Origin of the sequence: Kurthia sibirica (assembly GCF_003143975.1) — a bacterium.
Classification (GTDB): domain Bacteria; phylum Bacillota; class Bacilli; order Bacillales_A; family Planococcaceae; genus Kurthia; species Kurthia sibirica.
Genome location: NZ_QFVR01000006.1, coordinates 57,672 through 115,342, shown reverse-complemented (window position 1 = coordinate 115,342; position 57,671 = coordinate 57,672). Strand labels below are relative to the sequence as shown.

Sequence of the window (57,671 nt, the reverse complement as noted above, 5' to 3'; positions counted from 1 at the left end):
ATGATAGCGCCGTACTTGAACAAAAACCAGCAATCGCCAATTCTGTAATCGGTGCTTCTGTACCACCAGCAATCATGACATCCGCATCTCCACGCTCAATTACTTTATAGGCATCACCAATAGAATTTGTGCCTGTAGCACAAGCTGTAACGGTACATGTATTAATCCCTTTTGCACCTAAATGAATAGAGACTTGGCCTGCAGCCATATCAGGAATCATCATTGGTACGAAAAATGGGCTAACACGACGTGGCCCTTTAGTAATTAAATTATTGTATTGCTGTTCAAATGTTTCCATACCGCCAATACCTGAACCAAGCCATACACCGACACGGTGAGCATTTGATTCGTCGATTGTTAAATTAGCATCTTCCACAGCCATTACTGAAGCTGCTAGTCCATAATGAGTGAAACGATCCATTTTGCGTGCTTCTTTTTTAACAACATATTTTTCGATATCAAAATCTTTTACTTCAGCTGCTACGCTAACAGGAAATTTTTCTGCATCGATACGTGTAAGTGGACCAATACCTGAACGTCCTTCTTTAATTGCATCCCATGTTGCATGTGCATCATTTGCTAAAGGTGTTACTGCACCGATACCTGTTACTACTACTCTATTTTTCGTCATTTCAAAAACCCCTTCTTTCTAACAATAGTATTCTCTATTTACCGTATCTAAGTGTAATGGCTCCCCATGTCAATCCGCCACCAAAACCTACCAACACTAATAAGTCATCGTCTTTAATATTTCCCGCTTCTACTTCCTCAACTAACGCATTTCCGATTGAAGCTGCCGATGTATTACCATATTTCCCAATAACCATGGCGACTTTTTCCTCCGGAAGATCTAAACGTTTACGTGCGGATTCTATAATGCGAATATTCGCTTGATGCGGAATTAAATAATCAACATCTTCTTTTGTATAGCCCGCTTTTTCAATAACATTCATCGCAGATTGCCCCATTTGGCGCACAGCAAATTTGAATACTTCTCGACCATTCATCACGATATGTTTATCTTCATTTTCAAATAAGTACTTACCACCTGTGCCATCTGCACCTAATTCAAAAGATAAAATCCCACGGCCTTCAGATACATGACCGACAATTGATGCACAGGCACCATCGCCAAATAATACAGCCGTATTGCGATCTGTCCAGTCAGTAATTTTAGATAATTTTTCTACACCTACTACTAAAACATAATCATATGTAGACGACTCAATAAATTGCTTTGCCGTAACAAGCCCATACATATAACCTGCGCATGCTGCAGATAAATCCATCGCAGCAGCATTTTTTGCTCCTAATTTTTCTTGAATCATACAAGCTACTGATGGAAAAGGTTGATCTGGCGTTACTGTGGCTACTAGAATTAATCCAATTTGATCAGCAGTAATTCCCGCATCCTTAATAGCTGCTTCAGCCGCATGAAAAGCTAAATCTGAAGTATCTTCATCGTCACCTGCAATGCGACGCTCTTCAATACCAGTTCTAGAACGAATCCACTCATCTGAAGTATCCATAATTTTTTCTAAATCTGCATTTGTAACGACGTTTTTAGGCATATATCTCCCTATGCCGACCAATCCTGCTGCCATATTCAGCGCTCCTTTTCGAATACCAATTATTAATACCTGGTACTAATTATAATCGAATAAATTAGTTTTTTCAACATATATTGACAAAACTTTGACAAAATCTAAGAAGTCAAACAAAAGATTCTTTCAATTATCTAGCTCTGTATGCTATTATTAATAAGTACAAATGTAACTTTTAGAGGTGAAATTTAATGAAATATATCGTTTTATTAGTTTGGTCTGCTATTCTATTCTCAGTGTTGAATTATGTTGTTTCGGCAATCAATAACACACCATTTGGTATGGATCAGGTCAAAACAGGTCTATTGTTCTCTCTAGTATTCTCAGCGGTAATTGTCATCATTGGCATGATTATCCCATCTGAGTCTCCTAAAGAAGTAGGCGCTCACAAAGAATAATAAAAAGCTATCCATACGGATAGCTTTTTATTTATGTCTAAAAAACATAAAAGCAAACAACTCTTGGCCTATTTCATACACAGTGAGAATTTTTATACATGGCAATAAAAAACTCCAAATAGGTCACTTTTTCGAAAGTGTCTACTATTTGGAGTTCCGTTCAAATCATTCTGAATGGCTTTTTATGACTTGTTATTTAATTGTAATTTGACCATCTTCCATTGAAACAGTCAACGTACTACCTGGAATAGCATCACCTTTTAACAATTCTCTTGCAACAATTGTTTCTAAATGACGTTGAATAAAGCGACGTAATGGTCTAGCCCCAAATGCTGGGTCAGCACCCTCTTGTGCAATCCATCTAATGACATCGTCTTCTACAACAAGATTTACTTCTTGTTCTGCTACGCGATTAATAAGATGGTTAACATATTTTTTCGTAATTTCATAGAAGTGTTTAGATGATAGTGAGTGGAACATAATAATATCATCTAAGCGATTTAGTAACTCTGGTTTGAAGTGTTGTTTCAACTCTGCCATAACTAAATCTTCTACCGCATGCCCTTCATCCTTATGCATTTCTAGTAAATAGTGAGAGCCAATATTTGAAGTCATGATGACAACTGTATTTGAAAAGTTCACCATGCGACCTTGACTATCTGTAATACGACCATCATCCAATACTTGCAATAGTATATTCGCTACATCTGGATGTGCTTTTTCAATTTCATCTAATAAGATGACACAATACGGATTGCGTCGAACCGCTTCGGTTAATTGACCGCCTTCTTCATAACCAATATAACCTGGTGGTGCGCCAACTAAACGAGATACGCTATGTTTTTCCATGTACTCGGACATGTCTATGCGTACGAAGTGATCTTCCGAATCGAATAATTGAGCAGCAAGTGCCTTCGCTAATTCTGTTTTACCAACACCAGTTGGTCCTAAGAATAGGAATGAACCAATTGGTTTTTGTGGATCTTGTATACCTGCTCTCGCACGCCAAACAGCTTCTGTGACAAGTTGGACTGCATTATCTTGACCTACAACGCGTTCATGTAACGTATCCTTTAAGCGTAATAATTTTTCACGCTCTCCTTCTAGCATTTTGTTAACTGGGATTCCTGTCCAACGGGAGACGATACTCGCAATTTCTTCTGATGTAACATCTTCACGTAATAGACGTTGTTCGCCCGTTTCTTCTTGTTCTTCTAAAGCCGCTAACTCTTTTTCTAATTCTGGAATTTTACCATGGCGAAGAATCGCCGCATTATTTAAATCATAATTTGTTTCAGCTTCTTCTAGTTCATGGCGATATTGATCCAGTTTTTCACGTTTTTCTTGAACAACTTTAATGGATTCTTTTTCGCGCTCCCACTGCGCTTTCATATCAGCAGATGATTCTTTTAATTCTTCTAACTCGGTACGCAATGCATCCAAACGTTTTTTGCTGGCATCATCGTCTTCTTTCATCAATGCTTGTTCTTCAATTTCTAATTGCATTTGTCGACGTGTTACTTCATCAAGTTCGGATGGCATCGAGTCAATTTCTGTACGAATCATCGCACATGCCTCATCGACTAAATCGATTGCTTTATCGGGTAAAAAGCGCTCCGTAATATAGCGATTTGATAATTCAGCCGCCGATACAATCGCTCGGTCATGAATACGTACACCATGATGCAATTCAAAACGTTCTTTTAAGCCACGTAGAATGGATACGGTATCTTCAACTGATGGTTCTCTTACTAAAACTTGTTGGAAACGACGTTCTAGTGCAGGGTCTTTTTCAATATTCATGCGATATTCATCTAAAGTGGTCGCCCCAATACAGTGAAGTTCGCCACGTGCAAGCATTGGTTTTAACATATTACCTGCATCCATTGAACCTTCCGTTTTACCAGCACCAACAATCGTATGAATTTCATCGATGAAAAGAATAATATTCCCTTCTGCTTCTTTCACTTGTTTTAAAACACCTTGTAATCGTTCTTCAAATTGACCTCTATAGCTAGCACCAGCGATTAATGCACTCATATCTAATTCATAGATAATTTTATCTTTTAGACCTTCTGGTACATCACCTTTCACAATACGCTGTGCTAAACCTTCTACAATAGCCGTTTTACCAACACCAGGCTCCCCAATTAATACAGGGTTATTTTTTGTTTTACGTGACAATATGCGAATCACATCACGAATCTCTTGATCTCGTCCAATTACGGGATCCATTTTACCAGTTTTTACATTTTCAACTAAATTTCGTCCATACGTTTCTAAAGGATTTTTGTCTTCTTCTTGATTCATATTCATTTGCATGATCAACATCTCCTTTGACTATCTTTGACTATCATTTGATTCAATTATAATAAGCATTTTTAAATATTTCAAGCAAAAACTCTGACTATCTTTGACTTATTTTATTTTTCCTTTCTACATCATTTTATGTTAAAATTTTCTATAATTGTTAAAAAAGGAGGCGAAGCATTAGATGCAATCCACTCCAATGAATCTCGGTACATTATTCGAAACTAATGGCATCAAGTACAAAGTCACTAAAAATCAACTACTATTTGCTGAAGGAGATCCGGCTGATATGATTTATTTCATTCTGTCAGGAAAAGTTGCCCTAACAAAAGAAACTGCCAATGGACGAGCACTCACTTTACGAATTTGCTCTAAAAATGACTGTATTGCTGAAGGAATACTATTCACCTCTTCTTCTCTTTACCCTGTCTCAGCAAAAGTATTAGAGGAAACTTTTGTCATTGGACTAAAAAAAGGACAATTAGAACGGTTATTAGCTGTACAGCCAGACCTTCTAGTAGACTGTATTGAATGGCTACAAATTCAAAATATGCGTGAACAATCAAAGTTACGTGACCTTTTACTTTATGGCAAAAAAGGCGCGCTCTACTCGACCTTAATTCGACTTGCAAATACGTATGGTGAACTGCAGTCAAATGGTCAAATTGAAATTTCACATTTAATAACACACGGTGAATTAGCTACGCTTTGTGCTACAAGTCGAGAAGTAATCAATCGACTTGTGCAGCAACTAAAAAAAGATCATGTGATACAATATGAACAAAATAAAATTACTATTTTAAATTTGCACTATTTACGTGCGATTTGTGAATGTGATCATTGTCCCATATTTGTGTGTCAAATCAACTAAAAATCTCCTCGCCATCATAGTGATGAACGAGGAGATTTTATCTGTCTAGACACTGCCATTATTTTTCCTTCAATATTTTATCTATTTCTTTCGCCAAAATCGGACCAAAAGAAGTTGAATACGTATTTGTAATATGATCAAAATCTCGATATACGACAATATTGCCAACAGAGAAAACCCCGTATGATTTTTCGAAATCATACGGGATTATTCATTTCAAATCAATTTCCGCTTCGAAAAACGCTTTCCGCGGACATGACTTCAAACGCCTCACCACTGCGTTCCTGTGGGGTTATCTGCGCGTTCAATTGATTTGATTATTCGTATTTGAAACATACTATTTTTGTTCTGTTCCAGGCTCCATTTAATTTTGACCCACTATCTTCTTAGTTTGGCGCTTTATCTACCTGAGTGAATTTTTTCTCTTTTAACTCTAAAATCACATCACACGCATAGGCAATTTCTTTTTCATGTGTAATCACAATGACACATTTCCCTTGCTCATGCGCCAACTGTGTAAAAAGACGAATGATTTCACGTGAGTTTGTTTCATCTAAATTGCCAGTTGGTTCGTCAGCTACGACCAGTTTTGCATCGCAGCACATCGCACGTACAATCGCTACTCGCTGTTGCTGCCCACCCGATAAATGCTGGACATTTTTGCGTGCTAAATTTTCATCAATTCCCACTTTAGCTAACATATCTATAGCGTATGTTTTTCGGTTCTTGTGCTGAGAATTTGTTATTTCGAGTGCCGCTACGATATTATCAAGCGCTGATAGATAGGGTAATAGATTATATGATTGAAAGACAATTGAGACATACTGATTGCGATAATTTGTTAAGCCGATTTTTTTTAACGATTCATTATTATAATAAATATCTCCTGTTTTTGGTCTATCTAGTCCAGCGATTAAAGAAAGGAAAGTTGTTTTACCTGAACCACTTGATCCAAGAATCCCGTATAATTTCCCCGCTTCAAATGCTAAATCAATCGCATGATACAAAGGCTCTGACTTTGATTGATACCAATAATTCATTTTTTCTATTTTTAACATCGTGTTGCCCTCCTTATGAGTTTAATATTTTTTTAGGTTGCATACGCATAATACCTATCGAAGCTAAAATGACAGCTAAAAAACTAATCCCTAAGCCCAATCCACCTAATTGCACTAATTCTTCAATAGATAAATTTATATCTAATTCTTTGATTTTTTCGGCATCCGAGGCATTATTCGCACCAAATCCACCTATACTTGGCCCACCATCTTGACCTCCAGGTCCTCCTTGACCTTGACCACCTGCCCCAGGACCATTTATTGTGCCTGGTCTACCTTGTGATTCAGTTGTAGTTGTCGTCGCAGCACTTGTCGTATTTTGTTGTTCTAATAATTGCTGACCCACATAATTACCAACAAATTGTCCGCTTATACCTGCGATTACGAGAGCCATTACCAGAACAAGTATGAGCTCTGCAAAAAATTGCCCAATTATTTTTAAACGTTTTTCACCAAGGGATAACAGTACACCAATTTCATATTTTCTTTCACGAATTGTAATAATAACAATTAATGCCAAAATAATCGTACCAGCAATCGCCACTAACCAGACGATTTTTTGGGCAAAACTTTCAACATTCTTTAATGGTTCAATCATTTGTTGATAAACTTGATCATTCGTTTGCAGACTATACATATCCGTATCTAAACCTGCTGCTTTTGCTTCCTTAACAAATGACGTCATTTGTTCTGGATCCGTTAAAGTAAACAATACAGAATCGGCTGTATCTTTATATGTTGAACCTTTCACTTTATTAACAAAATCTGTCGCTGTGTAAATTTTATTGTACGGATTTAAAGCTGGAATTTGCATACTCCGCTGATCTGCAGTTTCTGTAGACTCATAAATTCCTACCACTTTTAATGTATAGGCTTGCTCATCTGTATTTTTAATTTTTACTGTGTCACCTACAACTATCTTATTTTCGGTTGCAAGATTTTTTTCAATAACAGCATTTTTTGTACCTGCATCAGCTGACGTAATACCGACACCGTCTGTAATTTTAGCGGTATCATTCAAAAATGCACTTGCTGTTGCACTATCATTTGTACCTGCTAAGCTTATATCACCGCTTGTTTTGCCACCCATCATACCAGTACCACCAAAACCACGACCACCACTCGCCGCATCTTCTTCAGTTGACGTTTCTTCAGTAGCTGTAATTGCTTCAAATGAAGAAGCATTTACCGTTGTTGAGGAAGTAATACTCAATGAGTCAATATTGTCCAAAGCACTCAATTTCCTAACTGTTTCACCATCGATTGAAGGAATCGTAAAATCTCGTTTCTCCTTCTCTCCGTCTTCAGTCATAGATTTTTGAGCATTTTTAAATATATTTTCCATATTCGCTGACAGTGTGACCGTCGCTCCCATACTCTTTTTAGCATTTTCTGTTGCTTTCAGTGATGCACTTTGAATCGTTAATCCGGCAAGAATAAAAATGAGAATAGCTGAAAAAACGACTGTTAATAACAACGTTCTTCCTTTCTTGACCTTCATACTATAAAATGCTCGTTTTAAAAAATTCATCATTTACTCCTCCTGACTTGCTGTCACTACCTTACAAATTGAGTATAGTGTGCCAATGTATCAGGAATAAGTCAGAAAAAAAGAACGGATACTTTTTTCAAAGTATCCGTTCTTTTTTCTTATGATGGATTAGCGTACGCCTAATGCCATTTTAGCGTAGCGTGACATATTGTCTTTAGACCATGCTGGTGACCAGACAATATTAACATCTACATCTTTTACTTCCGGTAATTCAAATAGTGCTGTGCGAATTTGATCGACGATTACTGGACCTAATGGACAACCCATTGAAGTTAATGTCATACGAATCATTGCAACGCCCTCATCATTTAAATCTACTTCATATACTAAACCAAGGTTGACGATATCAATGCCTAACTCGGGATCGATAACATTTTCTAATGCGCCTAGTAAACTGTCTTTCATATCTTGATCTGCCATATTAGTTACCCCTCTCTATACAGTGTTTATCTCATCATAACAAAATATAGGTCTTATAACAAATAGTCTGCAAACCACTGTACATTTGCAAGCATTCCAGTACGATTTACTTGATGCCCTGCGCTTTTAGAAGTCATATGCTGCCAACGTTGTGGATTTGCAGCGTATTGTTCCATACTATTCTTATAAAAGCGATGCGCTGGCTCGTAGGGCACTGTATGATCTTTTTTACCATGCCAGAAAAATACGGGTCTATTCGCAAGCAATTCTGGTTTTTTACTAATATCAAAGAAATCTAATGTTTCATACATCTTTTCAAGTTCCGCTTCGTTCATCGGTAATTTCAATCCCAAGTCAGCTACTTGTTGTAGCTGATTTTTAGCCAATTCAACATAATTTGGTGTACCCATCATCACCGCTGCTGCATCGATCCAAGGATAAACTGTTAAACAGCCTAATGTTGTAATCGCGCCCATAGATGTCCCACTGACACCGATTTTACCGTGTGTATACAACCCTTTATCTACTAATTGTTGTTTAATATAGTTAAGTTCTTCTATATTTGTTAAAACAATTTCCCAAAAACGCATACTTAATTGAATGGCATCTAAATCTTCTGCACGTTCTCCATGTAAAATCGCATCTGGCATAATAACCCGCATACCACTAGTAACATAATTATATGCATAATGCAGATTATGTTCCTTCGCACTTTCAAAGCCATGTAAAAAAATGACAATCGGTGTATTTTCATTTGCTGTTTCTTCATTATATAAATGTAGTAATGGGATATTCCCCCATGTTTCATGGTTGATTTTCAACTATTTCACTCCCTCAAAGAATTCATACTAATCGTATCAGAAAAATACATTCGTTACAAAGTTTTGACGAACAGTTGTCAAAAGGGTACTATTTACTGATAGGGAGGAGTTTTCACATGGTACAACCTCATTTAATTGTTTTGGATTTAGATGGTACATTACTACAAGATAATCAACGTATCTCCCTCAAAACAAAACAAACAATCCAATTGGCGCGGCAACAAGGTCATCAAGTGATGATTGCTACTGGCAGACCTTTCAGAGCTAGTAAAGTCTATTATGATGAACTTGCCTTGGATACACCCATTGTTAATTTTAATGGTGCCTACATCCACCACCCTCTAAAAAGTCAATTTAATGCACTCCATAGCCCGATTGATTTGCATACTGTCACAGAAATCGTGGATGCACTGCAATCTTTTAAACTTTCGAATATTATTGCAGAGGTGATGGATGATATTTATGTAGAAAAGTATGATCAACAACTTCTTTCTATTTTAGGTATGGGTAATCCGAAAATTACTACGGGGAGTATGATTAAGATGCTCAAGGATCATCCAACAAGCATGCTTATTCACTCGGACGAAATGGATGTACCACCCATTCGACAGTTTTTAGCTGATACAAAGGCTGAATTAATCGATCATCGGAGATGGGGAGCTCCTTATCATGTAATTGAACTTGTGCGCAATGGTATCCACAAAGCGATTGGATTAGACTATGTGGCTAAATCACTCCAAATTCCACGTGAACGGATTATCGCCTTTGATGACGAAGACAATGATTTAGAAATGATTGAATACGCAGGCATTGGCGTTGCTATGGGCAATGCCATCGATGACTTAAAAAAGAGTACCCTTCATGTGACGGCGACAAATAATGAAGACGGTATTGCACACTTCCTACTTGATCGACTCTCTTTATAAACTATTACTTACCGAGGAGGTTTTCTAAATGAAAATCTATGCAGACAGTGCTTGTGACTTACCGAAGACATTTTATACAGAGAATTCTGTACATCTTTTTCCGTTGAGAGTTGAACTTAATGGTGAAGAATTTGATGATATTATTGGTGTTGAACCAGAAAAAATCTATGAAGAAATTCGTGCGGGTAAAGCGCCTAAAACATCTCAAGTTTCTCCAGAGCTTTTTTTAGAAGCTTTTGAAGAATTAGCTAAATCAGGCGAAGAAGGACTATATATTGCCTTTTCATCGGCTTTATCTGGCACATATAGCACATCGATGATGATTCGCGAGCAAGTTCTCGAAACATATCCCGACTTGAAGCTGACTATTATTGATACAAAATGTGCATCGATTGGTTACGGCCTTGTTGTTAAAGAAGCCGTGCGCCTACGTGATGCTTCATACTCGTTTGCTGATGTTGTGAAACGTTCTCAATTCAACGCAGAGCATATGGAACATTTGTTTACAGTGGAAGATTTAGATTTTCTAGCACGTGGTGGACGTGTCTCTAAAACGAGCGCATTCATTGGTGGTCTATTAAATATTAAACCTCTTTTACATATGGAGGATGGCAAACTAATTCCTATTGAAAAATTACGTGGACGTAAAAAAGTGTTCAAGCGTATTTTAGATATTATGGAAGAACGTGGGGAACATTTAGCCAAACAAGTGATTGGTATTAGCCACGGTGATGATATGGAAGCTGCCAAAGAAATAAAAGCCATGATTGTTGAAAGATTCCATCCCATTGGCATTGAAGTTCACATTGTTGGTTCGACAATTGCCTGTCATTCTGGTCCTGGAACAATCGCCATATTCTTCTTAAATGAATTGTTTGACGAAGAACAAATTTAATAAAAAAAGTGATTTTAGCATTGAATGAAATCATTCAATTAAGGCATTACCAGCGGGCGTTCCTTTACAGGATACGCATACGGTAATGCCTTTACTTTTGAGGGCGTTATTAGAATATAGCTGATATGTAAGTCTCTCTCGTACTTGCTATGGATTCTATATGCTCTTCAAGTTATTTTCTACCTGCATTCCTTACGCTTATACCCAAAAAAATACACCTCCAAGTTATTTAGGTATGTACTACCTGAATTCTTTGAAGATGTTTTTTTATGTGAGCTAGACCATTGAGACCTTTGTACAAATTGGTAAACTGAAATCCGTTGTTCTTCACGTAATACAAGCCAAATTCACTCTTTATTCTTTCGTTTTTTACCACGTTTTAATACGACGACGATAAAACCGACAAATAATATATAAACGAGCGCCAATGCGATTAGATAGGGTTTATTAAACCCTTTGTTATCCATGACTTGATACACTTCTACGATTTCACGATCCAATCCAATACGATATTCATTGTTGTCATTCATACGCACAATATCATTTTCAAAGCGACCATGTAATTCCTTATTAGTACCGACTTGTTTCTCCGTTAAATTAATCGTCTTTGTTTTTGACGTATTATTGATCACGATGAACCATTTTTCATCTTTTGAAAATCTTTCAAATACGATGAAACCATTTTTATTTTCAATGAGTTTGAAGTCACCGTTGCGCAGCGTCACTGAACCATTGCGCAATGACTGCATTTGACCTATATATTTTATAATATCATCTTTTGTTCTAAAATCCATACTTTGTAAATTTTCAGGTTGCTTCGCACCATTCATTGCAATCTCTGTGCCATAACTCATAATTGGTACACCTGGCAATAATAAATTGGCTCCCATTGCCATCTTCACTCTTGTGGGTGGATACATATTTTCTTCAGCAGAAAAATGAGTGAAACGGGGTGAACTAAAGTGATCAATCATTCTTGTTGTTGGTAAATCAGTTTTCTGTCCTTTTTTTGCTGCCAGAAATTGCGATGAATCAAGATCATTATTTTTGAAAATTTGCTGATTATATTCAATTGAGGTATCATCATAATTTATATCAAAATGAGCGTTAGAGGGTTCATTAGAGATGATCCATAAATTCTTATGTTGTGCCTTTAATTCTGCAATGATTCGATTGAGTACCTCATCATCTACCTTTTGACTATTCGTTAAACGTAACCCATCCACTTTATATTTTGTAACAAAATCGGATGCTGCAGCAATCAACGCATTTTGAACAGCTACATTATCAAGCTTCCAATCGATTGTGCCATCCTTATTTGTAGTAGACCAATCCTTAGAACCTTGTAATTTATTTTTTGCACTAACACCGTTTATCGGAAAATCGGTCATCACTGCTATTTTTGATTTATGTAAACGTTCACGCATTTCTTCATATTCTTTATCCGTACCAAAGCGTTTTTGTAACTTACTATAGTCGATTACTTCTGCACTACGAAAATCATCTGCTTCAAATATTGAACCAATCGATAAAATCGTAAAACCTAAATCGTCAAAATAGCTTGCTTTAGTTGTAATACCTGCAAAATCCCCGCCTGCAAAAGCATTGAGGTCCTTCCCATTGACATCAAAATCATTCGTCGGTTGGCTATTAAAAAAGCGATCCACTAGCACATCATAAATACTTTCATCTTGCATTGTTTTTGCTGTAGCTATAGACGCATGACCAGTCAGTGAAACGGTCGTCGCCAATACGATTGAAGCGACTGTTGTCAAAATCCATTTAGACTTCCGCATGTATATTCCTCCTTCACAGAGCTTTCCATGTTTATATTACCAAAAATATTCAATTAGAACCATAATTTAGATATAAAAACAATGTTAGTCATTTTTCCTATTGTTCACAATTATGTCACGAAGCGGTTTTGTAGTAGAGTGATCTTGTCTAATCAAAAAAGTATGCTAGAAAATCTAATTGATTTTCTAGCATACTTTTTTATTACTTATTTAGTAAATTCATACCGAGCGGTAAATAAAAACCAATGGTCATCATGATTAACATGAGAATCGACATCGCAAACAAATATTTTTCAATCTTCTTTTGCTTATTCGCTCTCATTATTGTCAGCTCCGCCAATAGTAGAAATGATAAACCGAACAGTATTTTCACTAAATAGACGATGGCGTCACTTGAGAACATTTTTTGAATATAAAGCGCACCACCTGTATACATAACGACAAAATACCAAATTCGAATGATTGTATGCATCACTTTTCTGCCAGTTGTTCCTTTATGCATAATGAGCAAAAAGATAAAGAGAAAAATCAAGATAAACCAGGAAAAGATATGCAGTGTCGTTACTGAAAATGCCACAGATGAATCTCTCATGTCATACCACTTCTTTACTTAGAAGAATTTGAAACCCATTTGTAAATGGAAACCTAAGTATAAAACAGCTACTAGGCAGATGATTAAACCAATCCACATACCTTTAGTTGATTTACCTTTTTGACCACGTACTAATACCATTTCCATAAATGCGATTACGCCAAGACCTGAAATTAATTTAAAACCGTATAACATTCCTTGACCAAAATCAAGTGACTTAGCGAATAATAAGCCGCCTGTGATAATGATTAAAACATACATCAAGCGTAAAATCATATGTGTGATTTTACGTCCTTTGGCAGTTGGTGCCATGCTAACAGCTACGAAAAATAATACCAATGCTAAAACCCATGTTGTAATGTGAATATGTGTACTACTTGTTAAAAAATCTGGCATTTTGTTCACCTCAAATGTTATTGTTATTCATCTTCATGTTACCAAAGCAACAAGAACTATACAAATATAAAAAAACCACATTCTGTTGCTAGAATGTGGTTTTTCAGGCTTTTTCATCAATTGCATACGCATCTTCATCTCTTGCCAACTATAGGGAAATAAACGTTTCCGCTTGCTACTTCCTCCTATTTTTCACTATTGAGATGGTAAAAAATATCGCAATTTTCCATATTTGACTAATTTGTGAATCATTTATATGAATAGCTCATTTTTATTTGACCTATTTTCTGCCAAATATATGAACGTGTTTCTAGCGCTCTTATTTGAAATAGTTTACCAATGTGCCAATACCTTCGATTGAAATTTTCACCGTATCTCCTGCTTTTAAGTATTGTGGTGGTGTCATACCTTTACCCACACCTGCTGGAGTTCCTGTTAAAATCACATCGCCCGGTTCTAATGTTACAAGTTTTGATATTTCAACGATAAGATCTTCAACCGTATGAATCATATCACTTGTTGTACCATTTTGGCGTATTTCGTCATTGACTTTTGTTACAACTGTTAAGTTTTGAGGGTTTGGAAGCTCATCCTTCGTTACAAGGAATGGTCCCATTGGACATGCACCATCTAAACTTTTTGCAAGGAAAAATTGTTTATGCTTATCTTGTAAGTTTCGCGCACTAATATCATTGGCAATCGTATAACCAAAAACATAGTCAAATGCTAGAGCTGCTGGAATATTCTTACCTTTTTTGCCAATGACTACTGCCAGTTCACCTTCGTAGTCTAGCGACTGTGTGACATCTGCATGCACAGATAGTGTTTCCTCATCAGCGGCGATTGATGTCGGCGCTTTTGTAAAGACGACTAAATCCTCTGGAGCAGACTCATTGGTCATTTCCTGTGCATGTGCCTCGTAGTTTTTACCGATGCAAATGATGTTTTTTGTCGTACGTGGAATCGGTGCTAACCATTCAATAGCTGTAAATGCTAATTGGAATGAAGCTGGATTTTCTGATTTTTCTGCAGCTTCTACTAATTTACGCATTTGTTCTACAAATTCAAAACCATCTGTCATACCTTCAACAATCGTATTGGAAAATGAAGGTAAAACATTCAGTTCCTGCTGTATTGCTAATACATCCCATACCGCTTCTTGGCGTTTTACTTTTGGCCCGAAGCTAATTACATTGTTGTTGCGAAATGATAAAATTTTCATGAATAGTAGCACTCCTTCTTTTTTTACAATGATACATGATTTGTTAGTGGCTGTCTTGTTTTGGCATTATCAATTTTCCATATGTTATTTTTTTCCATACCATTTCTACTGGACCTTGTTTAAAAAAATTGAGCCAAATTGCGGCAAAAGCAATTTGAGCTACATAAATCATAATGGCAATCATCAACAGTCCGTCTAAACCATATTCAGCATAGAGACCAAAGCCGTAATGATAGAAGATTATACCTTGAATAATGGATTGCATTAAATAGGTTGTCAAGGACATTCTACCGACATTGCTAATTGGTTTAACGATGCGTAATACACCAGGTAACATCGTTAAAATCACAAGTACTGCCACATACCCTACTGCCAATACCAGTCCTCCTAAATAAAAGGCGAAATAATCGCCTAAATACACCCATTGATCGGTATAGGCTTGTGTTTTCAACCATAATCCTAACGGGAGAAATACTAGAAGTAAAATAAACCATAGAATAATGAAGTCACGACATCTTTCAATCAGTTTCCACTTACTTGCAGCGACACCAAAAAGCATATACGGGAAGATTGAAAAGAAACCTTGCATCCACATTACAGGAGAATTTTGTAGCTTTACATCCGTCCAATTTTGTACAAATACATCATACCAACTACCTGCTGTCGCAGCTTCTACTCGTGACTTCATTGCAGCCAAATCACTGAATTCTTCTGTGACATATGCTGTTGGATTTTGCTCCGCGATGACAAAGCTAAGGAAATTCGGTACGGTGAACATTAAAAATAATGTACTGCCGATTAACAATACAATCGATGGCTTATATTTTAAAACAGCCAATACTAGAAAACCAAAAACGGCATACATCATTAATATATCTCCATACCAAATAAACACAGCATGTAGTACGCCAATAATCAATAAAATAAACATGCGTTTGACAGCTTTTTTATAAAAAGGTTTGCCTATCTGTTGTGCATTGTCATATTGCATCGCCAAGCCATACCCAAAGAGCATCGCAAAGATTGGATAAAAACTACCTTGTACAAAAATAGATAAGCCTTTTTCATATTGAAGATCGAGAGGCACTGTCAATATTGTCTTTAAATCCACATATGGAATTGGATAATTAAATACTAAAATATTGACGAGGAGTATACCGAACAGACTACTACCCCGGATAAAATCCAGTGTCTCCACTCTATTTTTTAAAGTCCTGGGCGTCATCTCAGATTCCCCCTATAATTCCAGCCATTTATTGGCATCAAATGCATAAATGACACAATGATCAATCGTAATATGCATAATGTTTTCAAGTGCTTTTTTATATGTGTCCAGCTGAATACCATAGCGTGTCACCATTTCCTTTTTTAATCCTTCATCGGAAAGCATTGTTGCTGTGATTTGATCTGTTTTATAATCTACTAACGTCCATTGCCCGTTTGGTTGCTCATACAAGCAATCTACGATACCTTGAACGATTTGAACATCGCCATCCGCATCTTTGAAGGACATTGTAAATGGCATCTCTCTATGAAGCTGTGAAGCTATTTTAAACTGTTGTCCAATTTCCGAGTCTAAAAAGGCAAGGATATCTTGTGTATTAATCGATTGTCCTTCTCTTTCGGTAATAAGTTGTTGATCTATAAGTTGTTGTACGAATAGTTCTATTTCAGCGATATCAGCAAAACCAGCTTGTGGGATATGTTGCATCGCTGCATGCATAGCCGTACCTTTTTCTGCACTCGTCAACGTAGCTTTCTGTAAAAACATTGGACGTTTCGCAATTTTTTGCGCATTCGATGCAATCGGTGAGATCATAAATTGTGGTTCTTCTATTTCTGCTAATAATTGTAACCGTTTCATTTCAGACACGGATGTTTTTGATTTTTTTTCTACAGATGCTTGGTAAGGATATTGATAATTTAAACGATTTTTTAAATGTTGACTAAATTCCTCATTTTCAGCCGCAGTCACTTCTTGCTCTGTCGATTCAATTAACTGGGCAGCCGTCGTAAACACAGCCGTATCAATTATTTCTAGCTTCCAACGCGAGCGTTCAGTACCCAAATTCACTTCCTCGCCATCCTCTGTGTAATAATCCGGATGACGTGCGATTGCTGGTCCTAACCAATCTAAATAATTTGTCGCTTTTGCACGTTGAAATTCTGGCAATGTTTCACCGATTCCTAAGAGCTGTGCCTCTTCCCATTTTTCTTGTGACTTCTGCCAATTTTTTACAGTACCGACCAAATATAATTTTTCCTTCGCTCGCGTCATCGCAACATAAAGTACACGCATTTCTTCAGCCTTTAATTCCAACATTTTTTTCTCTTTCATCGCTAAAAATGGCAGTGATGTATATTGAATCCTTTTTTCTGGGTCGACCATTTTCACCGCCAAGCCAAAATCGGAATCGAATAAATAGGGGCGATTAAAATCCATACGGTTAAAATCACGTCCAAGACCCGCTGCGAAAACATAGGGGAATTCCAATCCCTTTGAAGCATGGATTGTCATTATACGTACAACATTCTCTGACTGACCTACGGCTTTTGCCGTACCTAAATCATCACCGCGTAATTGCATACGTTCGATGAAGCGTAAAAATCGAAATAGGCCTCTAAAGGATGTTTTTTCATAGGAGATTGCGCGGTCATGGAGCGCTCTCAAATTGGCTTGTCTTTGTTTGCCATTAATCATCGCTCCAACCATTTCATAGTAATTTGTATCAATGTATACTTGCCAGATTAACTCTGCCAAAGAGCCACGCCTTGCCAAATCTCGCCAATCCTCCAACATAATTAAGAAACGCTGCAGTTTTTCTGCAACATCGCTTTGGAGTGCTCTCTCCTCATGTACAAACAACTTTAACGCATCGTAAAAAGGTGCTTTTTTATCCGCTAAACGAATATTTGCTAAATCATTTTCAGTCATACCGATAAAAGGCGATCGCAATACGGATGCAAGTGGGATATCTTGATATGGATTATCGATAATTTTTAATGTGTTCATCATAATCATCACTTCAATCGCATCAAAATAACCTTTGGATAACTCTGCATAAAGCGGGATACCTGCTAGTTTAAATTCTTCAACAAAATCACCTGACCATGTCATTGAACGCATTAAAATAACGATATCACGATATTCAATCGGACGACTCATTGCTTCACCATTTGCCTCTTTTTTGAACGCATCATAGACCAATTGCTCACTAGACAGCAAATGACGGATTTGCGCAATAATATAACGTGCCTCTTGTTGGGACTTTTTCAATTCTTGTTCCTCAACATCAGCTTCTGCAGGCGTAGATTCTGCTTCTTCTTCTGATTCTGAATGAAGTATAGCCAATGTAATTGGTGTGTGCTGCTGGGGGTATGGTGCACCTGCTTTTAATGATGCAGCCTCATCGTAATCAATCTCACCAACTGCTTTACCCATTATTTGTTTAAAAATATAATTCGTCCCATCTAACACCTCATGACGGCTGCGAAAGTTTGCATTCAAATCAATTTTCAAACCACCTTCTTGAGACGCATTACTATAAGCTAAATATTTATTCAAAAACAGTGTCGGTTCAGCTAATCGGAATCGATAAATTGATTGTTTCACATCACCGACCATAAACATATTGCCATCATGTGAATCCCCGCTTTTAATAAGTTGTAAAATCGTTTCTTGTAACTTATTCGTATCCTGATACTCATCGACAAGCACCTCAGCAAAATGCTGCTGATAATCAATGGCGACGCTAGATGGCACTAATTCACCCTCCTGATCCTCCGTTAAAATAGCAAGCGCGAAATGTTCTAAATCTGAAAAATCAATCAAGCCTTTCTCCGCTTTTGCCTCAGCATATTTATCACTGAAAGCATGTGTAATCGTTACAAGCGTCTCAATAATTGGTTTCATATTAGTGATTTCTTCCAGTAATTTTTCTGGTGGTCTTTGGAAGTAAACGCTGATCGAATCTGTCATTAATTTTTTCGCCTGATCCCGTTTATTTTTTGCCAAATCCTTTAACTGCTCGTCGCATGAATCTTTTTTCTGCGAAGCCAGTCTTCCCCATTTAAAACCTTGGAAAAATGTATATGCTGCTTGCCAATCGTCATGTGTTATGAGCGTACGTGCTACGACAAGTTGCTCTAAATCTGCTTGTGCAGTGGCGCCCAATGCATCTGGACCATTCGGTTGTAACGTCAGATGGCGCATGTCTTGAATGAGTTGAATCGCTCCTTCAATGCTATGTAGAATCGCCTGCTTAATCGTAGTTGTTAACGGAAGTTCATCAACGGTCTTTATATCTTTTAAATCATAGTTTTTCGGCAGATTATTTAACCATTTAATCGGTTCTGGATTGACTCTCGCCATGCTATATAACTGTGCAATAAGTACTTCAATCGCCTGATCATCACGATCTGAGGTAAATGCATCCATCAGTCGATAGACATCAGCATGATCCTCTTTGGCATAGGCCTCTTCCAATACTTCGGCCATCATATCATCACGTAATAATGCTGCTTCTGTATCGTTTGCAATGCGAAAACCGGGATCCATATCAAGTAAATAGCTATATTGACGAATAATATTCAAGCAAAATGAATGCAATGTTGAAATTTGCGCTTTATTAATCAAACTTAACTGGCGACGTAAATGCCTTGAATTCGGATTTTTTTCAATAGCCATCTCTAACGCCTTTGCCATACGTTGGCGCATTTCTGCTGCCGATGCATTCGTAAACGTCACGACTAAAAGCTCATCGACATCGATTGGATTTTCCGCATCAATTACTTTTTCAATCATGCGATTAATCAGCACCGCGGTCTTACCAGAACCCGCTGCTGCTGACACGAGTGTATCTTGTCCTTTCGCCCAAATTGCTTGCCATTGAGCATCCGTCCATGTGACATTTTCTGGTTTATTCGGAATCATTGACATGCACCTCCCTTTTCATCTTGTCGATTAGATCGTCTGCTTTCGTCGTTTCCAACGAACGATAACGCTGTTGAACATCAGTCGTATCAAACTGACAAACAGCTTTATGTGGGCAGTAATCACAGGCTGTTCTCTGTTTCATACGGTAGGGACTAATCGCTGTATGACCATCTAATATTCCTTGACCTGCCTCCCTATGTTTCTGACGAATGAACAGACGTAAATCATCTAAATCTGCTTTTTCGATAACCGATGATGTCGCTTTCGACACTTCACCATCCTTTTTAATTTGTACGGGAATCACTTTTGAACGACCACCACTATCTTCCAATGATTCATCCATTTCAAGAATGACATCCTTTTGGTCCAAGAGCAGGCCGTTCATTTTAAATTCTTTCAATATTTCTTCTTCCGATTGATAATCATCAATCATTGTATCTGCCTTAATCATTGGGTTATGCATATGAATGTACAGCACTCCACCTGCCTCCGTATGAACTGGGAGCCACTGTGATGCATTTTCTACCGCAACATCTAAATAAGTTAACATTTGTAAAGATAGACCATGGTAGACATTGTTCAAATCTAGCTTTTGAGCAGATGATTTATAATCAATCACACGCAAATAAGCTTCATCATTAATCGTTGTAGAATCAATACGATCAATACGTCCCCTCATTCTCATTTCACGATTTTCATCAATTTTGATAATCATTGGGGGCAATTGCTCTCCAGGCCCAAAAGCAGCTTCAATGGCAATCTGTCTAAAACCAGTATTTTTTGCATGATTGCTCAGCGATAACATCGTTCTCTCTACAATTTGAGTGAGCTTCCTTAAAATATAGCGATAACGAGCCGTACTCAATAATATTTGGTGATAGAGCATCGGTACAACAAATTCAACAGCCTCTGCTGCCAACTGTTTGCACTGCGGAGGTGATAATTGTCCCCAACTTATATTTTTTGCTGCTGTTTCATTTGAAATCCATTTTAATGCTTCGTGAAAAAGCTCGCCAATTGTAGGTGGTTCCAAGCGATATTCTTGGCGTTCTTGCAACTGTAAGCCATAGGACGCAAAATGAGAAAACGGACATTTATAATAATTTTCAACACGCGTGACACTCGAATTCAAATGTTGTCCATAAAGTTCTGCTGTGATATCGGGCGTCAATTGTTCGGCCTTATTATGCGTTGTGAGTGGTTTCATCAGACGCTGCAAAATAACAGACCATGTGACATCTTGCTCATAATAACTTCTCAATGCTTGCCACTCTGGAGTCAATGGTTTTTTATCGTATATATTTTGGCGGATTTGCCCCATTAAATAGGCAAGAGCTGTGCGCGGATGTGAAATATAGGACCAATCTTCTTCAGAAGTTAACGCTTCATCAGGTGTCATAAAGATGATGGATTCTTCTACGCCCGTCAAATCCTTCAATCGATTTATAAAGAGTGAAGGCAGTACAGACTTGCCCTCCTCATCACTCATTGTATAGCTCACAATTAATTTATGAGATGCTGAAGTAAAAGCAGCATAGGTAATTAGGTCTTCTTCGAGCAAACGTTCCTTGGATGTCGGCGCAATATTATGTCCGAGGCGCGTAAACCATTCACGCTCTGAATCTGCAATAATCCCCTCGTGATCGATGCGTACGGGATAGACACCTTCGTTCATTCCGATGACAAAAACAGCTTTCATCTTAGAAAGACGTGCTAGATCAGCCGTTGCAACCGTCACTTGATCGACGGATGGTGGGATACGTGAGAAGCTCAAACTATCATAGCCCTCATCTAATATTGCGACTACTTCATCTAAAGTCAGCTCTGTTGTACCAAACATCGTCACAAACTGATCAAGTAAATCTACAACACCATTCCAAACCTGATCATGTTCCGTCGCCTCTAATAACTTGCCTTTCTCCATCTCACTATCTTTCATCGTCATCATTTTTTCAAAAACCTGCTGCTGCTCTAAAAATTCAAATAATGCCGACGCATAGTCGATACCTGTCGATGCTTGATCAATTGCTTTTTCTAGTGCAAGTAGCGGTTCTCGAAAATGGCTACGCATTGCTGCAATTTCTGCCTGAATAGCCCGTTCTTCGTCTGTTTGATTAGTTGAATAAAATTCTAAACCACGATATTTTTTGTAAAGCCAACGTCGCTCATCAAACCAACGCTCACCAAATATACCTTGGGCAATGACAAAGTTTTCCATACGATCTGCTCGTTCACGCCAGACCGTCATATTAGCAGCTGTCGGGAAAAATAAATCTGTTTTAATCGCTCGAAATACCGGCTCATATGCCCACTCTTTTTGAATAATTTCTAAAGAGGAGCGGCAAAGTTCAATCAGTGGATGATGGAGCATCGCCTTCGTTTGACTAAGGAATAATGGAATATCATATTCTTTAAACACCGTTTCTAAAATCGGGTCATAGATATTCGCTTGGCGATACAAAATAGCGATATGACGATAACGATAATGTTCCTCTTGTACGAGTCGTCTAATTTCACGTGCAACGCCATGAATTTCTGCACTACGTGAAGTAGCAGCAAAGAGCGATAAACCACCATCTGGATGTTCTTTCATGCGCTCAATTGGGTAGTTGTCCAATTGTTTTTCTATATAAGCTAAATCATTCGATTTAAATTTTAACTGTTGCGTAAGGTGGATCGTTTTCTTCACCTCTACGCCTTGTTGAAAAGCAATATCTTTTAAATGACGTGCTGTTTTAGCCGGTTCGTGAAACAGCGAGTGGTCATCGTCAGCAGCTGCCTCATCGTCGAATGGCAAAGCAACTGTAACATCCTTCGCAACTGTCAATAACATCGCAACCAGCTCAAATTCACGTGTGGTGAACGACGTAAAACCATCGATATAAATATGTGATTGTCGAATAAGTTCAGATTGTTGAACGCAATTGATGAGCAATGGAATATAGCCCTCACTATCAACATAGCTTGTCCCTAGTTTTTCTTCAATTGACTGCATGATCAAGTGAAGATCATGCATTTTATTTTGCAAGGTTAGCGGTGAGTGGTCATCTTCTTTTAATTGACTTGCTAATTCTGCTAATTTTGCACCATCAATGCTATAACGGCTAAATTCTTTCAATAACGATTCAATTTCTTCTGTAAATCCTCGCTTATTTGCTGATTTTTTAAATAATGATAATTCATCCTTCAATTCCAATAATGTATTACGTATGAGCATACGATAGCCGAAGCCATTAATCTCTTCTCTGCTAATGCCGCCAACATCGGTTAATACGCGCCAAGCAAGTCGTTTGAATTTTGTAGCCTGCGCTCGAACCATACCTTCTACGCCTTCCAATTGTGTCAATTCATACTCAGTAGAAAATGACATTTGGTCAGGTACGATTAAAAAAATGGGTGCACCAATGGGCTCTTTCCTTAATGCGTCACCAACCTCCTGCTGAATATAGGTTGTTTTACCCGTACCAGCACGGCCAGATATAATCGTTAATGCCATGTGAACCCTCCTTTTTTACCTCTTTTAACCATTGTACAAAATTCTCCAATAAAATGATAGATTTAAGAACATTCGTTCTCACTTTTGTATTTTTAGTAAAAAAGATGATGCCGGTAAGTTCACCAACATCATCTTTTATGTACTATTTAATAGACGATTGATCTAGTTGCAGCTATTCATCGTCATGTTTTTGCATACTTCTTAAATAAGCTTCCATTTTTTTATTATTGCGTTTTTCGACAAATTTGCCACCAAACCACATCGCTATAATAATCAAGACCATCAAGGCAGTTTTCCACGGTTTTGTAATCAACGATTGTAAATCTGAACCAATCCAACTGATGACCAAAATCATCACAAATTTAGCACTCATAATCGTCAATAAATAGCTTTTCTTTTTTAAATTAGATAAACCAGCGACTACATTAACAAGTGATGAGGGTGTAAAAGGAAAACAAAGAAGAATAAATAACGGTGTAAATCCCTGCGTTTCAACCCAACGAATGAGTTTTTGGATTGCTGGACGGTTCGTGATAAAACCAAAAAATCGATTATGACCGTATTTGCGAATTATTAAAAACACGAGATAGGAACCAAGTACCGCACCTCCCCATGAAAATAGAAAACCAAACCATAAACCATAAGCTGTTGCGTTCGCTACTACAAAAGCGGCAAGTGGTAAAAATGGTAGAAAAGCTTCGATGAATGGTAAAAGTATCGCAATCAATGTACCGATAATACGATGCTGATCCGCAATTTGTTGAAACGATTCAATGCTTAACCAATCCGGCATAACGATTTGCCCCCTTCCGCCAAATATGTCTATCTTATGTATACGATTGAAAATTAAAAAAGTTGCTTCATGAACTAATTATACATAATAATGCCATATCCTTTTTATTATTAGTGTGTTTTTCAAGTATTTAAATACCGCACTTAACTTCTTATTTATTTAAATAAAAAGCATACGCTATTCATGGCTGAAGGGCGTATGCTTATCGTGTTATTTGACAATTAACAAACCAATTCTAAAATGATCATGGTTAAAAATCACATGTTGTCTCAGACGAACTTCGCCATCCGTATCCAGTACCTCTAGCTTACAATGAGCCGCATTACGTTGTAGCGCCTCATACAGCTCCGCTTCGGTATGTACTTCTTCACCATTTACTTTACGTATTACTTCACCAATACGAAGTCCCATCGCCTCGGCTGGTGAATTACTTAATACAGCAGCGATGACAACACCTTCATTTTTCAATGAGACAGCGAATTTGCCCTTGCGTTCTCCAATCGAATAAATGATGGAAATGAGTGCTCTACCGACAATTGCCACGATAATACTCGCAATACCGATGAGTGGATAAAAGAATGCTAATAACCCTTCCACTATAACGAGTACACCGAGTAATATAATTGTTTTACCAATTTGAGGATAAAAATGAGCTGGCAACATTTTTCTAGCCCGCTGTTGGAAACCAATAACAATTGGTAATAAAATCAAGCCGTAGCTCTCTGAACCAAGTGAAAATAATGGCCAATACGGTAAAAAATTATGGATGGTCTCTCCCGGTACTAGGAAAAATACCGGTAACACCCATAGTCGCTTCGATAAAAAAGTAACGGCATTTAAACCACGACCTGTTTTTTGTAGACGAGGTGATGCTAAGTTTGCTGCATGGCGTTTTACGAGCATTCCTTCTACAATTAATAAAATACCAATTAAAAGAGGTATACTCATCAACAGGTCAATATGCATCGTACTTGTATTAAAATCCCACTGCCAAAAATGCCAGCTCCAGTCATTTGTATACGTAAACCATAAAATAAGAAAAGCAATACCCAATGGATAGACTGCTGACGAGAAATGATAATAAAAAATAACGACACATAAAATACTAATAATGGTTACGAGAACTATGTATTCCATTGGCAATACTATACCGGCAGCAATCGCGATGACAGATAAAATAATCGACGGTAACCATCCTTCTTTTAAGAGCATCAGCAACTCTGTTAAACCCCAATGAATACGTGTGTTAAATGATTTTCTTTCTGCCTTCACTCGGCGATAGCCAATTAATACTGAGAATAGTATCGCGATATAGAGCAAAGGGTTGGCAAATAATTTCCCAATACCTTTTAACACTTCAATCACTAGGTCCAAGATCATATAATCCCACCTCTATTCTTCCAATTTATATACGTATTCATAATTGTACCAAAATGATGAAATTTTGAGTAGCGTAAATTATGAGAGTGACATTAAATACTACCCTTTTTTGCCAAAATAAAACAAAAAACAAGATATCAAATAGGCGTACTAGATATGTAATTAGCGCGGCATAACGGCATAACATCAAAAAAACTGTGCATGGCCAACACTTCTCAAGCGCCTTCTGCACAGCTTATTCATTTTGACGTCTCTAATCCAATGATTTAATAATATCCTTCATCTGTTTTTCATCAATAATATTTACTTTTTCTCGAATATAACCTTTCGTATCGACAAAAAAGGATGTTGGTATATTGACGAAACCATATTGTTTTTGAATTTCTCCACGCACATCCAACACGACAGGGTAATTCATTTTATATTCCTTAATAAATTTCTCGACATTTTTGCTCGATGACTCATTACTGAGCAAATTAACTGATAATATTTCGAAATTATCTTTTTTAGCAGCGGCATCATAGTATTTCACCATATGTGGTGTTTCTACTCTACAAGGTGGACACCAAGTCGCCCAAAAATTAATCATCACTTTTTTACCTTTATAATCGGATAATGATTTGTCTTCACCGTCCAATGTTTGCAATGTGAAATCCGGTGCTTTCTCATCTATTTCTATACCGCTAACAGGAAATTCTTTAGTATCACCTGTTGCTAAAAGTGCTTGTTTATCTTCTTTTTTATCGAGCATCGACATCACTGCAAAAATAATAAGCCCTGCTACCAGTAATGTGCCAACTAACGTTTTAATTTTCAACATGATCCCTCCTCTTTACCATTAACCAATATGCTATATTCCATATGAAAACAAACACGACTAATAATGCAATTTTTAATTGATGAATTCCAAGTGGCTCTAGTAATGAAAATAGTGTAACTAGTATTAATAGTAACATTGAAATGATTTGTAAAACATATTGCTTTTTTCTAAATGTAAACACGATGCAAACACCGATTAAAAAATAAAAGATAGTAGAAACGATCATTAACTTCAAGTCTACTTTAGTAAGTATAAGGAAGAAAAAATTGTAGAGAGCAAACATTTCAAAAAATATAAAATAGAATCTTCGGAAGAAACCGTCATGTAAATTCTGTCTATTTTTATACAGTTCATATGCTATAACAACAAGTAACCCACTATAAATCCCCACTAACCCACCATTAAAATACACTACTGCTAAAGGATAATTGATAAATTCCGACCAATTACTACTAATGTAACTTAACTTCCATACAATCACAAATAAAATAATATCATTTAAAAACCCATCAATATCGGTCGTACGATTTACAAGATAAAGCAATACACAAACAATGATGACAGCCGCTAAAAATGCATATTGACTCGCCGGCATCGTTATATTAAAAAATGTATACCACATATTATTTGGCATAATACCCTCCCTTTGTATACCTTATAGGGTATATTACTTCATCCTTATCTTGCAACTAATACGATGTAAAAAAACCGATTATCATCGTATTTTACGATAATAACCGGTCTGTTAGTCAAATCATTCGATTCTTCTCCTCTGGAATCGAAATCACGTGATTTATTGCGATAAAAATTGCATTGGATTTACTGCACCTGTCGCTTGATTAACCCAACTGCCTGTATGAATTTCAAAATGAACATGTGGACCTGTCGAGCGGCCTGTAGATCCCATATAACCGATAACTTGCCCTTGTTTTACTGATTGACCTGCTGAAGACCCCACGCGACTCATATGAGCATAAAGCGATGTATAGGTTTTCCCTTTAATATTATGTGTAATCATCACAACATTACCATATGTTGATAATGGACCTGTTTTAAAAACAACACCATCGGCAGAAGCAACAATTGGTGTTCCTACACTATTAGCAATATCAATACCATAATGATACTCAGCACCCGCACCGATGTCACGTCCTGCAAAACCAGAAGTAAAACGGCCTGCTGCTGGCTTAATCCATGTCCCTGATGTCGCTTTGACTGGTGTACTTGCAGAAGCACTATTCAAACTACCTGAACTTGCTACACTACTTACACTACTTGCATTAGCTGCACTACTCGCTGCCGCTCTTGCTGCTTTTGCTGCTGCTCTTGCTGCTTTTTCTTCAGCAATTCTCTTCGCTTTTGCAATTGCTTTTGCTTGTTCATTAGCAATTTTCTTTTGAACACGAGAACTAACAACGAGTACTTCATTATAATCTTCTTTTAATTTTTTGCGTTGCTTACTTAGTTTGACTTGCTTCAATTCCATTTTTTTAATCAATGTTTTCTTCGTTTGTTTTTGTGCATTCAAAGAATTTTTCAAAGCAACTAATTCTGTTTTACGTGTTTTTTGACCATCTAACTTATCATTCACTTGTGCTTTTTGTTGCTCTACTTTCTCTTTATCAGCTTTTTGTTCATTAATAATTGCTTCATCCGCTTCTACAATTGTATTAACTGCTGACGCACGATCAATGAAATCAGAAAAACTACTAGAACCTAAAAATACATCAATATAGCTAATTTTCCCGTCGCCTTCTTGCATTGCACGTGCTCTATTTTTAATAATTTCGTTACGTTCATCAATTTTCTTTTGTAAGGCTGCAATTGATTTTTTCAACTCTGCAATTTCATGGCGTGTTGCTTCAATTTTGTCTTGCGTTATTTGAATTTTATCATCGGCAATATCGATTTTTTTGTTCAATTTTGTAACCTGCATCGCTTGTTTATTTAATGCTTTTTCATTTGCCGCAATTTTTTTATTTTGTGCCGCAATATTTTTATTGATTTTCGTTTTTTTATCATTTAATTTCACTTGTTTTGATTGTAAATCTTTTACCGATTCAGCACTTGCTGACACTGTTGGAATCAATAATGTCGCTGTTAATGCAACGGCTGTTAATTTTGTTAGTTTAGCCAACTGATTTTACCTCCTCTTATACCTTTAAGAATTTGCGAACCGATAAAAAACTACCGATGACACCGATGAGTACACCCATCAGTAGTAAAAGTGCATCTACTTGTAAGATGAACGGCATAACATCTAATAATTGAGCGATTTCGCCTGTGAGTTTTGGTTCTAATGCACTGTGAATACTTGAGTAAAGTGCAGTAATAATACCGATTGGGAAGATTGCACCAATAACACCTAACCACATACCTTCTAATATAAATGGTGTGCGGACGAATGAGTTGGTTGCACCAACTAATTTCATAATTTCAATTTCAGTTTTTCTCGCAGTAATAGTGATTTTAATCGTATTCGAAATAAGGAAGGTAGCCATTAATAACAAGGCAATAATCAGCACAATTCCTGCATTGCGACCTGTATCAACAAAGCTAAATAATTTTTCGATTTTACCTTTGCCATACTTCACTTCCGAGGCGCCTTCTAATTTCTCGATACTTTTAGCAACTGCTTCTGTCTTTTTAGGATCTGCCGCTTTGACGTACAGTATATTTTTCAATGGATTTTCTTGTTGTGTTAATTCAAAATCTTTACCAAAATCCTTTTGTACTTTAACAAGTTCTTGTTTTTTTGAAGAATAGATAACCGATTCAACATCCGGCATATTTTCAATTTGTTGCTGCAGTTTTAATTCTGTCGTCTCATTTACACCGAGATCAATTAGTACTTTTATTTCGACATCATTTTCAATGTCGGATGCCACCTTGTTCAAATTCAACATGATTACAAGGAACACACCTACTAATAATAATGTAACTGTTACCGCACTAATAGAAGCAAAGCTCATCCAACGGTTTCTTGACATCGTCGTAAAGCTTTCCTTCACATGGCGTTTTGCTGTTTTAAAATTCATAACCGTAATCTCCTCCACGTTCATCACGAACAATTTGTCCGTTTTCAATAGCAATGACTCGCTTACGCATCGTATTAACAATTTCACGGTTATGTGTTGCCATAATAATCGTTGTACCACCCGAGTTAATTTCATCAAATAATCTCATAATATCCCAAGATGTTTCAGGATCTAAATTCCCTGTAGGCTCATCTGCAATAACTACTTTGGGTTTGTTGACGATTGAACGTGCAATTGCCACTCTTTGTTGTTCGCCACCTGACAATTCATCTGGAAACATTCGTGCTTTTTTTTGCAAGCCCACAAGCTTCAATACTTCCATAACACGTTTGCGTATATCTTCTTTATCTTGTTCGATAACTTCTAGTGCAAAAGCAACATTTTCGAAGACATTTTTCCTTGGGAGTAATTTGAAATCCTGAAAGACTACACCCATCGTTCTTCTTAAATATGGTATTTCTTTACTTTTTAAGGCAGTAATATTCGTGCCATCGACTTTTATTTCACCTGATGTCGCTTGTTCTTCTCGATACATCATTTTGATGAAGGTAGATTTACCAGCACCACTTGGACCTACGATGTAAACAAACTCACCCTGTTTAATCTCTATATTAAGTCCCTTCACAGCTGCTACACCATTTGGATACTTTTTCACAACATTTTTCATTTCAATCATGTTTGTACCACCTATTAATTATTTATAGTTTCATACAACGTATTCTACTATGTATCTAAGTTGCTCGTAGTTCACTTGATTTTACTAAGTATAGCATTTTCATATCCAAGAAAAGTTACAGTATCATTTCATTTTCAATAGAAAATACTACAAATATTTCACTTCAATACTATATGATTTTGCCAACAATATCTATCTTTATATCTAGTTAAAAGATAAAAAATGGAAAGAAAGCATGCTAATCACTTATTAAAAATCCTAAATTCCACTACTTTGATATGTATTTACCTTCATTTCATAGTCATATAAAGTCCTTTTATTACCATACCCAATTTATAACAAATAAAAAACATACGATGCAGCCGTAAGACTGCATCGTATGTTTTTTATGCTTTTATAGTGTGTAGCGAATGATAACAGAACCTGTCGTCGTTTCACCATCAATATTTAGGCGTTGTGCATCTGCAATTGTTTTATTGAAACGTAATGATTTATTAAACATTTTATCCGTTTCATGCAATAATTCGACATCTTTTAAATCAACATCCATTTTACCAAATGAGGATACAACCTCACCGGACAACGATATTGTATTTGGAATATACAATTCGATTGAACCAGCAGTCGTATGCGCCTTAATGCGTTCTGCTTCCTGCGAACGCGTTGTTAAAATAATGTGACCGTTCATCGATTTAGCTTCAATTGAACGTAAAGCACCATCCACATAAACACGACCATTCATTGTTTCTGCTTCTAATTCCTTACCGGCTACTTCACGAATCTCGATGCTACCATTTGATGATTCTACCTCTGCCGTATCAAAATTGACATCACTCATATCGATGTTACCATTTTTAGTTTGTACGCGTATGCGACCAATATTTAAACTTTGTACAGAAAAGTTACCGTTGAAAAGACCGGCCTTCAAATCTTTATAGTCACCCTTTGGTAAAAATAGTTTTACATCGATTTTCACCGTTTTTGAGGTGCTGACGATACGTAATGTACCATTATCATTAAATGCTCTAAATTGTTTTTTCAAATCTTCTTCAGTGAAGTTTGATGTTGAAAAACCAATCATCGATGCTGCCGATACTTCGATTGTCGTCGAACCATCTATCGAATCACGAACCGTCAACTGACCATTTGGAATATCTGCACTAATACTACGCACAGTTTCCTCACCTAAATGATCCGTCCACTCAATTTTTTCACCACCTGAAGTCATAGAAGAAAAGTCCATATCTTTTACCTTATTTACCGCCGTACCTAAAAAGTCCATTAGACGGTTACTAAATTGACCAAAATCACGCTTTAAATCTTCAACAAATTCTTCTTCCTTCGAGTGTTTTTTCTCTTCTTCGAAGCTTTCCGATTCGTTATCATGTGATTGCTGTTGTTCTTGTTGCTGATCATTCTCGTTGTTATTACTTTCGACCTTATCTGGACCTCTTTCTAATTTCTCCAGTAAAACAATCGCTTCTTCTGCACTAATCGTACCGTTCTCTACTAATTTGAGTATTCTGCTACGTTCATTTTGCATGTGAATGATCCTCCTTTTGCTTTGTTACTTATAAATACGTTTTAACTGCATGGAAAGTTTCATATTATTTTTGACTTGCTAATTTTACATCAGCAGCCATACGTGCTCGATCTCTGTCTAAAATAGGCTTCAGATAGCGTCCTGTATATGATTTCTCATTTTTAGCAACCATTTCTGGTGTACCTTTCGCCACAATTTCGCCACCTTTGTCGCCACCTTCTGGTCCGATATCAATAATATAATCGACGGTTTTCACAACATCTAAATTATGTTCAATAACCAATACTGTATCGCCATTGTCAACAAGGCGTTGCAATACTTTTAATAAACGGGCAATATCATCAACATGTAAACCAGTCGTAGGTTCATCTAAAATATAAATTGATTTACCATTTGAACGTTTATGAAGTTCCGAAGCTAGTTTTACGCGTTGTGCTTCACCTCCAGATAATGTTGTTGCTGGTTGCCCTAGTTTTACATACCCTAAACCAACATCGACAATCGTTTGTAGTTTACGTGCAATCTTTGGAATATTTGTAAAGAATGCTAAACCGTCTTCCACTGTCATTTCTAACACATCGGAAATAGAGCGGTCTTTATATTTCACTTCTAGTGTTTCGCGATTATAACGTTTACCATGACATACTTCACATGGTACATACACATCTGGCAAGAAATGCATTTCGATTTTTATAATGCCGTCACCACGACATGCTTCACACCGTCCACCTTTGACATTAAAACTAAATCGACCTTTTTTATAACCGCGTACCTTTGCTTCATTTGTTGTCGCATAAACATCACGTACATCATCAAAAACGCCAGTATATGTTGCTGGATTAGAACGTGGCGTACGGCCAATCGGCGATTGATCGATCTCGATGATTTTCTCAAGCTGTTCAATTCCTTCAATACTTTTCACTGCGCCTGGTTTCGCTTTCGCCCGATTAATTTGCTGTGCCAATGTTTTGTAAAGCACTTCATTAATTAATGTACTCTTACCCGACCCTGATACGCCCGTTACCGCTGTAAAAACACCTAGAGGAATATCAACAGAAATATTTTTCAAATTATTCTCTGTGGCTTTTTTAATAGCCAATTTACGACCATCTGGCTTTCTACGCTTCGTTGGTAATGAGATGTATTTTTTCCCACTCAAATATTGACCGGTTAACGATTTCTCATTAGCCATTACTTCCTCCGGTGTCCCCGCAGCAATTATTTCACCGCCATGCACACCAGCTCCAGGGCCTACATCAATTAAATAATCCGCCGCGAGCATCGTATCTTCATCATGCTCAACAACAATTAGTGTATTCCCTAAATCGCGCATACTTTGTAATGTTGTAATCAAACGATCATTATCACGTTGGTGCAATCCGATTGATGGTTCATCTAAAATATACAGCACACCCGTTAAACGTGAACCAATTTGCGTCGCCAATCGAATGCGCTGTGCTTCTCCACCTGACAGCGAACCCGATGCACGATTCAATGTTAAATAATCGAGGCCTACATTATTTAAGAAGCTTAGTCGTTCTAATATTTCACGTAAAACAAGCTTAGCAATCTTCATATCTTTATCTGACAACTGAAGCGTGTCAAAAAATTCATAGCCTGTTTTAATCGAATACTGAGCAATCTCACCAATATGTTTGCCATCCACTTTCACAGCCAATGTTTCAGGTTTTAAACGGAAACCATCACAAGATGGACATGCAGATTGCGCCATATATTTCTCCATCTGCTCACGAATATAATCCGATGAAGTGTCTTTAAAGCGACGCTCGATATTTTTTAGTACCCCTTCAAACTCAACCTTTTGAGAACGTGTTTTACCAAAATCATTCGTGTACGTAAAATCGACTTCAGAACCCGGTACACCTTGTAAAATAATATCACGTTGTTTTTGTGTTAATTTATTCCAAGGTTTGTCCATATCGATTTTAAAATGTTGGCACACAGCTGCTAATAATGTTGGATAGTACTGTGAACTTGTCGGAATCCATGGAACAATTACACCTTCATTTAAGGAAAGGCTCTCATCTGGAATAACAAGTGATACATCAACTTCTAATTTTGTTCCTAAACCATCACACGCTGTACAAGCACCAAAGGGGCTGTTGAAAGAAAACATACGTGGTTCTAATTCATCAATGGAAAAACCACAAATTGGACACGCAAAATTCTCACTAAATAATAGTTCTTCAACACCCATCACATCAACCATCACACGCCCATCAGCTAAACGTAACGCCGCTTCTAAAGAATCGCTTAATCTCGCTTCTATACCTTCTTTTAACACAACGCGATCAATTACTGCTTCTATATTGTGTTTCTTATTTTTATCGAGCTCAATTGCATCGTCTAAATCAACAATATCCCCGTTTATACGTACACGAACATAGCCCTGTTTTTTTAAATCCTCCAACACTTTTACATGTGTACCTTTACGTCCGGACACAATTGGCGCTAAAAGCTGCATCTTCGTACGTTCTGGATATTTTTTCAAACGATCAACCATCTGCTCCACTGTTTGCGAAGCGATTTCAATGCCATGAGTTGGACAAATGGGTTTGCCGACACGTGCATATAACAAGCGCAAATAATCATAAATCTCGGTCACAGTTGCCACTGTCGAACGTGGATTTTTACTCGTTGTTTTTTGATCAATCGAAATAGCTGGTGATAATCCTTCAATTAAATCAACATCTGGTTTGTCCATTTGCCCTAAAAATTGACGTGCATATGCAGATAACGATTCCACATAGCGACGTTGCCCTTCTGCATAAATTGTATCAAAAGCAAGAGAAGATTTACCAGAACCAGACAAACCGGTCATGACAACAAGTTGATCTCGCGGTATTTTCACATCTATATTTTTTAAATTATTAGCTCGTGCCCCTTGCACGATTATTTCTGTATTCTTCAAAATCGTCTCATCCTTCCGCTTTCAGTTCTAACAAGGTATCACGAAGTTCGGCTGCACGTTCGAAATCAAGTGCCTTCGCTGCCTCTCTCATATCTATTTCCATCGATTCAATCAATGCTGCTTTTTCACTCTTCGTCAATTTCTTACCTTGCGTAATTTTCGCAATATATGACTCTTCTTCTTCCGCTACTGAAGTCGCACGTATTAAATCGCGAATTTCTTTATGAATTGTCGTTGGCGTAACGCCATGCTCCTCGTTGTAAGCAAGCTGTATTTGACGACGACGTTCTGTTTCTTCTATCGCTTTTGTCATCGAATCTGTCATTTTATCTGCATACATAATTACGCGACCATTAGCGTTACGAGCTGCACGACCAATTGTCTGTACAAGCGCTCGCTCCGAGCGTAAGAAACCTTCTTTATCTGCATCTAAAATGGTCACCAACGAAACTTCTGGTAAATCAAGTCCTTCTCTTAATAAGTTGATCCCTACCAAAACATCATATGTGCCAACACGCAGCTCACGAATAATCTCAATGCGTTCCAATGTTTTGATTTCAGAATGCAAATAATTGACTTTAATGCCCATATCCTTCAAATAATCTGTTAAATCTTCGGACATTTTCTTCGTTAATGTCGTAATCAGTACGCGCTCATTTACAGCAACCCGTTTATTGATTTCATCGATTAAATCATCAATTTGTCCTTCGATTGGTCGCACTTCAATGACTGGATCTATTAAACCTGTTGGACGAATAATTTGTTCGACCATGACAGGCGTATGTTCTATTTCATATGGTCCTGGCGTCGCAGATACATAGATTGCGTTATGAATATGCTCCTCAAATTCTTCAAAACGCAACGGCCTATTATCCAGCGCTGATGGTAGGCGGAAGCCATGTTCTACAAGAACATTTTTACGGGCTTGATCCCCATTATACATACCACGAATTTGCGGCAACGATACATGACTTTCATCGACTACGAGCAGAAAATCTTTTGGTAAATAGTCGAGTAAAGTATAAGGTGTCGCTCCAGATTCTCGCAATGTTAAATGACGAGAATAATTTTCAATACCCGAGGTAAAGCCCATTTCACGCATCATTTCTAAATCATAATTTGTTCGTTGTTCTAACCGCTGTGCTTCTAAAAGTTTGTCATTGTCACGTAATTCTTTCAAACGAACTTGTAGTTCTTCTTCTATATTGACGATCGCTTTTTGCATTTTTTCATCACGTGTAACGAAGTGGGACGCTGGATAGATCGCTACATGTTCACGCTCTCCAATAATTTCTCCAGTTAAGGCATCTACTTCACGTATACGCTCTACTTCATCACCAAAGAATTCAACGCGAATACAGCGCTCATCTTTAGACGCCGGGAATATTTCTACTACATCCCCACGCACGCGAAAAGTACCCCGGATAAAATTGATATCATTGCGCTCATATTGAATATCTACTAATTTTCTCAATAGTTGATTGCGTTCAATTTCCATACCGGGTCTTAAAGATAATACAAGCTCGCGATACTCTTCTGGATTACCTAAACCATATATACAGGATACTGAGGCGATAATAATAACATCATCTCTTTCGAATAATGATGATGTAGCAGAGTGACGTAATTTATCTATTTCATCATTGATACTTGAATCTTTTTCGATAAATGTATCAGTTGATGGCACATACGCTTCCGGCTGGAAATAGTCATAATAACTAACGAAATATTCCACAGCATTATCCGGGAAAAACTCTTTAAATTCACTATATAACTGACCAGCTAATGTTTTGTTATGCGCGATAACAAGCGTTGGTTTTTTCACTTCTTGAATAACATTAGAAATGGTAAAAGTCTTACCCGTACCTGTCGCACCTAGTAATGTTTGATGTTTTTTACCTGCCTTGACCCCCGCTATTAACTCTTTGATAGCTTGCGGTTGATCGCCACCCGGCTCATATGGTGCTTGTAAATTAAATTCCTCTTTCATGTTGTCGCCTCCTATCTTTTACTACTACTAATTTTAACATACCCTTCTACCAATTACGAACGTACGTTTTATTTTTGTAATAAAAACAAAAATAGATGAGGTCAAAAATATGACCTCATCTTTCAAATTTATACTATGCTATTAATCAATTTCTTCTAAAGATGACTGTAATTTCAATAAATCATAGGTATGTTTCATAAACTCTGTCTCATCTCGCGCATCGAGCGCTTCATCAATTGCTTGTAATAATAATGATATTTGTTGTTCTGCATGAATATGTTTCAAAAACATATCCATATAAATATCATTTAATAATTCTTGACCTTGCAATCCTTGATTAAGTGGATGTTCATTGTTTGGAGAATTCTGCTGTGAATAACGATATTCCATCTTCATCACCTCAAATACCTTTTTGCTATTATATGCAATGTTTCTAGTGAATTGCAACTGAAATTACTTATTTTTTTGATTTTTCTATTTTTTCAAGATAATCTATTCTAATAAAATACAGTGTTTACCAAAGACAGCGTGTTTTATTGTATTTTGTTGCTAATACTAATTATTTCTTTTATACTTCACCTAATACATTATTTCCCAATTCAATACTATAGGCTTCTTAGCTTCTGTTAATTGCTCACTACCACAACATGATTGACAGATTTAACAAGAGAAATACGCATGTATATTTTTCTTGTACCTATAATAAGTAAGGGAGGAAACTTTTTTTGATTGTATACATGAATATACTGGCGGTATAAGCAGTCAAAATAGGGAAAAACATGAAAAAAAATCACTTACCAATAATTAGTCTCAAAGATTTTCAATTTAATGAAGAGATTCAAATATTAAAACCTAAGGCACTAAACGAAAAAAAGCACACTCTTGTCATCGAAAGAAGAACCGAATACTTAGTTTTCGCCTCTGCTCGCCGCGTAGTAAATAAATGTTGTGCCACTTTTGGAACATCGCTAAACGAAGCGCGTGCTTTTTCTAGAACAATAACACAAGCCACCAATAAACTGCCCATTTGTTTAGGTACAACATCTCATCCTTTTGTCTTATTCCCAACCCTATCAGCATCAAAGGAGTCCGCCATTTGGATTTCTTATAATGCTGTCCAATGGTTCCACCCTTCTTCATCTGTAGATTGCTCCATCACACTCTATAATAACCGCTCATTCATCACGAATATATCCACTGCTAGCATCCAAACACAGATGGCTCGCTCCACCATTATTAATCGTTATTTTAAGCAGCTAGATCGTATTTCATCACCGCAAAAATTGACAAGTAATTCCATCATTGCTGAGCACCAGATAATAGAACTACCTTCGAATAATAATTAACCAGTAGTTCTTCCACATGATTACGTAATCTTATATTTGAATATTTCCGCGTGTCTTCCTTGCCTTGTACAAGAAAAATGAACTCAGTAAACAACTCATCCCGCCTACCACGGATAACCTGTAAATTATTATTTTCCATATATTTATGCGTAGCAATTAACTCTAATTTCACCATATTCATAGCTGCTTTAATCAATAACAAATAGGGCCTTTTAAACTTGACTTGACTGACTTCAATCGCGTGATTATCACGCTCAAAAATTATTAATAACATCGGCAAATAGATTTCTGACTCCAATATATCTAAATCCTGCGTAGATGGTAAAGTCATTTTCCACCCCCTAGATACAGAACGTTTGTTCTTATTTATTATAATACATGAAACACGCGTCATAAGCAACCATTAAAGCCATGCAAATTTGCATGGCTTTAAAATGGCATTCACCTCATCGTTTATGGCAGTAAATTGCAGGATTATCGGATTCAAAAAATAAAGCATCTATAGCGCTTTGAACGTTTAACAATCCGCTATTATAAAAGACGAGGACGCCTGCCGAAAAGCATTCGTCCGAAACGATCAAATAGAAAAAGTGGCGTGATGTGAAAAATCTAAATCACAGTATCCCACTAGTTGACGTAGAACCAACAAAAAAGCAACCTTCCTATCTCTAAAAGAGATTGTGAGGTTGCTTTTTATTATAGTTTTGATCGTAGGTAGGCATTGATGAATTGGTCTAAATCGCCATCCATAACTGCTTGAACATTACCAGTTTCAGCATTTGTACGGTGATCTTTAACCATTGAATAAGGGTGGAAAACATATGAGCGGATTTGGCTACTCCAACCAATTTCCTTTTGCTCACCACGAATTTCATTTACTTCGGCCTGTTGTTCCTCTACTTTTAACTGATAAAGTTTGGCTTGTAACATGCTCATAGCCTTCGCTTTATTTTTGATTTGAGAACGTTCTGCTTGGCACGCTACAATGACACCAGTCGGAATATGTGTCAGGCGAACAGCAGAGTCAGTTGTGTTAATATGCTGACCACCAGCACCAGTTGCACGATACGTATCCACGCGTAAATCTTCCGTGCGGATATCGATTTCAATTTCATCTGTAAATTCAGGAATAACATCGCAAGAGACAAAAGAAGTATGGCGACGACCAGCTGAGTCGAACGGTGAAATACGTACAAGACGGTGGACACCTTTTTCAGCTTTTAGATAACCGTAAGCATTATGACCACGAATTGCGAGCGTTACAGATTTAATACCGGCTTCTTCGCCAGGTAAATAATCCAGTAACTCTACTTTGAAGCCATGTTTTTCTGACCAACGTGTATACATACGGTGTAGCATTTGGCCCCAATCTTGAGATTCAGTACCACCAGCACCAGGATGTAACTCTAAAATAGCGTTATTAGCGTCGTATGGCTCGCTTAATAACAATTGCAGTTCAAAGTCTGATACAGACTTACGGAATGCTGCAAGTTCTTCAGTGAGTTCCTGTTGCAGTTCTTCATCTGGTTCTTCCTTCAATAATTCCAATGTCATTTCTAAATTTTCTTGTTCATCTACAAGACCATAGAATTCATTGACAACATCTTTTAATGCTTTTGATTCACCAATGATTACTTGTGCAGCATTTTGATCATTCCAAAATTTCGGATCAAGCATCATTTCATCCATTTCTTGAATGCGAGCTTCTTTGTTTTCTAAGTCAAAGAGACCCCCTAAAGTCAGTAATAGTTGTAGCAGTTTTATCGAGTGCGTTGCGCACGTCTGATAGTTCGATCATTGTAATTCCTCCAGTTAATTGTTGCGTTTAAAAAGAGAGGTGACCAAAGAAAGACTTTGGTCACCTCTCACATTGTTTATTATTCAGTCGCACCATGGCAGTTTTTATATTTTTTACCGCTGCCACACGGACATAAATCATTGCGACCAATTTCTTTTTCTTTGCGAATCGGACGTTTTTTCTTCGCTTTTGGCTCATCATCACTTGGTGTAACTGCTTGCCCCTTCGCTACTTCTTCCCGTTCAAGATTCGAACGAATTTCTGCTTTCATTGCGAAGCGTGCAACATCTGAACGGATTGCCGCAACCATTGTTTCAAACATGCGGAAGCCCTCTTGTTCATATTCACGTAATGGATCAATTTGTGCATAGGCACGTAAATGAATCCCTTGACGTAATTGGTCCATCGCATCGATATGATCGATCCATTTTGAATCGATGGCACGAAGTAAGATTACTTTTTCGAATTCACGCATGCGCTCTTCCGTCATCTCTTCTTCTTTTGCATCGTATGCAAGACGCACTTTTTCGCGTAGCATGTCAATGATTACTTCTGGGCTCTTATGCTCTAAATCCACAACAGATACTTCACCTTCTGGTAGAAGTGTGCTGCCAATATAGGCTTCTAAGCCATGAAGATTCCATTCGTGAGCAGTTTCGTTCGTCGTATAGGTTGCAACTGCCGTTGTAATTTCTTCGTCAATCATCGCTTCCACTAAACCGCGCATATTGTCTGTTTCTAGAACTTCTAGGCGCTCTTTATAAATAATTTCACGTTGTTGACGTAACACATCATCATATTGTAATAAGCGTTTACGTGCATCAAAGTTATTACCTTCCACACGTTTTTGAGCTGATTCAACTGCTTTAGAAACCATTTTAGATTGAATTGGTTGCGTATCATCCATACCTAATCTAGTCATCATTGCTTTCATACCATCTGAACCGAAACGTTTCATCAAGTCATCTTCCAACGATAGATAGAATTGTGTAGCGCCTGGGTCACCTTGACGACCCGCACGACCACGTAATTGATTATCGATACGACGAGATTCATGACGTTCCGTACCAAGAACAGCAAGACCGCCAAGCTCTACAACGCCCTCACCTAATTTAATATCTGTACCACGACCCGCCATATTTGTAGCGATCGTTACAGAGCCTTTATAACCAGCTTCCGCAATAATTTCTGCTTCACGCTCATGGTTTTTAGCATTTAATATATTATGTGGAATTTTAAGTTTCGTCAATAGTGAAGATAATAATTCAGACGTTTCAATTGCCACAGTACCGATTAATACCGGTTGACCATTCGTATGACGTTCTGCAATATCTTTTGCTACGGCATTGAATTTACCTTGCATCGAAGCATAAATCAAATCTGCATGATCGACACGAGCGATTGGACGGTTCGTTGGAATTGTGACAACATCCATATTGTAGATATTGCGGAATTCTTCTTCTTCCGTTTTAGCTGTACCTGTCATACCTGATAATTTTTTATACATACGGAAGTAATTTTGGAATGTAATTGTTGCCATTGTCATCGACTCATTTTGAATCTCAACGCCTTCTTTTGCTTCAATCGCTTGGTGAAGACCTTCAGAATAACGACGACCATTCATAATACGTCCTGTGAAGCCATCAACGATCATAATCTCGCCTTCTTGCACGACATAATCAACATCCAAGTGCATAGAAGCATGCGCTTTTAATGATTGATTGATGGCATGGTTTAAGCCGACATGAGTCAGGTCAAATAAGTTATCGATATTGAAAGCACGCTCTGCTTTTTCAATACCTTGCTCCGTTAATGTAACACCTTTTGATTCAACATCGTAGTTATAATCTTCATCTTGTTTTAAAAGACGAACGAACGCATTGGACTGCTTATAAAGAGCAGCTGATTGGTTTGCTTGTCCAGAGATGATTAATGGCGTACGTGCTTCATCAATTAAAATGGAATCGACTTCATCGATTACAGCAAAATGTAATGGACGTTGAACTTGTTCTTCTTTGTATAACACCATATTATCACGGAGATAATCGAAACCTAGTTCATTATTTGTGCTGTACGTAATATCACAAGCATAAGCTGCGCGTTTTTCATCTTTTGACATATGATTTAAATTTAACCCAACTGTTAAATCTAAAAATTCATAAAGCGGGCGGTTAATTTCTGCATCCCGTTCGGATAAATATTCATTGACTGTTACAACATGGACACCTTTGCCTGTTAGCGCATTTAAATAAACCGGTAAAGTACCTGTTAACGTTTTACCTTCACCTGTTTTCATCTCTGCAATATTACCGCTATGGAGCGCCGCGCCACCCATTAATTGTACATGGTAAGGGAACATACCAAGTACACGCTTAGCTGCTTCACGAATAACTGCAAATGCTTCAGCTTCAATGTCATCAGTCGTTTCACCGTTTTCTAAACGATTTCTAAATTCGTCTGATTTTGCTTTTAACTGCTCATCTGAAAGGGCAGCCATTTCATCAAGGTATGATTCTACTGAATCAGCTATTTTTTCTAAATTTTTAATTTCACGTTTATTTGGATCAAATACTTTATTAAATATGCCAAGCATCTAATTTCACATCCTAAATAGTCTTATATTTCATTTTATCATTATTAATAAACACAGTGCAAATGAACGATGTAGTAATTTACTATTGTTCTATTGAAATAACGTTAAATCGCATTTTATAGTAGTGATTTTGTGTAATTTGGTCTTATAAATACCCTTTTTTTCCACCAAATTAATGACTTTATGATTATATCACTAATCGTTAAAAAAATTATGATAAAACATATATTTCTTGTAATATTGCCATAAAGTCATTCTATTTTGACACCTAACATAACAAAAACATCTTCGATAAGCGAGGAATATCCACTCATTCGAAGATGCTTTAGACAATTACTATTTATGTTTATTCATTTTTTAATTAATTTGTCTCAATTAAGCCGTATTTTCCATCTCGACGTTTGTAAACAATATGTGTTTCACTCGTCTCGGCATCTGTATAGATGAAGAAATCATGACCTAATAAGTTCATTTGTAAAACAGCTTCTTCATCATCCATAGGTTTTAAGCTAAACTGCTTCGTGCGAACGATTTCTAAATCATCCTCAGAATCTGCCGCTACCTTATCGGGTTCAAGTTGGCTATTTGCAAAGTATGTGCCAATTCCTTCGCGATTTCGGAACTTACGGTTTACTTTCGTTTTATGTTTACGAATTTGACGTTCTAGCTTATTGACGATTTGATCAATTGCTGCATACATGTCATCATTGCGATCTTCCGCACGAAGCGTCAAATTTTTCATAGGAATTGTTACTTCAACTTTTGTACGACGATCATTGTAGACCTTCAAGTTGATGTTTGCTGTAGCATGAATGTCTTCATTAAAGTATTTTTCAATTTTTTCTAACTTACTTTCAGCATATTCTCTTATCGCTGGAGTTACCTCAATGTTTTCACCACGAATATTAAATGTTAGCATATTAACTCCTCCTTCATAAGCCTATAACTTATATATTCTACAATTCCCCTCAAAATCCTTTTTTAAACGATTAAAAAAATCCGAAATTTTATTATTTTTTTTAAAAATGAAGAAATGAGTATCGTATATGCGACAGTATAACAAAAACATCTCCAAAGAATTTGGAGATGTTTTTGTGTAATCTATATCGTATGAATTATTTTTTCTTGTTGTTTAGCACTTCTTGTTTTCTGCGCAATTTCAGTTCTTCAATAATAAGTGTCTCCAGTCTTTCTGATTGTTCCAATTCAACACCATAACGTAGTCCTTCAGCAAAATACTTTTTCCAACGGATGACACCTTCAGACTGAATTGTTTTTTTATAAAGAACAAATGAAAAATCCATTTTATCTAACATACTGCTTTCTGGTATTTCTTTTAATGTGAAAAAGCTAATACCACTTGGGCTAATATCGACAATTTTACAAGTAGTCGTAATGGCCACCTGTTCAATCATACACGTAAATTCGACATCAACTTCCTCTAAAAGTATGTGACGAAATGATTCTGCACGTTTATAATCCAATTTTGCCGCCCCCTGTATAAACTCTATTTCTTCCTCATTATATCAAAAAGACACCTTTTGCACCATCAAAATGAAATAAACTACCATTTAAACGTGTAAAATAGATGACTCTCTATTTTTAACATGCATACTAAATCGCGTACTCTTTCTCCAACACTAGGAAATATAAAAAGCATCAACCCTTACAACAATCGAGGGCTGATGCTTTGCTGATTACATTATTTTATATTATTTAAATAATCTTGTACTTTATAATAAGCCATGAAAAATTTGTAACTTGTAATATTTTTAGCATTTACTAAAGCAATTAACTTCAACTTTTCACCTTCAATCGTAAACTCACGGTCAATAAATTTATAATATTCATCCATTTTAATAATGGCATCTATCATCCCTTGATAATCTGGAGATGCTGAGCCAGGAGGACTTTGTATAATATCATCATGATTATTTTCCGTTTCTCCGACAAGTTTTTCAAAGTTCACAATTGCTCTAATCGCTTCTGGTATTGTATCCACCTTGCCAATAATAGCAGGGGCAATACCATAGTCTTTTTTGTACATATTATAGCTTGTTGTTTGCGTAAAGAATTTCAGTTGGAACGGTGTCAATAATTCATAGGATTTCATCGCATCAATCATATTTTTGGCGAATGCTTTATCCCCTTTTTTGATTTTAGCGAATTTTGCATCGGCTGCTTCCGCTACTTTAATATCTGCTTCTGCAGTAAATAAATAACGTAAATCCTTTTCAGAATCAGGGTTTATTAAATCGCCAAATGTTATTTCATTATCCGCAATATATCTCGGATCACGTGCCAATTTTTTATAGAGAGCAATCGCTTCAACAATAGCATCTTTTTCTTGTAATGTGAATTTTGTTTTTGGTAACTTGATTGGTTGTAATTTTTCATTCATTCGCGCTAAATTATCATAGTGCATATACTTTGTTAGTATATTTTTCTCTACGAAGTTTAATGCTACTACTTTTTTCGTTGAATTTGCATACATTTGTGGCACAGCAATAAATTTATATAACTCATAGACAGCTGTTACATCTGTCAACGGAGAAGACGAATGAAGTGCTTCCACTAAACGAGTGAATTCATCAGCAGTCAACTTCGGATTATCCGACTTATTACCAAAGCTACCTCCAAGACCATATTTTGCAATGAAATCTTTGAAAGCCTGATCATATACAGTGTATGCCATTTTTGTATAGTCTGATAACTTATCATATTCCTTATATAGCTTCGCTACTTCGGCTTCAAAATCATCTTTTTTCTGATCGATTGCTTCATATTTTTTATCGACAGTATTTGCTGCTTTTACAACTTGATTATCAGCGATTATTGTGTTCAATAACTGTTTTGTCGCATTATTTTCTGCAGCAATAATTTTCTTGCCATCGCTAGTTAATTTACTATAGGCTGCGTTAAATGCAAGAATATCACTATTATTCTTCATTGATTTAGTCGTTGTAATCGTTTGGAATAATGTATTAGCGGCATCCGCTGCGATATAGTCACTATAATTTTTCAGTAATTTTTTATCGACCATCGTCAAAGCAATTGCATCTAGTTTTTTATACTTCTCTTTAAAACCGGCCATACCAGCAATTTTATCGCTGTCAGGAGAATATGCTTTGATTGCTGCTTCAAAAGCATCCGCTAACGCACGTGGTTCTTTATAAATCCGTTCCACCGCTGCTAATTCTTGACGTATTAATGTATACATTTGAACGGGTATGCCTTTTGAATTAAAGAGATCCACTACTGCCATCGCATCTCGCCCATAGCTTTGGCTATTCGGTTTTAACTTACTAAACATATCTTCGATTGCCATCGCATCTAAGACATTTTGAACTTGTTGATATGTCAGCCATTGTGACGGGTTGTAAATAACTTCATCCGGCAAGAACACATCTGAAAAGCCCATTTCTGGTTTATAACTTGAGATGGATCCATCCGCATTATAAATCGGTATGTTTTCACCTTTCGAATCTTCCATCATTCCCTTATAAGATGTATAACTCGGTGTGTTATTTAAAATTGACATTTGAATTTCATTGAAATTTTTAAATAGTAACAATGCTTTGCGCATATTGATGACGTCATTTCGATGATCCTGCGTTTGGCTATATGAAAAGAACCACGCATCATACTTCACCCAAATCCCATTAATAAGACGTTGATCGTACACGAGTTGTGCAACATTTTGTAAGAAGATTAACTCTAAATATGAATTGTATTTTTTCATCGTTTCTGCAGGAATAAATTGCAGTGCTACAGGTTTTTTTATTTTTAAATCTGTATATTTATTTTTCAATATATGGACATCTTTAATCGCACTTCTACGATTGATAGCATTCACTGCCAACTCAAAAGCTAAAGCCGCATTTACACTATCTCCGTAGCGTATATTTGATTCTTCAAGTACTTTTTTATTGACTACATATTTTTTAATATCAGTCGTTGCTTGGTCATATATTTTAAAAACATTGTACAGCTTAAATTCATAATTTTTCTCGCCGACTTTTAAGGCTTTATAGGCCGCATCAATTTTCTTTGCTTCATTAATTTGAGTTTCATCACCTAGGATCGGCAACTTCACTTGTAATTTACTTTCATTTTTAATGACGTATTTTCCAAAAGCATCCAACTTATTATATGCCTTGATTGCAGCGAGAATATTATCGCGCTCGATTTCCGTTGAAATAGGTGATTTCAACATAAATATAGCATTATATACATCCACAATCGGCGTTAATTTTTTGTAATTTTTTAATGTTTCTGGCTCCAATAAAGAGCTATTTTTCGGATAAGGTTTAATGGATAGTTCGTAGGTATTAATGACACTTTTTATCTCACTGACCGTTCGTTCGTCAATTGGTGTATTCGAGTAAACTTCCTGATAGACACTATAGACACGACTGGCAAAGCCATCAACAATTCCTTTTGAACTTTTGATTACTTCCGCTAATTTAATTATTTTATCCGTATTTAAAATATATTGTTGTACTGTTTCATTCGCATCGATATACATAAAATACACAGTTTGTGCATCTTTCATATATGTCTTTTTAGAAGGCTTCAATTCGGAATATTTCTGATTAACCGCCATTGCCTCTTTAATCTCTTTTTCATGCAAGACGAAATCACTAACACCTGGATACATGTTATCTACAATCACTTTACTTGGTGCGTCTAACTTTTTGTACAATTTAATAATATCTTGAATAACTATTAATTTAGCTTTTGTATAGTTACTTGATGCAAGTACTTTTGGCATCAATTTTTCGATTTCCAATACACCTAGCATCGTATTATATGATTTCAATACTGTTTGATCAATCATTGACAAACCGCTGGGTTTATCTTTAATGATGGATTTATAGGCTGCTAAATTGGCATGAATATCCCCCATTGTTTTCGTGCCATTGATGAGTGCTTCAAACTTTGCAACTTTTGATTTTGCCTCTGCATACGTCGTAGGTGCTACTGCCAAATCGTTGGCATCTGCAACATAGCGTAGTAGACGCTCATCATTTTTAGCTGCTTTTTTATAAGCTTCAAACTGTTTTAAAACCTCTCCTAAATCGTTTTTCTTTAAAGCATCTTCATATTTTTTATTGAGGCTAATTCCTGCTTTAATCGCTACTGCATCATTAATATAATCTTTTTTAGCAGGTATTTTTGCATCAACAATTGTACGTTGTTCGCCAGCAAGCTTCATATAATTTTTAATCGCCTCGTCTAGCGCATTAATATTTTTTGGTAGTGGAATATGCCCTTGCCTAGCAATAGAAGCGATTTCATCTGGTGCAAAACCCGCGTCTTCTAACATCTTTTTACGTTCTGTCGATAAGTTTAGTCCAGTAGCATAGTCTTCCATACCGTTCATCGTTGTTACGACGGTTGGAATATTTTCATATTTTTTATATTCTGCAATAATTTTTTTATCAGCAATATCGATTGCCTTGCCTTTTAATTTTTTACCGTTATACGTCGTTAAGTTAGCTGCTTTATACGCTGTAACTGCTTTTTCAACATTTTCAAATTGAGTCGTTATACCAGGTAGAGCATTTGTCGCATCTTCAAAACGAGTTTTCAAACCAATTTCATCTTGTAATAAATTTTCTAATGCACTAATTTTCACTGCATTTTTTGTAAATTGAGCTACTTTTTTATCCACTGTTTTCTCAACATTTTGATCCTTATACGCAATCTTTTCACTGATCTCTGCTACTGCTTTATATTGATTTAATAGCTCATAGCTATTCTTCAAATAAGAAGACGCTGTTGGATCCAATTTTTCATACTTTGCGTCAAAGTTAGCCGCAGTTTTAACCAATGGCTTAATAGTAAGTAAGTAGTCGACTGCTTCTTTAGAACCACCAAATAACAACTTTTGATTTGGTGATAATTTTTCATAAGCTGTCAAAAACTCTAAAATAGACGCATTATTTGCCACATTTAATACATCAACTACCGCAACAAGTCCAGTGGATGCACTTGATTTTACGAGTTTGACCATACTCTTATTCGTCTTGTTTAATGAGTCATAATACGTCATTTTACTGACGGTAGATTTCGGTACAGTTGCTGCGGCTGCCTTGCTCAACAATTTGTATGAAGAAGATACATGGGCAATTTTCGTTTTATAGTTATTAGCCGATAACGCTGATACATCTTTTTTCAAGCGTTCGACCTTCGACACTAAGGTTTTCACAGCTTTTACATGCTTTGCTAATGTCTTACTGTTTTTAATTGTTTTTTTCTCTTTTTTTGATAAACGATCATAGGCTTTTTTTGTCGTTCCCGTTTTCTTTATATACTGAGCATCTTTCGAATTCAATGCTTTAATTGAAGCAGTAACCGCCTTCGCTTTTTTTGATACCGATACTTTTTTCGCGCTTGCCTCAAGAGGATGGGCCGCCGCAATCCATGTAGGTACTGTTAAAATAGACGCTAAGCCCAACGCTGCTAGCTGTCGTTTCATGAAAAAGACCTCCTTTAAATTTATCTAACCAATTTATCTATATATTGGTTATATCGTCATAAAGCTACAGCCCTTTAGGCTTATTCAAGCGTTGTAAAAATTGTAATATATTTTCATCACCCACCTTTTAATACATGCAAATATGCCGATAGTAGCAGTGAGGTGAAAATTCATGCAACTACGACCTGAATTAAAAATTAAACAATACGATAATTTCCAATGCATTGGTGGTGCTTGTGAAGATACATGCTGTGCAGGATGGAAAATCAGCATCGATAAAAAGAGCTATCAAAACTATAAAAAAACAACAAATACTATATTAAAACCGCTCTTACAAAAAAATCTTAAGCGCAATCGAAAATCAACTAATGACGAAGACTATGGTCTGTTTCATGTAAATGACGAAGGCGTCTGTGGATTACTAGATACCGAGGGTTTATGCTCTATCCAAACAAATAGTGGTCCCGAAGCGCTCTGTACGACTTGCTCTGTTTACCCAAGAGATTTAAAAGAAATAAATACAATCGTTGAAAAAACATTGGATTTGTCATGTCCTGAAGTAGCAAGACTCATTTTACTCGATCAAAATGGTCTCGAATTTATTCAAGATGAAGCACCGGCTCTTTTACCAATACTCGGAAAAATAAATCATTCAAATCAAAAAGCTGATTACTTTTGGACGAACCGTAGCTTCATGATTACCGCACTCCAGTCAAGAAACATAACCATCGAGACAAGACTTATGTATATTGGCTTATATATTCGAAAATTATACGAATTACCTGTGCAACAACGCTTTGAACAAGCACCACTTCTAGCTGAAAATTATTTGAAGAACCTACAATTAGCGGGTAGTGAAACAATCTTTGATGCTATTCCAGCGAACTATACAATGCAAAATACTCTCGTTTCACATTTTTTTAATATGGATAAAATTTTATCCGAACGTTATGTAACTAGTGTACAAAATATGAAAAAAAACCTATATATTGATGACAGTAAAAGTACAGATGGTGAAATAATTAATCATATATTTAATTCAAACTATAAAAATGAGATGATTGCAATTGCTTTTGAAAACTTTCTTGTGAATTTAACTTTTACAAAATATGTTGAAAATACAAATGAGCATTTGCAGGATTTTTATTCAGAGATGACCATTCAGTTTACATTACTTCGATTATTGATTCTCGGTAATTGTGCGACTAAGCCATTATCTGAAGAGGAAATAATTGTTATTTTCCAATCATTTATTAAAAACTTTACTCATAATTCAACCTATGTAGAAGTCGGAAAAGAAATTCTCTCAAAAAATGAATATGAGATCATTAGCCAAGCAATTAATGTTATCAAACTATAACTGCCAAAACATCCTATGAATGACCATTACCATCATTTAAATGAAAAAAACTGCCTTTAAGTTCTGTATTACCAGACTTAAAGACAGTTTTTTATTTTCTGCCGTCAAAATATGTGCCATCTCGATTTTGAAGAGCACTATAAGGATTCACATAGCGTTCTTCTGATTTCATTGATACTTGTAGTTGCTTCATATCAATAACAACTTCTGATTTCCAACTGTGTAATCGATTAATAATTTCTGTATTCAATTGCTGTAATCGATTTTCATGTTGATGGTCTTTTAATGGGTGATTCGATAAAACCAAAAGTTGATCAATGGTTTGCCCTCGTGCATCTAAAAGTTTATTGACTAGCTCAATTTGTTCTTCTCTTTGATTATCATGATCTTCTGCTAACTTTTCTAATGTACTATACAATTTTTCAGATAATAGAAGAAGTTGTTGGATTAAATCCATTAAACTGAATCTCCTGTATATTGTTTTTTGCGATTAATTTGAATAATTTCCTTCCAAGCATCTCGAAATTCAATAACCAGTGCCTCCACTTCATCTAATAGGACTGTTGAATTTTTCATGTTAGCTTGTGATAATTGATAGTTCATATATTCATATAACTTCATCATTTCTTGTGAAATGGCAATATCCATATTCAAGGTAGACATTAATTCTGAAATAATTGCTTGCGACTTTTGAATTGCTGTATTTCTAGCTTCTATATTATTAACTGCTATTGCTTTTTTTGCTTGATGGATGAATTTAATACATCCGTTGTAAAGCATTAATGTCAGTTCAGCAGGGGACGCGGTAGTAACACTGTTTTGTTTGTATGCATTAAATGCATTTTGTACTGACAATCCAAACAACTCCTTTAAATTTAACTATTTATTGAGAAAAAATAGATGATTGACTATTTGCTTTTTGAATGGCATTTTCCATTGCAGAGAATTGTTTCCAATAACGGTCTTCTATACCCTTTAAACGCGTTTTCCATTCTTCTATCTTCGTATTTACAGTCGTAATATTTTTCCCTAAAGAAAATGAACTAACATCCATAGACTCTTTACCAGCCGTTTTTTCGATTGTTGCAACAGCAGCTTTAGCCGTATCACGCATAGAAGAAACAACACCATTATCACCGGTAAAAACTTTCGATAAAATGTCAGGATCTTTTTCAAGTGCTTCTAATAATTTTTTTTCATCGATTTTTAGTTGACCACCATCTGTGTAGGAAGCGGTTGTTGTAATACCAATCTTCGCCAATGTTGCCTTATCTTTATCTGTTGAGTAAATGGATGCGCGTAAATCGGAAACAACGCCACGTAGTACTGAATCACTTTTTAGTAATCCTGCTTTTGCTTTTTCTTCCCATTTGACAATTTCATCCGCATTCATTTCTGCTTTTTGAGCCGCTGTTAACGGTTTAAAATCAATATTTTTCTTTTCGCTTGTTTTGCTATTTAATGATTTAACCAATTCATTATAGCTATCGACAAAAGCTTTAGCTTTATCAACTACAGCTGTTTTATCTGTTTCTGAAGAAATAGTAATGGATGAGCCTGCAGCAATATTATTTGTTAGCTCTATAGAATAACCTGCTACAGAAAACTTATTTGTGCTACTCGTTAATTCAATACCATTTACTTTAGCAGTTGCATTTAAACCATTTGATGCCAAAGCGAAGTCTGCAGAGCCAGCTGTACCAAAACCAAGTGCACTAAACATACCGTTATTGTCACCAGTCACTGCAAGATCAGAAGCTGAATCTGAAGCGCGTCCTGTATTGTTCGCTGTAATTGAAAACTTGCCATCAACTACTAGTGCCGTAACACCCGCTTTTGAACTATTGATTTTATTAGCAAAGCTTTGTAGTGTATCTGTTTCAGAATATTCAATTGTTGCTATATTCGATAATTTACCATCTGCTCCAACAGAGCCTAGTGATAAGGATCCCTTGCCGTCTGTTAAAGATAAACCTAAATCTGCCACTGTACTCTTAGCTGTATATGAACGACTTTCTGTAGAAACAGCTTGTGCAGCATTGGCTTTTGTTGCTTCAGTAATTGTTAGATTACCTGTTGCAGTTGTCGAGGCTGTTGCATTGACACTTCCAGCACCTGTATTAGATACACTGCGAACATTCCAATTTTTTGCGAGGCCAAAATCATCAAACATTTTTTTCTCAAAAGATGATAACGATGTATTTACTTCTCTATATGCATCTCGCTTCCACTCAAACTTATCTTTTTGCTGCTGAAGTTTTTCCATTTGTGCACTTTCAGCCTTCATCAATTTTTCCATAATTGATTCAATATCCATACCGGAAACTAAACCACTTATTTTATTTTTTGATTGTAAATAAGAGTATGCTAAATTGGATGTTGCATTTGAATTATTATTTACTGCTGCCATTAAAACTCCTCCTCCATCTATTTACGCTTTTGTATCAAACATTTTCCCAACTAGTTTTTGCATTTTATAATATGCATCCAACAGCTCTTTTGGTGGGATTTCTTTAATAACTTCTTGCGTCGTCGCATCTACTATTTCAACGTAGTAGCGTTCTAATTCATTATGAAAAATAAATTTCGAATTTTTTTGATTGTAATCCATAAATTCATTCAGCTTATTTACAGCAATTTGATAAGCTTGGGTTGTTGGTTCCCCTCGTTCATCGGTCATCTCCGAAATAGCCTCATTCACTTGACCTAGGACTTGTTGAGGTTGCTCTTTAAGTGACACTTTTTTCGGTGACGATTCTGTCGGTTTTATAATGTCGGTATAATCTACAGGTGAAATTTTCATACTATTCCTCCTTACTCTTCCATACTTTATAGTTATATCGGAGTATTTAAAAAAATATATAGCTTTCACTGTTAATTAGCTTCCATTAAAACATCCAAGAAAATCACATGATTTATTTGTGCACCTTTATATGCTGTGTTAAATACAGTCATTGTTGTATTTTTACATGCCACGTCAAACCATCTCTTATAAGCTACTAAATTTGGTGTCGACTTCACTATAGAACCATCATTAGCAACTACTTCCACTAAATTCCGAATATCTTGTACCGATTTTCCAGATGTGGATGTTTTAGCATGTGTTTCATCCATTGAAAAACTTAAATCCTGCCCAAATAAATAGAGTTCTGCATATTGTAATTTTTCTATATATGAAAAAGCAGTGGTTGCAACAGAACCACCTGTTTCATATAAATACGCTCCATTTTTTTCTGCAAAATTCTCCGCTAAATCAAAACCTCTTTGAAAAATAATTTGCTTGTCACCTTGATGTTTTAAAACCGCTCCATAATTTGCCGTTGATAAAAAAATTAACAACCCTGTATAGTCATATGTAATTTGTCTTTGAATTTCTGCTTGTGCATCGCTAATAAAAACGGCCTTTACATTAATTTGATTGGCTAGTGCGATCGGCAAAGCCGAACCAACACAGTAAATATCAAACTCATCTTCATGCTTTTTCAACCACTTGACGGTGTCAGTTGCTGAAGGGCCTGAAGAAATTAAAGCCGCCTTTTTATGTTCTCGATGCTCATTTACTAGCGGTTTGTATAATTTTATATTTTCATTAAAATTTGCTACCATCTGTCCTTTAAAACGTTCATATGATACTTGACGAATTTTAATATCTTCAATGAATTCGTACAAGGGGTGGGTGTGTTCAATAGCACTAATAAACGGTTGTGGAATAATAAATTGGGCATCTTTACTAAAGTAATTATCATTATGAAATAATTTGACATTATCCCTATGAACTATTTCTTGATTCACTACATCATTCAATTCCTGTTCATCAATTAAAATATATTGAATTTCTACCTGTTCGATTTCATTCAATAAATATTCAATATGATACCCTAAACCCACGCCAAACATAATAAATTTATTTTTTGATAAGTCTACTTCTTTTGACATGAATATTTCCACATCTTTTTTAGGATTATATTTACTATATATATACTTATCATTTAGTTTCAAAGTATACTCCCCGTTTTTAGCAACTTCTTTCGTCCATTTCATTTTTACACCCCCTCTATCTTAAAGACCTTAGTGTAGATATAAGCCCTCACTTATTTAAGTATGACCCCTTAACTATTCTTTTTTGAAGTATTGTACGACATCTTTGATATCTTTGGCAGTCATTTTAGGGAATAGCGGTAGTGTCAACGCATGTTCATACCAATTTTCTGCAATTGGACAAATCCCTTTTTTATAACCTAATTTCTCGTAATATGGATGCCAATATACGGGAATATAGTGTACATGGACACCAATATTTGATGCGCGCATTTCATCGAAAACCATCCGTCTTGTTTTACCTAACTTATCCAAATCTAATTGGATAGAATATAAATGCCAGCCTGATAAAGCGTTCTTATTTTGCATGGGTGGATGGACGAGCTGATTTTCTTTCAATTCCATCGTATAAAGATTCGCTAATTCACGTCTTTTTTCGATAAATTTATCTAATTTTGCCATTTGTGATAAACCAAGTGCAGCTTGAATATCAGTCATTCTATAATTGTAACCAAGCTCTATCATTTCATAATACCAAGCACCCTGTTCTTCAGAATAGGGTGTATGAGTAATTCCATGAGATCTAAAAGACAATAGCTTATCATAATAAGTTTTATCATTCGTCACAATCATACCACCCTCAGCGGTAGTAATCGGTTTTACCGGATGAAAACTAAACATCGTCATATGAGCAGTAGCCCCTACTTTTCTATCCTTATAATCTGCCCCCAGAGCATGAGCTGCATCCTCAATCACGACTAAACTATGCTGCTGTGCGATTGTCATAATTTCATCCATATCAACTGGTTGACCTGTAAAATCTACAGGAATAATAGCCTTTGTATTTGATGTGATTTTTTTTTGAATTTCCAGAGGATCGATATTATATGTTTTTTTATCAATATCGGCAAAAACAACTGTACCATCCATATATCTCACACAATTTGCGCTTGCGGCAAAAGTAATCGGTGTTGTAATTACCTCATCACCTTTTTCTATTCCAGCAGCAAAACAGGCACCGTGTAACGCAGCTGTTCCATTAGAAAAAGCTACCGCATAGTTCACACCCACATAATTAGCTACGGCATTCTCAAATTCTTTAATTTTTGGTCCAGTTGTCAAAAATGGTGATTGTAATGTTTCTAAAACCGCAGCAATATCGTCATCTGAAATAGATTGTTGACCATAGGGTAAAAATTCATTTCTTTTAGCCATTTTCTCATCCCCTATATTAAATCATCAAATTTGATTGGTTCACCAAATTGATAGGATTTTTTCGCTTTTTTCCCTAATAAGATTGGATAATATTTAGGTTCCAACCCCAAACCTGGTCTCACAATTTTAATATTCTCTTCAGTAAAAAGGTCACCTTCCACAATCGTATTTGACACATAAATAGATCTTCTAAATTTCAAAGAAGCTTTTTCTTTTTCAGTAGGACCATAAGTAACTTTGCCTATTGCTTGCCAGGCTCTTTCCGTTTCCTCAACAAGTGCTGTCATTTCAGCAGGCTCTAGCGAAAATGCAGCATCTACTCCACCTTCTGCTCTTGAGAGCGTAAAGTGTTTTTCAATCACGGTAGCACCTAAAGCAACTGCGGCAACAGATACACCAGTCCCCATTGTATGGTCAGATAAACCTACTTGAACATCAAATAAATCTTTCATATGAGGAATTGTAATTATATTTGTATTTTCTGGAGTAGCTGGATATGTACTAGTGCATTTAAGCAATATTAAATCCTTGCACCCAGCCTCTTTTGCCGTTTTAACAAGTTCATCCAATTCTGCTACTGAAGCCATTCCAGTTGATACAATCATCGGTTTACCCGTTTCAGCCACCCTTTTTATTAATGGTAAATCTGTATTTTCAAAAGAAGCAATTTTATAAAGAGGCACATTCAAAGTTTCTAAAAAATCGACTGCTGTATTATCAAAAGGTGTACTAAAAGCAATCATACCTAATTCTTTTGCACGATCAAAAATGGGTTTATGCCATTCCCAAGGTGTATAAGCTTCGTTATATAAATCATATAATTTCCTGTTTTTCCAAAGACTTTCTTGATCTTCAATCATAAAATCAGCCTGTTCACTATTTAAAGTAATAGTATCAGCTGTATATGTTTGGATTTTTAAAGCGTGAGCGCCCGATTTTGCAGCTGCTTCAACAATTTGCAAGGCTCTTTCTAACGATTGATTATGATTACCAGACATTTCTGCTATGATAAATGGTCTTGAATTACTGCTAATTAATTGATTTTCTACTCTAATATTAATTTCCAACAGCTCCTAATGTACTAAGAATTTTCTCTCTTTTTTCTCGCCACTCATACTCAAAGAGACCAAACATATGTAAATCTTCATATTGGCTATTACAATAGACTTGTTTTCTTAAAATACCTTCTTTTTGAAAACCTAACTTTTCGTGAAAAGATAGACTGATCAAGTTGTAATGTAGTACTTCTGCTACTACTTTATCCTTTTTCAACTCATAAAATAACAACTCTATTGCCGTATAACCAAGTAAAGTCCCCATGCCTTTTGGCGCTTCACTCTCCCCTATATAAAAGCCCCACTCCCATACATCTCCAGAGTAGTTTAATTTAGTAAATGTAACAACACCCATTGGTTCATTATTATATTTAAAAATATAGACCAGTATATTTTTATTCAAAAATAACGAATTAAACCATTGCTCATGCTGTTCTTTTTCTATCAACTTTTGATTGAGCATCATAGTTCGAATACGTTCACTATTTCGCCATTCTAAAACTAAATCTTTTGTTGAAGTATTGATTAATTCCATAGAGCATTTATTTATATTTAACAAAATTTAACCACCTCATCAATTTTTTTTAATAGCGGATAGTCAATCATATGTTCTCTTTTTATAATAGATTCCATATTAGACGACCAAACTTCTGCTATTTTTGAGTCGGTAAATACTGCCAATAACTGTTGATAAATATCTTGCCTACTTACTTTCGAATACTCTCCTAAAAAACTGATTGCATTTACATATTGTAAATTTTTGGCTAGTTCAATTTGATTCTCTGCGACGGCAATTACAATGCTTGGAACTCTGAGAATTGCCCTTTCCCATGTAGTTGTGCCACATGCACCAATAGATAAAGTACATCGGCTTATGATTTCAGCCATATTATTGGCTTGAATATGCAAATGACAATTTTTCATATTCATACAAATAGTCTTAATTAGTTCACTATTTTTATTTTGTTGTCCTATTACTACTTCTATCGAAAAATCAATTATTTTTTGCAATTGAATACAGGCTTCCAATGTTTTTTGTGTTTCATTAGTAGCATCTGCTGAGCCAAAAAATATAAATAATACAGTGGAATTAGGTTGTGAATATTGCTCGAAAAATTCTTCTCTTAGCAATGCATAACTTGGTCCCACACATTGAATAGTTTTATCTGCTAATAAATTTGAATACCGCTGTTGGTAATCTTTATAATAATTTTGATCCAGCAAAAGATCACATTGATGATTTCTATTCGCCAAATCATCAATCACCATAATACGTTTCACAACTCTACTTAATTGCTCTTCCCATTTATAATCAAG

46 protein-coding genes (2 of these 46 cut by a window edge) are annotated in these 57,671 nt (G+C 36.2%); 6 read left to right on the top strand and 40 right to left on the bottom strand.

Annotated features, from left to right (window positions below; genetic code table 11):
* Positions 1-631 carry the 5' portion of a beta-ketoacyl-ACP synthase II gene (fabF, locus tag DEX24_RS06480; RefSeq protein WP_109305602.1) on the bottom strand. It extends 611 nt beyond the left edge of the window, so the window shows 631 of its 1,242 coding nt (coding positions 1-631); it begins with the start codon at positions 629-631; its stop codon lies off the left edge, out of view.
* A gap of 34 nt (positions 632-665) precedes the next feature.
* Positions 666-1,604, bottom strand: a complete 939-nt coding sequence (locus DEX24_RS06475; protein ID WP_109305601.1) for a beta-ketoacyl-ACP synthase III — start codon at positions 1,602-1,604, stop codon at positions 666-668.
* Positions 1,605-1,795: 191 nt separating this feature from the next.
* Between DEX24_RS06475 and DEX24_RS06470 the strand changes: the two genes are divergently transcribed.
* Positions 1,796-2,002, top strand: coding sequence for a DUF2929 family protein (locus tag DEX24_RS06470; protein ID WP_109305600.1), 207 nt, complete (start codon positions 1,796-1,798; stop codon positions 2,000-2,002).
* A 192-nt stretch (positions 2,003-2,194) separates the two neighbouring features.
* On the opposite strand, the gene DEX24_RS06465 is transcribed toward DEX24_RS06470, so the two are convergent.
* Positions 2,195-4,324 carry an ATP-dependent Clp protease ATP-binding subunit gene (locus DEX24_RS06465; RefSeq protein ID WP_109305599.1) on the bottom strand — a complete coding sequence of 710 codons (2,130 nt, stop codon included), beginning with the start codon at positions 4,322-4,324 and terminating at the stop codon, positions 2,195-2,197.
* A 172-nt stretch (positions 4,325-4,496) separates the two neighbouring features.
* Between DEX24_RS06465 and DEX24_RS06460 the strand changes: the two genes are divergently transcribed.
* Complete coding sequence (locus DEX24_RS06460) at positions 4,497-5,183, top strand: Crp/Fnr family transcriptional regulator (protein ID WP_109305598.1); 687 nt, start codon at positions 4,497-4,499, stop codon at positions 5,181-5,183.
* A gap of 386 nt (positions 5,184-5,569) precedes the next feature.
* On the opposite strand, the gene DEX24_RS06455 is transcribed toward DEX24_RS06460, so the two are convergent.
* From DEX24_RS06455 to DEX24_RS06440, 4 genes are all read right to left on the bottom strand, one after another.
* On the bottom strand, positions 5,570-6,241 hold the full coding sequence (locus DEX24_RS06455; protein WP_109305597.1) for an ABC transporter ATP-binding protein: 672 nt from the start codon (positions 6,239-6,241) through the stop codon (positions 5,570-5,572).
* Between the two features lie 13 nt (positions 6,242-6,254).
* Entirely contained in the window at positions 6,255-7,772 is a 1,518-nt protein-coding gene (locus DEX24_RS06450) for an ABC transporter permease (RefSeq protein ID WP_109305596.1), read from the bottom strand.
* 129 nt (positions 7,773-7,901) lie between these two features.
* Positions 7,902-8,213 (bottom strand): metal-sulfur cluster assembly factor, encoded by a 312-nt coding sequence (locus DEX24_RS06445; RefSeq protein ID WP_109305595.1) that lies wholly within the window; start codon positions 8,211-8,213, stop codon positions 7,902-7,904.
* A gap of 53 nt (positions 8,214-8,266) precedes the next feature.
* A complete protein-coding gene (locus DEX24_RS06440) occupies positions 8,267-9,034 on the bottom strand; it encodes a prolyl oligopeptidase family serine peptidase (RefSeq protein WP_109305594.1) in 768 nt (255 codons plus the stop codon).
* A 116-nt stretch (positions 9,035-9,150) separates the two neighbouring features.
* On the opposite strand from DEX24_RS06440, the gene DEX24_RS06435 reads away from it, so the two are divergent.
* On the top strand, positions 9,151-9,960 hold the full coding sequence (locus DEX24_RS06435; RefSeq protein ID WP_109305593.1) for a Cof-type HAD-IIB family hydrolase: 810 nt from the start codon (positions 9,151-9,153) through the stop codon (positions 9,958-9,960).
* A 28-nt stretch (positions 9,961-9,988) separates the two neighbouring features.
* On the top strand, positions 9,989-10,855 hold the full coding sequence (locus DEX24_RS06430) for a DegV family protein (protein ID WP_109305592.1): 867 nt from the start codon (positions 9,989-9,991) through the stop codon (positions 10,853-10,855).
* A gap of 347 nt (positions 10,856-11,202) precedes the next feature.
* Here DEX24_RS06430 and DEX24_RS06425 read toward each other — a convergent pair whose 3' ends face one another.
* From DEX24_RS06425 to DEX24_RS06340, 18 genes are all read right to left on the bottom strand, one after another.
* Positions 11,203-12,651, bottom strand: coding sequence for an alpha-amylase family glycosyl hydrolase (locus DEX24_RS06425; RefSeq protein WP_109305591.1), 1,449 nt, complete (start codon positions 12,649-12,651; stop codon positions 11,203-11,205).
* Positions 12,652-12,853: 202 nt separating this feature from the next.
* Positions 12,854-13,243, bottom strand: coding sequence for a DUF1516 family protein (locus DEX24_RS06420; RefSeq protein ID WP_109305590.1), 390 nt, complete (start codon positions 13,241-13,243; stop codon positions 12,854-12,856).
* A gap of 18 nt (positions 13,244-13,261) precedes the next feature.
* Entirely contained in the window at positions 13,262-13,639 is a 378-nt protein-coding gene (locus DEX24_RS06415) for a YisL family protein (protein WP_109305589.1), read from the bottom strand.
* Between the two features lie 319 nt (positions 13,640-13,958).
* Positions 13,959-14,861 carry a fumarylacetoacetate hydrolase family protein gene (locus DEX24_RS06410; RefSeq protein ID WP_109305588.1) on the bottom strand — a complete coding sequence of 301 codons (903 nt, stop codon included), beginning with the start codon at positions 14,859-14,861 and terminating at the stop codon, positions 13,959-13,961.
* A gap of 43 nt (positions 14,862-14,904) precedes the next feature.
* A complete protein-coding gene (locus tag DEX24_RS06405; RefSeq protein ID WP_109305587.1) occupies positions 14,905-16,086 on the bottom strand; it encodes a DUF418 domain-containing protein in 1,182 nt (393 codons plus the stop codon).
* A 12-nt stretch (positions 16,087-16,098) separates the two neighbouring features.
* Positions 16,099-19,800, bottom strand: coding sequence for a helicase-exonuclease AddAB subunit AddA (addA, locus tag DEX24_RS06400; RefSeq protein ID WP_186819607.1), 3,702 nt, complete (start codon positions 19,798-19,800; stop codon positions 16,099-16,101).
* Positions 19,781-23,293, bottom strand: a complete 3,513-nt coding sequence (gene addB, locus DEX24_RS06395) for a helicase-exonuclease AddAB subunit AddB (RefSeq protein ID WP_109305585.1) — start codon at positions 23,291-23,293, stop codon at positions 19,781-19,783. Before addB ends, addA begins: the two co-directional genes overlap by 20 nt.
* Positions 23,294-23,465: 172 nt before the next feature.
* Positions 23,466-24,086 (bottom strand): TVP38/TMEM64 family protein, encoded by a 621-nt coding sequence (locus tag DEX24_RS06390; protein ID WP_109305584.1) that lies wholly within the window; start codon positions 24,084-24,086, stop codon positions 23,466-23,468.
* A 210-nt stretch (positions 24,087-24,296) separates the two neighbouring features.
* Positions 24,297-25,466 (bottom strand): PDZ domain-containing protein, encoded by a 1,170-nt coding sequence (locus DEX24_RS06385; RefSeq protein ID WP_246131373.1) that lies wholly within the window; start codon positions 25,464-25,466, stop codon positions 24,297-24,299.
* A gap of 253 nt (positions 25,467-25,719) precedes the next feature.
* Positions 25,720-26,283: a TlpA disulfide reductase family protein gene (locus DEX24_RS06380; protein WP_170112874.1), complete on the bottom strand. Its 564-nt coding sequence runs from the start codon at positions 26,281-26,283 to the stop codon at positions 25,720-25,722.
* Positions 26,273-26,920: a hypothetical protein gene (locus DEX24_RS06375; RefSeq protein ID WP_109305582.1), complete on the bottom strand. Its 648-nt coding sequence runs from the start codon at positions 26,918-26,920 to the stop codon at positions 26,273-26,275. Before DEX24_RS06375 ends, DEX24_RS06380 begins: the two co-directional genes overlap by 11 nt.
* Positions 26,921-27,079: 159 nt before the next feature.
* Positions 27,080-28,423: a murein hydrolase activator EnvC family protein gene (locus DEX24_RS06370; protein WP_109305581.1), complete on the bottom strand. Its 1,344-nt coding sequence runs from the start codon at positions 28,421-28,423 to the stop codon at positions 27,080-27,082.
* Between the two features lie 16 nt (positions 28,424-28,439).
* Positions 28,440-29,324, bottom strand: a complete 885-nt coding sequence (ftsX, locus tag DEX24_RS06365) for a permease-like cell division protein FtsX (protein ID WP_109305580.1) — start codon at positions 29,322-29,324, stop codon at positions 28,440-28,442.
* A complete protein-coding gene (ftsE, locus tag DEX24_RS06360) occupies positions 29,314-30,000 on the bottom strand; it encodes a cell division ATP-binding protein FtsE (RefSeq protein WP_109305579.1) in 687 nt (228 codons plus the stop codon). Before ftsE ends, ftsX begins: the two co-directional genes overlap by 11 nt.
* A 394-nt stretch (positions 30,001-30,394) precedes the next feature.
* Positions 30,395-31,543, bottom strand: a complete 1,149-nt coding sequence (locus DEX24_RS06355; RefSeq protein ID WP_109305578.1) for a DUF4097 family beta strand repeat-containing protein — start codon at positions 31,541-31,543, stop codon at positions 30,395-30,397.
* Positions 31,544-31,607: 64 nt separating this feature from the next.
* Positions 31,608-34,475 carry an excinuclease ABC subunit UvrA gene (gene uvrA, locus DEX24_RS06350; protein ID WP_109305577.1) on the bottom strand — a complete coding sequence of 956 codons (2,868 nt, stop codon included), beginning with the start codon at positions 34,473-34,475 and terminating at the stop codon, positions 31,608-31,610.
* 7 nt (positions 34,476-34,482) lie between these two features.
* Positions 34,483-36,465 (bottom strand): excinuclease ABC subunit UvrB, encoded by a 1,983-nt coding sequence (uvrB, locus tag DEX24_RS06345; RefSeq protein WP_109305576.1) that lies wholly within the window; start codon positions 36,463-36,465, stop codon positions 34,483-34,485.
* A gap of 141 nt (positions 36,466-36,606) precedes the next feature.
* Positions 36,607-36,855, bottom strand: a complete 249-nt coding sequence (locus DEX24_RS06340; protein WP_109305575.1) for an IDEAL domain-containing protein — start codon at positions 36,853-36,855, stop codon at positions 36,607-36,609.
* A 389-nt stretch (positions 36,856-37,244) separates the two neighbouring features.
* On the opposite strand from DEX24_RS06340, the gene DEX24_RS06335 reads away from it, so the two are divergent.
* On the top strand, positions 37,245-37,811 hold the full coding sequence (locus tag DEX24_RS06335; RefSeq protein WP_109305574.1) for a competence protein ComK: 567 nt from the start codon (positions 37,245-37,247) through the stop codon (positions 37,809-37,811).
* Here the strand turns inward: DEX24_RS06335 and DEX24_RS06330 are convergent.
* The 6 genes from DEX24_RS06330 to DEX24_RS06305 all read right to left on the bottom strand — a co-directional run bounded on the left by DEX24_RS06330 (position 37,765) and on the right by DEX24_RS06305 (position 48,686).
* The gene (locus DEX24_RS06330; RefSeq protein ID WP_109305573.1) at positions 37,765-38,142 is read right to left on the bottom strand and encodes a YhjD family protein; all 378 of its coding nucleotides are present in this window, start codon (positions 38,140-38,142) and stop codon (positions 37,765-37,767) included. The genes DEX24_RS06335 and DEX24_RS06330 overlap by 47 nt on opposite strands.
* Before the next feature lie 365 nt (positions 38,143-38,507).
* A protein-coding gene (gene prfB, locus DEX24_RS06325) for a peptide chain release factor 2 (protein ID WP_109305641.1) occupies positions 38,508-39,606 on the bottom strand; the annotation gives its coding sequence in 2 pieces (ribosomal slippage) (positions 38,508-39,533 and positions 39,535-39,606; 1,098 coding nt in all).
* 82 nt (positions 39,607-39,688) lie between these two features.
* Positions 39,689-42,202, bottom strand: a complete 2,514-nt coding sequence (gene secA, locus DEX24_RS06320) for a preprotein translocase subunit SecA (protein WP_109305572.1) — start codon at positions 42,200-42,202, stop codon at positions 39,689-39,691.
* A gap of 361 nt (positions 42,203-42,563) precedes the next feature.
* Positions 42,564-43,121 carry a ribosome hibernation-promoting factor, HPF/YfiA family gene (hpf, locus tag DEX24_RS06315; protein ID WP_109305571.1) on the bottom strand — a complete coding sequence of 186 codons (558 nt, stop codon included), beginning with the start codon at positions 43,119-43,121 and terminating at the stop codon, positions 42,564-42,566.
* Positions 43,122-43,317: 196 nt separating this feature from the next.
* Entirely contained in the window at positions 43,318-43,686 is a 369-nt protein-coding gene (locus tag DEX24_RS06310) for a PilZ domain-containing protein (RefSeq protein ID WP_170112873.1), read from the bottom strand.
* Between the two features lie 218 nt (positions 43,687-43,904).
* A complete protein-coding gene (locus DEX24_RS06305) occupies positions 43,905-48,686 on the bottom strand; it encodes a hypothetical protein (RefSeq protein WP_109305569.1) in 4,782 nt (1,593 codons plus the stop codon).
* Positions 48,687-48,858: 172 nt separating this feature from the next.
* Between DEX24_RS06305 and fliB the strand changes: the two genes are divergently transcribed.
* Positions 48,859-50,046 carry a flagellin lysine-N-methylase gene (gene fliB, locus DEX24_RS06300; protein ID WP_109305568.1) on the top strand — a complete coding sequence of 396 codons (1,188 nt, stop codon included), beginning with the start codon at positions 48,859-48,861 and terminating at the stop codon, positions 50,044-50,046.
* Positions 50,047-50,137: 91 nt separating this feature from the next.
* On the opposite strand, the gene fliT is transcribed toward fliB, so the two are convergent.
* From fliT to pseG, 9 genes are all read right to left on the bottom strand, one after another.
* The gene (gene fliT / locus DEX24_RS06295; RefSeq protein WP_109305567.1) at positions 50,138-50,503 is read right to left on the bottom strand and encodes a flagellar protein FliT; all 366 of its coding nucleotides are present in this window, start codon (positions 50,501-50,503) and stop codon (positions 50,138-50,140) included.
* Entirely contained in the window at positions 50,503-50,901 is a 399-nt protein-coding gene (gene fliS / locus DEX24_RS06290; protein ID WP_109305566.1) for a flagellar export chaperone FliS, read from the bottom strand. The genes fliT and fliS overlap by 1 nt, the downstream gene beginning before the upstream one ends.
* 28 nt (positions 50,902-50,929) lie before the next feature.
* Positions 50,930-52,456, bottom strand: a complete 1,527-nt coding sequence (fliD, locus tag DEX24_RS06285) for a flagellar filament capping protein FliD (protein WP_109305565.1) — start codon at positions 52,454-52,456, stop codon at positions 50,930-50,932.
* A gap of 21 nt (positions 52,457-52,477) precedes the next feature.
* Positions 52,478-52,849, bottom strand: a complete 372-nt coding sequence (locus DEX24_RS06280; RefSeq protein WP_109305564.1) for a flagellar protein FlaG — start codon at positions 52,847-52,849, stop codon at positions 52,478-52,480.
* A 71-nt stretch (positions 52,850-52,920) separates the two neighbouring features.
* Complete coding sequence (locus DEX24_RS06275) at positions 52,921-54,087, bottom strand: 6-hydroxymethylpterin diphosphokinase MptE-like protein (protein WP_109305563.1); 1,167 nt, start codon at positions 54,085-54,087, stop codon at positions 52,921-52,923.
* A 72-nt stretch (positions 54,088-54,159) separates the two neighbouring features.
* Positions 54,160-55,299, bottom strand: coding sequence for a UDP-4-amino-4,6-dideoxy-N-acetyl-beta-L-altrosamine transaminase (pseC, locus tag DEX24_RS06270; protein WP_109305562.1), 1,140 nt, complete (start codon positions 55,297-55,299; stop codon positions 54,160-54,162).
* Positions 55,300-55,310: 11 nt separating this feature from the next.
* Entirely contained in the window at positions 55,311-56,369 is a 1,059-nt protein-coding gene (gene pseI / locus DEX24_RS06265; protein ID WP_109305561.1) for a pseudaminic acid synthase, read from the bottom strand.
* Positions 56,356-56,913, bottom strand: a complete 558-nt coding sequence (pseH, locus tag DEX24_RS06260; RefSeq protein ID WP_109305560.1) for a UDP-4-amino-4,6-dideoxy-N-acetyl-beta-L-altrosamine N-acetyltransferase — start codon at positions 56,911-56,913, stop codon at positions 56,356-56,358. The genes pseI and pseH overlap by 14 nt, the downstream gene beginning before the upstream one ends.
* Positions 56,907-57,671: the 3' portion of a UDP-2,4-diacetamido-2,4,6-trideoxy-beta-L-altropyranose hydrolase gene (pseG, locus tag DEX24_RS06255; protein ID WP_109305559.1), read on the bottom strand. Its footprint extends 300 nt past the window's final position; only the last 765 of its 1,065 coding nucleotides appear in the window; its start codon lies off the right edge, out of view — the gene reads right to left on this strand; it ends in the stop codon at positions 56,907-56,909. Before pseG ends, pseH begins: the two co-directional genes overlap by 7 nt.

Excerpts from the sequence above, each read along its gene's own strand:
- DEX24_RS06420 (WP_109305590.1), bottom strand. The coding sequence starts at position 13,243 with ATGAGAGATTCATCTGTGGCATTTTCAGTAACGACACTGCATATCTTT.
- DEX24_RS06275 (WP_109305563.1), bottom strand. The coding sequence starts at position 54,087 with ATGAAATGGACGAAAGAAGTTGCTAAAAACGGGGAGTATACTTTGAAA.
- DEX24_RS06305 (WP_109305569.1), bottom strand. The coding sequence starts at position 48,686 with ATGAAACGACAGCTAGCAGCGTTGGGCTTAGCGTCTATTTTAACAGTA.
- secA (WP_109305572.1), bottom strand. The coding sequence starts at position 42,202 with ATGCTTGGCATATTTAATAAAGTATTTGATCCAAATAAACGTGAAATT.
- DEX24_RS06405 (WP_109305587.1), bottom strand. The coding sequence starts at position 16,086 with ATGACGCCCAGGACTTTAAAAAATAGAGTGGAGACACTGGATTTTATC.
- hpf (WP_109305571.1), bottom strand. The coding sequence starts at position 43,121 with ATGCTAACATTTAATATTCGTGGTGAAAACATTGAGGTAACTCCAGCG.
- uvrB (WP_109305576.1), bottom strand. The coding sequence starts at position 36,465 with ATGAAAGAGGAATTTAATTTACAAGCACCATATGAGCCGGGTGGCGAT.
- DEX24_RS06465 (WP_109305599.1), bottom strand. The coding sequence starts at position 4,324 with ATGCAAATGAATATGAATCAAGAAGAAGACAAAAATCCTTTAGAAACG.
- ftsX (WP_109305580.1), bottom strand. The coding sequence starts at position 29,324 with ATGAATTTTAAAACAGCAAAACGCCATGTGAAGGAAAGCTTTACGACG.
- DEX24_RS06375 (WP_109305582.1), bottom strand. The coding sequence starts at position 26,920 with ATGCCAAATAATATGTGGTATACATTTTTTAATATAACGATGCCGGCG.
- DEX24_RS06435 (WP_109305593.1), top strand. The coding sequence starts at position 9,151 with ATGGTACAACCTCATTTAATTGTTTTGGATTTAGATGGTACATTACTA.
- DEX24_RS06455 (WP_109305597.1), bottom strand. The coding sequence starts at position 6,241 with ATGTTAAAAATAGAAAAAATGAATTATTGGTATCAATCAAAGTCAGAG.
- DEX24_RS06430 (WP_109305592.1), top strand. The coding sequence starts at position 9,989 with ATGAAAATCTATGCAGACAGTGCTTGTGACTTACCGAAGACATTTTAT.
- DEX24_RS06475 (WP_109305601.1), bottom strand. The coding sequence starts at position 1,604 with ATGGCAGCAGGATTGGTCGGCATAGGGAGATATATGCCTAAAAACGTC.
- fliD (WP_109305565.1), bottom strand. The coding sequence starts at position 52,456 with ATGGCAGCAGTAAATAATAATTCAAATGCAACATCCAATTTAGCATAC.
- ftsE (WP_109305579.1), bottom strand. The coding sequence starts at position 30,000 with ATGATTGAAATGAAAAATGTTGTGAAAAAGTATCCAAATGGTGTAGCA.
- DEX24_RS06385 (WP_246131373.1), bottom strand. The coding sequence starts at position 25,466 with ATGATCTTGGACCTAGTGATTGAAGTGTTAAAAGGTATTGGGAAATTA.
- fliT (WP_109305567.1), bottom strand. The coding sequence starts at position 50,503 with ATGGATTTAATCCAACAACTTCTTCTATTATCTGAAAAATTGTATAGT.
- DEX24_RS06340 (WP_109305575.1), bottom strand. The coding sequence starts at position 36,855 with ATGGAATATCGTTATTCACAGCAGAATTCTCCAAACAATGAACATCCA.
- DEX24_RS06415 (WP_109305589.1), bottom strand. The coding sequence starts at position 13,639 with ATGCCAGATTTTTTAACAAGTAGTACACATATTCACATTACAACATGG.
- DEX24_RS06335 (WP_109305574.1), top strand. The coding sequence starts at position 37,245 with ATGAAAAAAAATCACTTACCAATAATTAGTCTCAAAGATTTTCAATTT.
- pseC (WP_109305562.1), bottom strand. The coding sequence starts at position 55,299 with ATGGCTAAAAGAAATGAATTTTTACCCTATGGTCAACAATCTATTTCA.
- DEX24_RS06280 (WP_109305564.1), bottom strand. The coding sequence starts at position 52,849 with ATGAAAATTTCACCTGTAGATTATACCGACATTATAAAACCGACAGAA.
- DEX24_RS06470 (WP_109305600.1), top strand. The coding sequence starts at position 1,796 with ATGAAATATATCGTTTTATTAGTTTGGTCTGCTATTCTATTCTCAGTG.
- DEX24_RS06330 (WP_109305573.1), bottom strand. The coding sequence starts at position 38,142 with ATGACTTTACCATCTACGCAGGATTTAGATATATTGGAGTCAGAAATC.
- DEX24_RS06390 (WP_109305584.1), bottom strand. The coding sequence starts at position 24,086 with ATGCCGGATTGGTTAAGCATTGAATCGTTTCAACAAATTGCGGATCAG.
- DEX24_RS06460 (WP_109305598.1), top strand. The coding sequence starts at position 4,497 with ATGCAATCCACTCCAATGAATCTCGGTACATTATTCGAAACTAATGGC.
- fliB (WP_109305568.1), top strand. The coding sequence starts at position 48,859 with ATGCAACTACGACCTGAATTAAAAATTAAACAATACGATAATTTCCAA.
- addA (WP_186819607.1), bottom strand. The coding sequence starts at position 19,800 with ATGTCAATGATTCCGAATAAACCAGAAAATGTCACATGGACGGATGCT.
- DEX24_RS06425 (WP_109305591.1), bottom strand. The coding sequence starts at position 12,651 with ATGCGGAAGTCTAAATGGATTTTGACAACAGTCGCTTCAATCGTATTG.
- addB (WP_109305585.1), bottom strand. The coding sequence starts at position 23,293 with ATGGCATTAACGATTATATCTGGCCGTGCTGGTACGGGTAAAACAACC.
- DEX24_RS06450 (WP_109305596.1), bottom strand. The coding sequence starts at position 7,772 with ATGAATTTTTTAAAACGAGCATTTTATAGTATGAAGGTCAAGAAAGGA.
- DEX24_RS06445 (WP_109305595.1), bottom strand. The coding sequence starts at position 8,213 with ATGGCAGATCAAGATATGAAAGACAGTTTACTAGGCGCATTAGAAAAT.
- DEX24_RS06355 (WP_109305578.1), bottom strand. The coding sequence starts at position 31,543 with ATGCAAAATGAACGTAGCAGAATACTCAAATTAGTAGAGAACGGTACG.
- DEX24_RS06410 (WP_109305588.1), bottom strand. The coding sequence starts at position 14,861 with ATGAAAATTTTATCATTTCGCAACAACAATGTAATTAGCTTCGGGCCA.